The sequence below is a fragment of the Streptomyces sp. NPDC008139 genome (assembly GCF_042957025.1).
In the GTDB taxonomy this organism is placed as follows: Bacteria; Actinomycetota; Actinomycetes; order Streptomycetales; family Streptomycetaceae; genus Actinacidiphila.
The window spans coordinates 396,775-452,034 of record NZ_JBIBHM010000001.1 but is presented as its reverse complement, the minus strand read 5'-3'; the positions used below and the strand labels follow the sequence as shown (position 1 = coordinate 452,034).

45 protein-coding genes and 1 tRNA gene (1 of these 46 only partly in view) are annotated in these 55,260 nt (G+C 72.6%); 33 read left to right on the top strand and 13 right to left on the bottom strand.

The window, feature by feature from the left end; genetic code table 11:
* Positions 1 to 67: 67 nt before the first annotated feature.
* On the bottom strand, positions 68 to 1,069 hold the full coding sequence (locus tag ACFZBB_RS01975; RefSeq protein WP_391116827.1) for a helix-turn-helix domain-containing protein: 1,002 nt from the start codon (positions 1,067 to 1,069) through the stop codon (positions 68 to 70).
* 102 nt (positions 1,070 to 1,171) lie between these two features.
* Between ACFZBB_RS01975 and ACFZBB_RS01970 the strand changes: the two genes are divergently transcribed.
* Entirely contained in the window at positions 1,172 to 2,743 is a 1,572-nt protein-coding gene (locus tag ACFZBB_RS01970) for an MFS transporter (RefSeq protein ID WP_391116825.1), read from the top strand.
* Positions 2,744 to 2,779: 36 nt separating this feature from the next.
* On the opposite strand, the gene ACFZBB_RS01965 is transcribed toward ACFZBB_RS01970, so the two are convergent.
* Positions 2,780 to 3,868 carry an alkene reductase gene (locus ACFZBB_RS01965; protein WP_391116823.1) on the bottom strand — a complete coding sequence of 363 codons (1,089 nt, stop codon included), beginning with the start codon at positions 3,866 to 3,868 and terminating at the stop codon, positions 2,780 to 2,782.
* A gap of 87 nt (positions 3,869 to 3,955) precedes the next feature.
* Positions 3,956 to 5,314, bottom strand: coding sequence for a glycosyltransferase 87 family protein (locus tag ACFZBB_RS01960; protein WP_391116821.1), 1,359 nt, complete (start codon positions 5,312 to 5,314; stop codon positions 3,956 to 3,958).
* Between the two features lie 133 nt (positions 5,315 to 5,447).
* On the opposite strand from ACFZBB_RS01960, the gene ACFZBB_RS01955 reads away from it, so the two are divergent.
* The 10 genes from ACFZBB_RS01955 to ACFZBB_RS01910 all read left to right on the top strand — a co-directional run bounded on the left by ACFZBB_RS01955 (position 5,448) and on the right by ACFZBB_RS01910 (position 20,458).
* Positions 5,448 to 5,520, top strand: a tRNA-Ala gene (locus tag ACFZBB_RS01955).
* A 228-nt stretch (positions 5,521 to 5,748) separates the two neighbouring features.
* Positions 5,749 to 7,536: a hypothetical protein gene (locus ACFZBB_RS01950; RefSeq protein ID WP_391116819.1), complete on the top strand. Its 1,788-nt coding sequence runs from the start codon at positions 5,749 to 5,751 to the stop codon at positions 7,534 to 7,536.
* 217 nt (positions 7,537 to 7,753) lie between these two features.
* Positions 7,754 to 9,721 (top strand): protease pro-enzyme activation domain-containing protein, encoded by a 1,968-nt coding sequence (locus ACFZBB_RS01945; protein WP_391116817.1) that lies wholly within the window; start codon positions 7,754 to 7,756, stop codon positions 9,719 to 9,721.
* Positions 9,722 to 10,064: 343 nt separating this feature from the next.
* Positions 10,065 to 12,932, top strand: a complete 2,868-nt coding sequence (gene leuS / locus ACFZBB_RS01940; RefSeq protein ID WP_391116814.1) for a leucine--tRNA ligase — start codon at positions 10,065 to 10,067, stop codon at positions 12,930 to 12,932.
* Positions 12,933 to 13,094: 162 nt separating this feature from the next.
* Positions 13,095 to 13,661 (top strand): hypothetical protein, encoded by a 567-nt coding sequence (locus ACFZBB_RS01935; RefSeq protein ID WP_391116812.1) that lies wholly within the window; start codon positions 13,095 to 13,097, stop codon positions 13,659 to 13,661.
* A gap of 338 nt (positions 13,662 to 13,999) precedes the next feature.
* Positions 14,000 to 14,845 (top strand): DegV family protein, encoded by an 846-nt coding sequence (locus tag ACFZBB_RS01930; protein WP_391116810.1) that lies wholly within the window; start codon positions 14,000 to 14,002, stop codon positions 14,843 to 14,845.
* A 202-nt stretch (positions 14,846 to 15,047) separates the two neighbouring features.
* Positions 15,048 to 15,965 carry a helix-hairpin-helix domain-containing protein gene (locus ACFZBB_RS01925; RefSeq protein WP_391116808.1) on the top strand — a complete coding sequence of 306 codons (918 nt, stop codon included), beginning with the start codon at positions 15,048 to 15,050 and terminating at the stop codon, positions 15,963 to 15,965.
* Entirely contained in the window at positions 15,962 to 18,475 is a 2,514-nt protein-coding gene (locus ACFZBB_RS01920) for a ComEC/Rec2 family competence protein (protein WP_391116806.1), read from the top strand. The genes ACFZBB_RS01925 and ACFZBB_RS01920 overlap by 4 nt, the downstream gene beginning before the upstream one ends.
* A 58-nt stretch (positions 18,476 to 18,533) precedes the next feature.
* Entirely contained in the window at positions 18,534 to 19,157 is a 624-nt protein-coding gene (locus ACFZBB_RS01915; protein WP_391116804.1) for a helix-turn-helix domain-containing protein, read from the top strand.
* Positions 19,154 to 20,458: an MFS transporter gene (locus ACFZBB_RS01910; RefSeq protein WP_391116802.1), complete on the top strand. Its 1,305-nt coding sequence runs from the start codon at positions 19,154 to 19,156 to the stop codon at positions 20,456 to 20,458. Before ACFZBB_RS01915 ends, ACFZBB_RS01910 begins: the two co-directional genes overlap by 4 nt.
* Positions 20,459 to 20,505: 47 nt before the next feature.
* Here ACFZBB_RS01910 and ACFZBB_RS01905 read toward each other — a convergent pair whose 3' ends face one another.
* On the bottom strand, positions 20,506 to 20,745 hold the full coding sequence (locus ACFZBB_RS01905) for a hypothetical protein (RefSeq protein ID WP_391116800.1): 240 nt from the start codon (positions 20,743 to 20,745) through the stop codon (positions 20,506 to 20,508).
* Positions 20,746 to 20,805: 60 nt separating this feature from the next.
* Between ACFZBB_RS01905 and holA the strand changes: the two genes are divergently transcribed.
* Positions 20,806 to 21,792 carry a DNA polymerase III subunit delta gene (holA, locus tag ACFZBB_RS01900; RefSeq protein WP_188280822.1) on the top strand — a complete coding sequence of 329 codons (987 nt, stop codon included), beginning with the start codon at positions 20,806 to 20,808 and terminating at the stop codon, positions 21,790 to 21,792.
* A gap of 236 nt (positions 21,793 to 22,028) precedes the next feature.
* Here holA and rpsT read toward each other — a convergent pair whose 3' ends face one another.
* Positions 22,029 to 22,289, bottom strand: a complete 261-nt coding sequence (gene rpsT / locus ACFZBB_RS01895; RefSeq protein WP_188280821.1) for a 30S ribosomal protein S20 — start codon at positions 22,287 to 22,289, stop codon at positions 22,029 to 22,031.
* Between the two features lie 224 nt (positions 22,290 to 22,513).
* Here rpsT and lepA point away from each other — a divergent pair, with 224 nt between their 5' ends.
* From lepA to hemW, 4 genes are all read left to right on the top strand, one after another.
* Positions 22,514 to 24,385: a translation elongation factor 4 gene (lepA, locus tag ACFZBB_RS01890; protein ID WP_391116797.1), complete on the top strand. Its 1,872-nt coding sequence runs from the start codon at positions 22,514 to 22,516 to the stop codon at positions 24,383 to 24,385.
* Positions 24,386 to 24,558: 173 nt separating this feature from the next.
* Positions 24,559 to 26,442 carry an AMP-binding protein gene (locus ACFZBB_RS01885; protein WP_391116795.1) on the top strand — a complete coding sequence of 628 codons (1,884 nt, stop codon included), beginning with the start codon at positions 24,559 to 24,561 and terminating at the stop codon, positions 26,440 to 26,442.
* Between the two features lie 161 nt (positions 26,443 to 26,603).
* Positions 26,604 to 28,514: a SpoIIE family protein phosphatase gene (locus ACFZBB_RS01880; protein WP_391116792.1), complete on the top strand. Its 1,911-nt coding sequence runs from the start codon at positions 26,604 to 26,606 to the stop codon at positions 28,512 to 28,514.
* Positions 28,515 to 28,639: 125 nt separating this feature from the next.
* Entirely contained in the window at positions 28,640 to 29,872 is a 1,233-nt protein-coding gene (gene hemW, locus ACFZBB_RS01875) for a radical SAM family heme chaperone HemW (protein WP_355348866.1), read from the top strand.
* 22 nt (positions 29,873 to 29,894) lie between these two features.
* Here the strand turns inward: hemW and ACFZBB_RS01870 are convergent, their stop codons facing one another.
* Together ACFZBB_RS01870 and ACFZBB_RS01865 are read right to left on the bottom strand one after the other, a co-directional pair.
* Positions 29,895 to 30,719 carry a DUF3097 family protein gene (locus ACFZBB_RS01870; protein ID WP_391116790.1) on the bottom strand — a complete coding sequence of 275 codons (825 nt, stop codon included), beginning with the start codon at positions 30,717 to 30,719 and terminating at the stop codon, positions 29,895 to 29,897.
* A 23-nt stretch (positions 30,720 to 30,742) separates the two neighbouring features.
* Positions 30,743 to 31,495 carry an MBL fold metallo-hydrolase gene (locus tag ACFZBB_RS01865; protein ID WP_391116788.1) on the bottom strand — a complete coding sequence of 251 codons (753 nt, stop codon included), beginning with the start codon at positions 31,493 to 31,495 and terminating at the stop codon, positions 30,743 to 30,745.
* 252 nt (positions 31,496 to 31,747) lie between these two features.
* On the opposite strand from ACFZBB_RS01865, the gene hrcA reads away from it, so the two are divergent.
* From hrcA to ACFZBB_RS01815, 10 genes are all read left to right on the top strand, one after another.
* Positions 31,748 to 32,764: a heat-inducible transcriptional repressor HrcA gene (hrcA, locus tag ACFZBB_RS01860; protein WP_355348857.1), complete on the top strand. Its 1,017-nt coding sequence runs from the start codon at positions 31,748 to 31,750 to the stop codon at positions 32,762 to 32,764.
* Positions 32,765 to 33,898, top strand: coding sequence for a molecular chaperone DnaJ (dnaJ, locus tag ACFZBB_RS01855; RefSeq protein ID WP_355348854.1), 1,134 nt, complete (start codon positions 32,765 to 32,767; stop codon positions 33,896 to 33,898).
* Between the two features lie 281 nt (positions 33,899 to 34,179).
* Positions 34,180 to 35,244: a nitronate monooxygenase gene (locus tag ACFZBB_RS01850; RefSeq protein ID WP_391116785.1), complete on the top strand. Its 1,065-nt coding sequence runs from the start codon at positions 34,180 to 34,182 to the stop codon at positions 35,242 to 35,244.
* On the top strand, positions 35,241 to 35,975 hold the full coding sequence (locus ACFZBB_RS01845) for a 16S rRNA (uracil(1498)-N(3))-methyltransferase (protein WP_391116782.1): 735 nt from the start codon (positions 35,241 to 35,243) through the stop codon (positions 35,973 to 35,975). The genes ACFZBB_RS01850 and ACFZBB_RS01845 overlap by 4 nt, the downstream gene beginning before the upstream one ends.
* 268 nt (positions 35,976 to 36,243) lie before the next feature.
* Positions 36,244 to 36,588: a hypothetical protein gene (locus ACFZBB_RS01840; protein ID WP_391116779.1), complete on the top strand. Its 345-nt coding sequence runs from the start codon at positions 36,244 to 36,246 to the stop codon at positions 36,586 to 36,588.
* A gap of 22 nt (positions 36,589 to 36,610) precedes the next feature.
* Positions 36,611 to 39,946, top strand: a complete 3,336-nt coding sequence (locus tag ACFZBB_RS01835; protein ID WP_391116777.1) for a S41 family peptidase — start codon at positions 36,611 to 36,613, stop codon at positions 39,944 to 39,946.
* A gap of 496 nt (positions 39,947 to 40,442) precedes the next feature.
* Positions 40,443 to 40,970 carry an NUDIX domain-containing protein gene (locus ACFZBB_RS01830; RefSeq protein ID WP_391116776.1) on the top strand — a complete coding sequence of 176 codons (528 nt, stop codon included), beginning with the start codon at positions 40,443 to 40,445 and terminating at the stop codon, positions 40,968 to 40,970.
* Positions 40,971 to 41,606: 636 nt separating this feature from the next.
* A complete protein-coding gene (locus ACFZBB_RS01825) occupies positions 41,607 to 41,963 on the top strand; it encodes an HIT domain-containing protein (protein WP_391116774.1) in 357 nt (118 codons plus the stop codon).
* Between the two features lie 10 nt (positions 41,964 to 41,973).
* Complete coding sequence (locus ACFZBB_RS01820) at positions 41,974 to 42,879, top strand: ribonuclease Z (protein WP_391116772.1); 906 nt, start codon at positions 41,974 to 41,976, stop codon at positions 42,877 to 42,879.
* A gap of 29 nt (positions 42,880 to 42,908) precedes the next feature.
* Positions 42,909 to 43,922, top strand: a complete 1,014-nt coding sequence (locus ACFZBB_RS01815) for an adenosine deaminase (protein WP_391116770.1) — start codon at positions 42,909 to 42,911, stop codon at positions 43,920 to 43,922.
* 14 nt (positions 43,923 to 43,936) lie between these two features.
* On the opposite strand, the gene ACFZBB_RS01810 is transcribed toward ACFZBB_RS01815, so the two are convergent.
* Together ACFZBB_RS01810 and ACFZBB_RS01805 are read right to left on the bottom strand one after the other, a co-directional pair.
* Positions 43,937 to 44,737, bottom strand: coding sequence for an HAD family acid phosphatase (locus ACFZBB_RS01810; protein ID WP_391116768.1), 801 nt, complete (start codon positions 44,735 to 44,737; stop codon positions 43,937 to 43,939).
* 176 nt (positions 44,738 to 44,913) lie between these two features.
* The gene (locus ACFZBB_RS01805) at positions 44,914 to 46,227 is read right to left on the bottom strand and encodes a 6-phospho-beta-glucosidase (RefSeq protein WP_391116766.1); all 1,314 of its coding nucleotides are present in this window, start codon (positions 46,225 to 46,227) and stop codon (positions 44,914 to 44,916) included.
* Between the two features lie 166 nt (positions 46,228 to 46,393).
* Between ACFZBB_RS01805 and ACFZBB_RS01800 the strand changes: the two genes are divergently transcribed.
* The 4 genes from ACFZBB_RS01800 (at position 46,394) to ACFZBB_RS01785 (ending at position 51,663) form a co-directional block, all read left to right on the top strand.
* Positions 46,394 to 47,524 (top strand): PfkB family carbohydrate kinase, encoded by a 1,131-nt coding sequence (locus ACFZBB_RS01800; RefSeq protein ID WP_391116764.1) that lies wholly within the window; start codon positions 46,394 to 46,396, stop codon positions 47,522 to 47,524.
* Between the two features lie 195 nt (positions 47,525 to 47,719).
* The gene (locus ACFZBB_RS01795) at positions 47,720 to 49,843 is read left to right on the top strand and encodes a PhoH family protein (protein WP_391116762.1); all 2,124 of its coding nucleotides are present in this window, start codon (positions 47,720 to 47,722) and stop codon (positions 49,841 to 49,843) included.
* 13 nt (positions 49,844 to 49,856) lie between these two features.
* Positions 49,857 to 50,351, top strand: a complete 495-nt coding sequence (ybeY, locus tag ACFZBB_RS01790) for an rRNA maturation RNase YbeY (RefSeq protein WP_355344834.1) — start codon at positions 49,857 to 49,859, stop codon at positions 50,349 to 50,351.
* Positions 50,352 to 50,370: 19 nt separating this feature from the next.
* Positions 50,371 to 51,663, top strand: a complete 1,293-nt coding sequence (locus ACFZBB_RS01785) for a CNNM domain-containing protein (protein WP_391116760.1) — start codon at positions 50,371 to 50,373, stop codon at positions 51,661 to 51,663.
* Between the two features lie 66 nt (positions 51,664 to 51,729).
* Here ACFZBB_RS01785 and ACFZBB_RS01780 read toward each other — a convergent pair whose 3' ends face one another.
* Positions 51,730 to 52,626 (bottom strand): LysR substrate-binding domain-containing protein, encoded by an 897-nt coding sequence (locus tag ACFZBB_RS01780; RefSeq protein WP_391116757.1) that lies wholly within the window; start codon positions 52,624 to 52,626, stop codon positions 51,730 to 51,732.
* A 107-nt stretch (positions 52,627 to 52,733) separates the two neighbouring features.
* Here ACFZBB_RS01780 and ACFZBB_RS01775 point away from each other — a divergent pair, with 107 nt between their 5' ends.
* Positions 52,734 to 53,087: a nuclear transport factor 2 family protein gene (locus ACFZBB_RS01775; RefSeq protein ID WP_391116755.1), complete on the top strand. Its 354-nt coding sequence runs from the start codon at positions 52,734 to 52,736 to the stop codon at positions 53,085 to 53,087.
* 99 nt (positions 53,088 to 53,186) lie between these two features.
* Positions 53,187 to 53,555, top strand: a complete 369-nt coding sequence (locus tag ACFZBB_RS01770) for a hypothetical protein (RefSeq protein ID WP_391117484.1) — start codon at positions 53,187 to 53,189, stop codon at positions 53,553 to 53,555.
* A gap of 193 nt (positions 53,556 to 53,748) precedes the next feature.
* Here ACFZBB_RS01770 and ACFZBB_RS01765 read toward each other — a convergent pair whose 3' ends face one another.
* Positions 53,749 to 53,943, bottom strand: a complete 195-nt coding sequence (locus ACFZBB_RS01765) for a hypothetical protein (protein WP_355344517.1) — start codon at positions 53,941 to 53,943, stop codon at positions 53,749 to 53,751.
* 139 nt (positions 53,944 to 54,082) lie between these two features.
* On the opposite strand from ACFZBB_RS01765, the gene ACFZBB_RS01760 reads away from it, so the two are divergent.
* Entirely contained in the window at positions 54,083 to 54,433 is a 351-nt protein-coding gene (locus ACFZBB_RS01760; RefSeq protein WP_391116753.1) for a cytidine deaminase, read from the top strand.
* A 21-nt stretch (positions 54,434 to 54,454) separates the two neighbouring features.
* Here ACFZBB_RS01760 and ACFZBB_RS01755 read toward each other — a convergent pair whose 3' ends face one another.
* Both ACFZBB_RS01755 and ACFZBB_RS01750 read right to left on the bottom strand, forming a co-directional pair.
* Complete coding sequence (locus tag ACFZBB_RS01755; protein WP_355344523.1) at positions 54,455 to 54,793, bottom strand: P-II family nitrogen regulator; 339 nt, start codon at positions 54,791 to 54,793, stop codon at positions 54,455 to 54,457.
* Positions 54,790 to 55,260, bottom strand: the end of a protein-coding gene (locus ACFZBB_RS01750) for an ammonium transporter (RefSeq protein WP_391116751.1). The gene runs 855 nt beyond the window's last position; only the last 471 of its 1,326 coding nucleotides appear in the window; its start codon lies beyond the right edge, outside the window; it ends in the stop codon at positions 54,790 to 54,792. Before ACFZBB_RS01750 ends, ACFZBB_RS01755 begins: the two co-directional genes overlap by 4 nt.

Below are 55,260 nucleotides of genomic sequence, written 5' to 3'. Positions count from 1 at the left end.
GGCTGGATGCCGAGGCGGGAGTGTCCGGGGACAGGGTCCACACGCGACGTACGAAGGTCCCGTTCCCTCACTGGGGGAGCGGGATCTTTCCGTTCCGGCCCTCCCGCGCGGACTGCTCGGCCTTCTCGCGCAGGATCTCGGAGAGCGGGCGGCCGTGCTGGGGGCAGCCGACGACCGGGTCGGGGATGGTGCGCAGGCGCTCGATCCGGCGGGTGTCCTCCGCGCCGAGCGGGGTGTAGACGACGATGCGGTGCTCGGCCATGCCGTCGATGCTCAGCGAGCTGGACGACAGATTGACGGTGCCGACCGCGTGGTGCCGGAAGACCTTGACCCGCCTGCCCGGCGCGGCCACGTCGCCGCTGGCCCACAGCTGCGCGAAGAGCGGGCTCTCCTTGATCAGCCGGGCGATGAAGGACTCCCAGGCGGGCTCGCCCATGTGGTTGCCGTACGAGCGGCGGAGCTGGGCCACCATGCCGGGCAGCTCGTCGTCGCTGTTGACGATGGTCGAACAGCACTCGGGGACGGTGAACAGCTTGTAGAGCACATTGCGGTCGTGCCGGGCCACGCGTGAGGTCATCGGCCACAGCACCTGGTAGGTGGCGTTGGACGCCTGGACGTCGTAGCGCGCGTTGTGCACGACCGCGGGGAGCGGATTGAGGGCTTCGAGGATGCCCAGCACCTCCTCGCCGACGACCTCCGCGTCCGAGACGGGCTCACGGACGAAGGGGATGCCCGCGAGCCGGTACAGGTGCTCGCGCTCGGTCACGTCGAGTTGCAGGACCCGTGCGACCGCGTCCAGCACCTGCACGCTGGCGTTGATCGGGCGGCCCTGCTCCAGCCACGTGTACCAGGTGACACCGACCCCGGCGAGCTGCGCGACCTCCTCGCGCCGCAGGCCAGGGGTGCGGCGGCGCAGCCCCGGCGGCATTCCGACGTCCTCCGGCGTGATCCGCGCGCGGCGGCTGCGGAGGAATCCGGCGAGTTCCGTACGGCGCTGGGTCCGGTGCTGCGGCGGCTGCTGCCGCGGTGACGGGTGCGGGGGCGACGGCTGGGACGACGGCTGGGCCATGTCCCCCATCCTCCCCGCGGCCCGGTACCGCTGCCAGGTGCCAGCGGTACCAGGATCACCGGGCTCTCGTTACCCGTATCGCACCGCCCGCAGGCTCGACGCATGACGCACTCCGTACTCCCCGGCGGGATCACCGCCGGTACCGGCACGTCCCCGGCCGTCACATCCCCAGCGGACAGGCCCTCCGCTGTCGGCTCGTCCGCCTCCGCCGCCGGCTCTTCGGCCGTCACCTCCGGTGCCGGGCCGCGGGCGCCGCGGGCCGGGCTGCTGCTGGCGATCATCCTCACGGGCCAGTTCATGGCCCTGCTCGACGTCTTCATCGTCAATGTCGCCGCCCCGACGATCCGTACCGATCTGCACGCCTCGGGCGCCGGGCTCCAGCTCGTGATCGCGGGCTACAGCATCGCGTACGCCGTTCTCCTGATCACCGGCGCGCGGCTGGGCGGCCTGCTTGGGCACCGGCGGCTGTTCCTGGCCGGTCTCGCGCTGTTCACAGTGTCCTCGCTGGCCTGCGGTCTCGCTCGGAACACCGGTGAGCTGATCGGTTTCCGCTTCGTGCAGGGCACCGGTTCCGCGCTGATGATCCCGCAGGTGCTGAGCCTGCTCCAGCTCACCTTCACCGGCGAGGCGCGGACGCGGGCGATGAGCGTGTACTCCGCCGTCATCGCCTCCGGCGCCGCGCTCGGCCAGTCGCTGGGCGGTCTGCTGGTCAGCGCCGACCTGTTCGGTATGGGCTGGCGGCCGGTGTTCCTGGTCAACGTGCCGATCGGCCTGGTGATGCTGGTGGTCGCGCCGCGCGTCCTGCCCGAGGACACGGGGGCCGCGGCTGCCGGGACCCCAGGGGCGGCGGGCGCGGTGCGGCGCGGTCTCGACCTGCCGGGCCTGGTCGTGCTCGGCGCCGCGGTGACGCTGCTCACCGTGCCGCTCGTCCTCGGGCAGGAGGAGGGATGGCCGCTGTGGGGCTGGTTCTCGCTGGGCCTGAGCGTGCTGCTCTTCGCGCTCTTCACGGTGCTCGAAGCGCGGCTCGCCCGGCGCGGCGGCGCCCCGCTGGTGTCCGCGCGTGTGCTGCGGGCGCCGGGCATGCCGCGCGCGGTGACGGTGATCTCGCTGACGATGGCGGCCAACGCGGGTTTCCTCTTCGCCATCGCCCTGCACCTCCAGTCGGGCCTCGGCGACAGCGCGCTGCGCACCGGTCTGACCTTCGCGACCTGCGCGGTCACCTTCGGCGCCGTCGGCCTCAACTGGCGTCGGCTGCCGGTGTCCTGGCGGCCGTGGCTCGCCCCGGCGGGCCTGCTGGTCGCGGCCGGGTCCTTCGCGGGCCTCGGGCTCGCGCTGCGCGCCGGCGGCCACGGCGGCGCGCTGCTCTACGGCGCGCTGCTGCCCCTGGGCGCCGGACTCGGCCTCGCCTTCAGCCCGACGCTCACCCTGGCGCTCGGCAAGGTCGCGCCGCACGACGCGGCGGAGGCCAGCGGCCTGCTCGCCACCGTCACTCAGCTCGGCCAGCTCCTCGGCGTCGCCACCCTCGGCACGCTCTACCTCAACCGGCTCGATGTGCCCGGCGCCCACCCCTCGGCCCACGCCTACGCCGTGACGTCGGCGGCCATGGCGGCGGTGTCGTTGGTCGGCGCCGTGGTCGCGGTCGAGTGGCGGCGGAGCGGGCGGCGCCGGGCCTGAGGCGCGGGCGGCCTGTGCCGGTGCGTCCTGCGCGTCCTACGCGTCCTGCGCGGCCTCCGCGTCCAGGAACGGGTAGTCGGTGTAGCCGCGCTCGTCGCCGCCGTAATACGTGGCCCGGTCCGGGGTGTTGAACGGTCCGCCCGCGCGGAGCCTGCGCGGCAGGTCGGGGTTGGCGAGGAAGAGGGCGCCGTACGAGAGCATGTCGGCGGTGCCGTCCTCGATCAGCGCCAGTTCCTCCGGGCCCGAAGGGCGGCCGACCGTACGGGCGTTGAGGATGAGAGCGCCGGAGAAGCGTTTGCGCAGCTCCAGGGTGAGCGCCCGGTCGTCGTTCTCGATGAGGTGCAGATACGCGGGGCCGACCGCTTCGATCGCCTGGACCAGCGCGACATACGTCGGTCCCGGCTCCGGCTCCTGGAGGTCTCCGAGCGGATTGCCGGGCGAGACGCGCAGGCCCGTACGGTCGGCGCCGATCGCCCCGGCCACCGCCGTGACCAGCTCGACCGCGAACCGTATCCGGCGCTCGGGGGAGCCGCCCCAGTCGTCGGTGCGCACATTGGAGTTGGGCGCGAGGAACTGGTGCGCCAGATAGCCGTTGGCCGCGTGCACCTCGACACCGTCGAAGCCCGCGGTGATCGCGTTGCGGGCCGCGGCGGCGTGGTCGGCGACGGTCTGCCGGATGCCGTCCTCGGTCAGCTCCTCGGGGACGACGAACTCCTTCGGCCCGTCCTGCGTGTAGACCGTGCCCTGGGCGGCGACGGCCGAGGCGCCGACCGGTACGAGGCCGTCGGGCAGCAGGGAGGGGTGGCCGATCCGGCCGGTGTGCATGAGCTGCGCGAAGATCCGGCCGCCAGCCGCGTGCACGGCGTCGGTGACCCGGCGCCAGGCGGCGATCTGCTCGTCGCTGTGCAGACCGGGAGTGTCGGGATAGCCCTGTCCGACGGGGGAGGGCTGGGTGCCCTCGGTGACGATCAGCCCGGCGGAGGCGCGCTGCGCGTAGTAGCGCACGGCGGCGTCGGTCGGGGCGAGTCCGGGACCGTACGCCCTGCTGCGGGTCATCGGTGCCATGGCGATACGGTTCGGCAGCCGCACACCGCCGAGGTCGAGGGGGTCGAACGCGGTGGTCAAAGCGGTCTCCAGGCTCGTCCGGCGGCGGGGCTCGTAGTCGGCCGGAAGCCACCGTAACCGCGGATCCGCCCCGGAAATGTTGAGGATTCATGAACTTCCGGCCGGAGCGGCCGGGGCCGGGGCGGGTGCCGTGACCAGGGGCGGCGCGGGGTCGGGAGCCGAATCCGGAATCGGCGCCGGAAGACGGCTTTCGGCGGTTGACACGCGCCTGGAGGGCATGGTGTACAGCGCGCGGACGGCCAGCGTGCCCGCCAGCGCCAGGAACGCCACGGCCGCCAGCGGATAACCGGCCGACAGCAGTATCTGCGGCCCGCTCTGCCGCAGTTCCAGCCGTCCCGGGCCGTGCGGCACCGCCCACAGCGCGAAGGAACAGAAGAGACCGCAGGCCGCGGCCGTCCCGGCCGCCCACCGCCAGTCCCCCCGGCGCAGCGTCTCGGAGCCGAGCAGCACCAGTATCGGCACCGCCCACACCCAGTGGTGCGACCACGACACCGGACTGACCAGCAGCGCCGTCATCGCACAGGCCGCCGCCGCCCACGCGGGCCCGTACGGCAGCCGGTCCCCGGCCAGCAGCGCCGCGACGGCCACCGCGAGCCCGGCCAGACCCGCCACGGCGGCGCCCGCCAGCCAGGCCGTCCCCGGATCCCCGGTGTGCTGGAACCGGGCGACCACCCCGCGCAGCGACTGATTGGCGGTGTCCTCACCGAAGCCGACCCGGTCCGGCGCGAGCACCACCCCGGTCCAGAACCGCCGCGAGTCGTACGGCAGCGCGAGCGCCGCGACCGCGACCGTACCGGCGAAGGTTCCGCCCGCCACCAGGGCGCGCCGCACATAGGGTGCGCCGCTTCCCTCCCGGAGCAGCGCCGCCGCCCCCGCCACGGCCAGGAAGACGGCGAAGAGCGCGGGCGTCAGCTTGATCCCGGCGGCGATCCCGATCCCGGCCCCCGCCCAGCGGTGCGCGGCAGGGCGGGTCAGGTCCCACAGCACCAGCACCGCGAGCAGTAGATTGACCTGCCCGTAGCGCAGGGTCGTCCACACCGGCTCGCACCACACCGCCGCCGCGGCCACGGCGAGCACCACCGCGGCCCGCGGCGCGCGTACCGGACGGCCGGCCAGCCGCAGCGACAGCGCGACCAGTGCCACCAGCAGCAACAGATTCCCGGCCGTCGCCGCCGTCCGCATCGCCCCGGTCCGCAGCCAGGTCAGCGGCACGAACAGCAGCGCGGCGAACGGCGGATACGTCGTCGGCAGCCGCGCGTACGTCGCCCGCATCGCGTACAGGTCACCGCCGCCGCGTACCGTCCGGCCCTCGGCCCGGTACACCATGAGGTCGATCATCGACACGTGCGCGCCGCGCTGCGCCGCCCAGAACCCGGCGAAGGACCCGAGGCAGCCGACCCCGGCCGCGGTCACCGCCGCCGCCCGCCGCCGCCGTACCGCGCCCACGCCACCACGCTCCTCCCGCCGTCACAGAACCCCGAGGTCGGAGGCCCGCCACCGGCCGGAAACGAGTTGGCGGTCCCGGCCCGCGGCCGTGTAATGTATCCCGAGTCGCCGGGCCCACCGCCCGACACCACGCGGGGCTGTAGCTCAGTTGGTAGAGCGCTTGCATGGCATGCAAGAGGTCCGGGGTTCAATTCCCCGTAGCTCCACGAGTGAGAGAGCGAGACCTGTCCGCAGAAGGCGGACGGATCTCGCTCTTTTCCGTTGCGCGGCGGCCGGCTCCTGCGGCGCCCGCGGGGCGCGGCTCCGGGGCCCGGCTTCGGACCGGCCGCGGGACCGGTCTGTTCTGACCGGCCGCGGGATCCGTCACCTGACCGGCCTGACGGCTGGTCAACTACCCTGGGCGCACAGGGCGGAAGCGACGGGGGAGAGACCTCTTGGACCAGCTGGACTGGCAGTTGATCGACCGTGAGTTCCTCGCCGGTCGGCGCGAGGCCTCACGGGAGAGTCTGGTCCGCTACTTCGACGGTGCCCTGCCGACCTGGGAGACGGTGCTCGCGGACGTGCCGCGCCGCGAGGCGGTCTCGCGTATCACCGGGAATCTGCTGTACGAGCGCGGCTCGGCGAGCACCGTGCACCTGGTGGTGGGCCCCAGCGGCGAGGGCAAGTCGACGCTGATCCGGCAGGTCGCCGTCGATCTCGCGAGCAGCCACGAGGACTGGCGGGTGTACTGGCGGGACTCCGGTGACACCCTGGACCTGAAGTGGATCGCGGAGCTGGTCCCGGACCGCAACACGCTCTTCGTCTCGGACGACGCGGAGAAGATCGCGACCGGCTGCTTCGACGTCCTGCGGCGACTTGACGGCCGCTCGGACCTGCACTTCCTGCTGGCGGCGCGGGACACCGACTGGCGGGCGGTCAGGGCCGACTCGCTGCCGTGGAACACGCTGAACGTCACGCCGAAGCGGATCGCCCTGCGCGGCCTCGGCAAGGACGGCGTGGACGCGCGGGAGATCGTCGAGGCGTGGACGCGGTCGCAGGCGCTCGGCCAGCTCGCCTCGTACAACCAGGTCGAGGACCGCGTGGCGGCGCTACTGGCGGCGGTCCGCGGCGAGGAGGCCAGCCTGGAGGACGGCGCGCTGCTCGGCGGCATGCTCCGGGTCCGCGTCGGCGACCGGCTCGACGGCCATGTGCAGCAGATGCTCGGACGCCTGGTCCACTACCCGCTGAGCAACGGCCGCACACTCGCGTACGCCTTCTTCATGATCGCCGCCCTGCACGGCATCAATGTGCGGGAGATGTCGCCGCGGCTGCTCGCCGAGGCGCTCAACATCGACGTGAGCCGGGTGGAGGAGGAGATCGTCATCCCGCTCGGCGAGGAGGCGGCGGCGGCCCGCGCGGGCGACCGGCTGCTCGTCAGGCACCGCGCGGTCGCCGAGTCGGCGCTGCGCGTCGCCCGCAGCCTCGGCGTCGACATGAAGGACATCTACGCGCGCCTGACCCGCGTCGGCATCCGCGTGGCGACCCGGCCCGGAAGCGGCCTGGACGCCAAGGAGTTCCGGTACATGTCGCAGAAACTGAGCAGCTCGCCGGAGTACGCGATCGGCTCCGCCCGCGCGGCCGTGGAGGAGGAGCCCGACGACCTGCGCCGGGTGGTCAACCTCGTCGTGGTGCTGCGGCACAACGCCATGAACGACGAGCTGACGGCGGTCGCGCAGGAGCATGTCGGCCGGATCCGTACGATGGTCAACTCGCGTGAGGCGGCCCGGCGGTTCTTCTACGAGTGGTCGATCGCGGAGGGCAAGTCCGGCCGCCACGAGATCGCCTGCTGGCTCACCGCGGTGTCGCTGGCCGATCTGGCGTGGGCCGATCCGCTGCGCGACGAGCGGGACGTCGAGTGGCGGATGGCCGGTTTCGTACCGGGGTTCAAGGCGCTCGCCGTGCGGACCGGGGACGAGCGGTTCGCGCGCGGGGTGCGCGCGGTCGAGACGCTGCTGCGCGGCTGGCCGGTCAGCCCGCGTACCGAGCGGGACATGGTCATGTACCGCTCCTACGCCAAGAGTCAGGGCGTGCCGGAGATGGACCGCGACACCTGCCGTACGGAGTTGACGGCCGCGGTCGTGGCCGCCTGGCGATTGCGGTCGCGTGAACTTCCCGACGTTCCCGCGGGATCGACCTTGCGCTTCCACCGGCTGTTCCAGAAGCTGGACGAGCACCCCGCCTGACCGGGCGGGCGGCCCCGACGGGCCCCGTGCCCGATCGGGCACGCGACCTGAACGGCCATACGCACGACGGGCGGTGGCTACCGTTCCTTGACCCGCTCTTGGGAAAACCATGCCCCTGACGTGAACCGATCAGCGAAAGAGTGTCGCTCTGCGGTACGAGCCGTACGCATAGCGGCGACACCGCACTTCGCGACAACTCGCTTCGCATGGGGGTTTCATGAGATTTGAGCGCAAGAGAACGCGTGTGGGACTGGTGGCGGCCGCCGCGCTGCCCCTGGTCGCCGGCGCGCTCGCGCTTGGCACCCAGTCCGCCACGGCCGACCAGCCCAGCGGACGCCAACTCCTCTCCGGCACCAAGCCGCAGTGGGCCACCACCCAGGCAGACAAGGGCGCGACCGCGAACACCGGCAAGGTGTCCGTCCGCGTCTATCTGGCCGGACGGGACGCGAAGGGCCTCGCGGCCTACGCCAAGTCCGTCTCGGATCCGAACTCGGCTGACTACGGTCACTATCTGACCACCGCGCAGACCCAGGCGCGCTACGGTGCGACGAAGGCCCAGATAGCCGAGGTCACCGACTGGCTGAAGTCCTCCGGCCTGAAGGTGACCGCGACCTCCCAGCACTACATCGCCGTGACCGGTGACGTGGCCGCCGCGGAGAAGGCTTTCGGCACCCAGCTCCACAACTACTCCAAGGCGGGCCACACTTACCACGCCCCGGCGACCACGGCGTCCGCGCCCGCCTCGCTCAAGGGCGCGGTGCTGACCGTCACCGGCCTGGACAACGCACCCAAGAAGTCCAGCCACGACGACACGCTGCCGCCCCCGGACGCGGTCTTCAAGAACGCCGGACCCTTCTCCACGTACTACGGCTCGAACACCAACAACAAGCTCCCCAACGCGTACGGCACCAAGGCGCCTTACGCGATCAAGGGCTACACCGGTGAGCAGCTCCGTGCCGCGTACGGCGCCGGAAAGTACACCGGCAAGGGCGTGACGGTGGCCATCACCGACGCGTACGCCTCGCCGACCATCGCCGCCGACGCCTCGCAGTACGCCAAGCGAAACGGCGACCAGAAGTACAAGAAGGGCCAGCTCTCGCAGGTCCTGCCGAGCGAGTTCACCAACACCGACGAGTGCGGCGCGTCCGGCTGGTACGGCGAGGAGACGCTCGACGTCGAGGCCGTGCACGCGGTCGCCCCCGACGCGAACATCGTCTACCTCGGCGCGGCCTCCTGCTACGACGACGACTTGCTCGACACGCTCAACAAGGTCGTGGACGGCCACCTGGCCGACATCGTCTCCAACTCGTGGGGCGACGTCGAGGCCAACGAGACCCCGGACGTGGCCGCGGCCTACGACCAGGTCTTCCAGCAGGGCGCTGTCGAGGGCATCGGCTTCTACTTCTCCTCCGGTGACAACGGCGACAACGTCGCCTCCACCGGTGTGAAGCAGGCCGACACCCCCGGAAACTCCGACTGGGCCACCTCCGTCGGCGGCACCTCGCTGGCGGTCGGCAAGAACGACAAGTACAAGTGGGAGACTGGCTGGGGCACCGAGCGCGCCCCGCTGTCGGCCGACGGCAAGTCCTGGGTGGGCTTCCCCGGCCCGTACACCTCGGGCGCGGGCGGCGGCACCAGCAAGCTGTACGCGCAGCCGTACTACCAGCGCGGCGTCGTACCCGACTCGCTGGCGCTCGCCAACGGCGGCACCGTCAAGCAGCGTGTCGAGCCCGACATCGCCGCGGTCGCCGACCCGAACACCGGCTTCCTCGTCGGCCAGACCCAGACCTTCCCCGACGGGTCGCTCCAGTACAGCGAGTACCGGATCGGCGGCACCTCGCTCGCCGCGCCGGTGATCGCGGGCGTCCAGGCGCTGTCGCAGCAGGCCCGTAACGGCATCGCGATCGGCTTCGCCAACCCGCTCATCTACAACAAGTACGGCACGTCCGCGTACCACGACGTGACCGACCACCCGCTGGGCCAGGGCCAGGGTCTCGCCGTCGTGCGTGTCGACTTCGCGAACGCCTTCGACGCCTCGGACGGCACGATCACCTCGCTCCGTACCCTCGGTGCGGACGCGTCGCTGCACGCCACGGTCGGCTACGACGACGTCACCGGCGTCGGCACCCCTGGTGCCGACTACGTGAAGTCGTACCTGCCGCCGAAGAAGAACGGCAAGCACTGAACGGTGTGACGCGGTTCTGATCCGACGTGGCTCTGCGTTTCGGACATGGTTCTGACGCCGATCCGGCGCGGATCCGAGGCGTGCGGACGCGCTTCGGAAGCGTTTCGGACGCGGTGAAGCGGGGCCCGTACCGGGGAGCGATCCTCGGTGCGGGCCCCGCCCCCGCTGCGGTAACCTGATGCCATGCGAGCTGTGAGCCTCCTGCTTAGCGAGCCGCGCTGACCGAGAACCCCGTCAGTGCGGCACCCCTCCTGCGCGAGGGGCTTTTTTGTTTCCGCAGGCAGCGACGGGCAGCAGGCTTCCGGGCCGCAGCCGTCAAGACATCGATGGAGTACCGAGGACGATGAGCGAGATCACCCCGGCCGCCGAGACGGCTGCGCCCCACCGCTACACGGCCGAACTGGCCGCGGACATCGAGGGCCGCTGGCAGGACTTCTGGCAGGCCCACGGCACCTACGAGGCGCCCAACCCCAGCGGCGACCTGGACGGCGACCCCGAGACGGCCGCGCGCCCCAAGAAATTCATCATGGACATGTTCCCGTACCCCTCGGGCGCGGGACTGCACGTCGGCCACCCGCTGGGCTACATCGCGACCGACGTCTACGCCCGCCACCAGCGGATGACCGGCCACAATGTGCTGCACACCCTGGGCTTCGACGCCTTCGGCCTGCCCGCCGAGCAGTACGCCGTACAGACCGGCACCCACCCGCGGGTCACCACCGAGGCCAACATCGTCACGATGACGGCGCAACTGCGGCGGCTGGGCCTGGGTCACGACAAGCGCCGCTCCTTCGCCACGATCGACCCCGAGTACTACCGCTGGACCCAGTGGATCTTCCTGCGGATCTTCAACTCCTGGTACGACGAGGAGGCCGCCCGCGCCCGCCCGATCACCGAGCTGGTCGAGCAGTACGAGGGCGGCGTCCGTGCGACCCCCGACGGCCGCGCGTGGGCGGAGCTGACCGTCGCCGAGCGCGCCGGTGTCCTGGACGGCCACCGGCTGGCGTACGTCGCCCAGTCGCCGGTCAACTGGTGCCCCGGGCTGGGCACCGTGCTGGCCAACGAGGAGGTCACCGCCGACGGCCGTTCGGAGCGCGGCAACTTCCCCGTCTTCAAGGCCAATCTGCGCCAGTGGATGATGCGCATCACCGCGTACGCCGACCGGCTGCTGGACGACCTGGACCTGCTGGACTGGCCCGAGGCCATCAAGCAGCAGCAGCGCAACTGGATCGGGCGCAGCGAAGGCGCGCGCGTCGACTTCCCCGTGGCCGGCGCCGACCGCCCGATCACGGTCTTCACCACCCGTCAGGACACGCTGTTCGGCGCCACCTATATGGTGCTGGCCCCCGAGCACGACCTGGTGGACGCGATCGTCCCCGACGCCTGGCCAGAGGGCACCCACCAGGTGTGGACCGGCGGCCACGCCACGCCCGCCGAGGCCGTCGCCGCCTACCGCAAATTCGCCTCCTCGAAGTCCGACGTGGAGCGGCAGGCCGACGCCAAGGAGAAGACCGGCGTCTTTACCGGCGCCTTCGCCGTAAACCCCGTCAGCGGTGAGGATGTCCCCGTCTTCATCGCGGACTACGTGCTGATGGGCTACGGCACCGGCGCCATCATGGCCGTGCCCGCCCACGACGCCCGCGACTTCGCCTTCGCCCGTGCCTTCGAACTGCCGATGCGCTGTGTCGTGGCGCCCACCGACGGCCGCGGCACCGACCCGGCGCAGTGGGACGACGCCTTCGGGTCGTACGACGCGACGATCGTCAACTCGGCCGGGTCCGGGGTGTCCCTGGACGGCCTGGGCGTGGTCGAGGCGAAGGCCGTGATCACCGCCTGGCTGGCCGAGCGCGGCATCGGCGAGGGCACCGTCAACTACCGGCTGCGCGACTGGCTGTTCAGCCGTCAGCGCTACTGGGGCGAGCCCTTCCCCGTCGTCTACGACGAGGACGGCGTCGTGCACGCGCTGCCCGACTCGATGCTGCCCGTCGCCCTGCCCGAGGTCGACGACTACAGTCCGCGCACCTTCGACCCCGACGACGCGGACACCTCCCCGGAGCCGCCGCTGTCGCGCAACGAGGACTGGGTGACGGTCGAGCTGGACCTGGGCGACGGCGTCCGCACGTACCGCCGCGAGACCAACACCATGCCCAACTGGGCCGGTTCCTGCTGGTACGAGCTGCGCTATCTGGACCCGCACAACAGCGAGCGGCTGGTCGACCCGGCCATCGAGCAGTACTGGATGGGCCCGCGCGAGGGGCAGCCCGCGGGCGGCGTCGACCTGTACGTCGGCGGCGCCGAGCACGCCGTGCTGCACCTGCTGTACGCCCGTTTCTGGCACAAGGTGCTGCACGACCTGGGCCACGTCTCGTCCGTGGAGCCGTTCCACCGGCTGTTCAACCAGGGCATGATCCAGGCGTTCGTCTACCGTGACGCGCGCGGCATCGCGGTGCCCGCCGTCGAGGTCGAGGAGCGGGACGGCGGCTGGTTCTACCAGGGCGAGCCCGTCAGCCGTGTGCTGGGCAAGATGGGCAAGTCCCTGAAGAACGCCGTGACGCCCGACGAGATCTGCGCCGAATACGGCGCCGACACCCTGCGCCTGTACGAGATGGCGATGGGCCCGCTGGACGTCTCCCGCCCCTGGGACACCCGCGCGGTCGTCGGCCAGTACCGGCTGTTGCAGCGCCTGTGGCGCAATGTCGTGGACGAGGCCACCGGCACGGTGACCGTCTCCGAGGCCGAGCCCGACGAGGCCACGCTGCGCGCGCTGCACAAGGCGATCGACGGTGTCACCGGCGACATGGCGGGCCTGCGCTTCAACACCGCCATCGCCAAGATCACCGAGCTGAACAACCACCTGACGAAGACGGGCGGCCCCGTGCCGCGCGCCATCGCCGAACCTCTGGTGCTGCTGATCGCGCCCCTGGCGCCGCACATCGCCGAGGAGCTGTGGAGCAGGCTGGGCCACACCGCCTCCCTGGTGCACGAGCCCTTCCCGGTCGCCGACCCCGCCCTGGCGCAGGACGAGGCCGTGGTGTGCGTCGTCCAGATCAAGGGCAAGGTCAGGGCACGGTTGGAGGTTCCTCCGACCATTTCCGACACTGAGCTGGAGGCCCAGGCGCTGTCCGACCCGGCCGTCGTCGCGGCGCTGGGCGGTGCGGCGGTGCGCAAGGTGATCGTGCGGGCGCCGAAGCTGGTCAACATCGTGGTGTGAGGCCGCGGCTTCTTCGCAGGGGGCGCCGCCTCGCGGAGTGCGACCCCTAAGGGGCAGGTTGGGGGATCGGCCGGATCCCGCGGCCTGCCCCTCCCGTTTACGGTGGAGACGTCTACGGTGGATGGTGGAGTGTCCGCCGTTCGAGGTTGGAGGAGAGCGCCCGTGGAAATCGCAGGCTTCGTCGTCCTGGTGCTCTTTCTCGCCTTCGTCACGCTCGGAGTCGTGGCCACCGTCAAGACCGTGCGCGCCGCGCGCCGCGGTGTCGCCCGCGCCTCGGCCCAGGCGCGCCGCACCATCGAGGACACCCAGCTCAAGGCTCGCCGCTACACCACCACCGGCCCCGCGGGCCAGGTCGCGCAGCTCCGTATCGACCTGCGCACTGCCATCGACAGCACCTTCCGTGCCCTCGAACACGACCCGTCGCTGACCGAGGCCGCCGGTCTCATGGCCCGCCTCAACGACCACGCCCGCACCCTCGACCGCGAGCTGGCCCTCCTGGAGCGCGAGCCCGACCGCGCCCGCCTCGCCGCGCTCCTCCCCGACCTCTCCACCCGAGCCCACCGCATCACCCACTCCGCGGACTCCCTGCGCTGGGCCGCCCAGGACCGCGCCCACCAGTTCGCCTCCGACGACCTCACCGCCCTCCGCCACCAGATCGACATCGAATCGGCCGCCCTCCGCCACTGGGAGCCGGCGGCTCCGCCGAAGCTGAGCCCGACTGCGGAGTAGGCCCTTTGGCGGGGAGCCAGGAGTAAGCCTTTGCAGGGTGCCAGGAGTAAGCCCTTGGCGGGGTGCCAGGAGTGAGCCTTTGGCGGGCGCCAGAAGCCGAATTCAGCCCGTCCGGCGTCTGAGGACGAAGCCTGAGCCTTGCCGGGAGTGCCAGAAGCGACGCGTCAGCCCGTCCGGCGTTTGGGGACGGACCCCGGGGCTGGCGGGGTGCCAGAAGCGAACCATCAGCCCGTCAGGCGTCTGTGGGGGCACCGCCCGCGGCAGCCGGGGGAGACCGGCCCGCCCGGCAATGAGGGCCCGAGTACCGCCCCGACCTGCGCACCGGTAACCTCCCCGTCATGTCCCCGCATGTCGCCATCGTCACGGATTCCACGGCCTACCTCCACCCCGAGGCCGTGCGCCGGCACAACATCTCCGTCGTGCCGCTCACCGTGGTAATCGGCGACGAAGCCCTCGAAGAGGGCACCGAAATCTCCGCCCCCGCCGTGGCACGAGCCCTCCAACGCCGCCATCCGGTCACCACCTCCCGCCCGTCCCCGGCCGAATTCGCCGCCGTCTACGAGGCCGTCGCCGACGCGGGCGCGGAGGCGATCGTCTCGCTCCACCTGTCCGGCGAGTTCTCCGGCACCTACGACGCGGCGCTGCTCGCGGCGAAGGAGGCGGCGGTACCGGTGCGGGTGGTCGACACCGGAATGGTCGCGATGGCGCTCGGCTTCACCGTCCTCGCGGCGGCCGAGACGGCGGAAGCGGGCGGCACACCGGACGACGTCGTCGCCGCCGCGGAGAAGCGGGCCGACGCCACCTCCGCGTACTTCTACGTCGACACGCTCGACTATCTGCGCCGGGGCGGCCGGATCGGCGCCGCCCAGGCGCTGTTCGGTTCCGCTCTTGCCGTGAAGCCGCTGCTGCGCCTTGTCGACGGCCGGATCGAGCTGATGGAGAAGGTCAGGACGGCCTCCAAGGCGATCACCCGGCTGGAGGAGATCGTCGTCGAGCAGACGGGCACCCGCCGGGTGACCCTCGCCGTCCACCACCTCGCCTCGGCCGACCGCGCGGCGGCCCTCGCGGACCGGCTGCGGGAGCGGGTGCCGGGCCTCGACGATCTGGTGGTCAGCGAGGTGGGCGCGGTGATCGGCGCGCACACCGGGCCGGGGCTGCTCGGGGTCGTCATCTCGCCGCACTGAGCGGGGCGGGTGCTCGCGGGGGCATGGGGGCATGGGGGCTTCGGCGGCGTGAGCGGTGTGAGCGGTGTGAGCGGTCGGAGGGGCCGCCGGCAGGGGGCCTGAGTCACCCTCACGGGTGACGGAGTTATCCACAATCGCCGAGTCGTCCACAGATTCAGACCAAGATCATCTTTCGGCGGTGATCGGGTCCAGCATCGGACCCATGAACTCTCTGGAACCGATCCGCACCGCCATCCGTCCGCAACGAAAGTCCGGCCCCGACCCGGCCGAGGTGCGCGAGCGCGCCGCCGCGCTGTTCGGTACGGCGGTGGAGCGCGGCGCGCGGGAAGGGCCGCCGGGGGCGCGGTCGGAACCACCGGAACGGTCGGGGCCCTCGCCTGAGCCCTCGCCTGAGCCGCTGCCGCTGCCGCTGCCGCTGCCGCTGCCTCTGTCCGAGCGGCCCGCGGCGGCCGAGGAACCGACCGGTCCGGTACGACGCTTGCGCACCTGGCTCTTCGTCCGCTGCGGGCTGGAGTTCAAGACGGTGCTGGCGTTGGTGGCCGTACTGGTCATCGCGGGTGGCCTCGCGGTGCAGCACTTCGTGGCGGGCCGCCCCCGGACGATCGCGGTGCCGCCACCGCTGTCGTCGTCGGGGAGGCCGCTGACGGCCGTGGGCGCCTCGGCCATGGCGTCGGCGGCCACGACCACCCCCGCGCCGAAGCTCACCGTGGACATCGCGGGCAAGGTCGCCAGACCGGGGCTGCGGCGCCTGCCTCCCGGTTCCCGCGTCGCCGACGCCCTCTCCGCCGCCGGCGGCGCCCTCCCCGGCACGGACACCAGCACCCTCAACCTCGCCCGCCCCCTCACAGACGGCGAACAGATCCTGGTCGGCATCGCCCCGGCCCCCGGTGCCCCGGCCGAACCCGGCGACCCCGCCGCCGCCCCCGGCTCCCCCGTCAGCCTCAACTCCGCCACCGCCGCCCAACTCGACGCCCTGCCCGGCGTCGGCCCCGTTCTCGCCCAGCACATCCTCGAGTTCCGCACCCGGCACGGCTCCTTCACCTCCGTCGACCAACTGCGCCAAGTCCCCGGCATCGGTGACCGCAAATTCACCACCCTCAAGCCCCTGGTCCACCCATGACCCGCCCCGTGGCCGGCAGCGACGACCCCGAGGGCGCAGGACCCGCGGCAAGCGAGCGGGCCGCTGTGCACGCGGCGGCGGCATCGCGGCTCGGGGCCGCGAACCCACGGCAGGAAGGACCGCCGGACTGGCGGTTGGTGGGCCCCGCGGTGGCGGCCTGGGGCGGGGCGGCGGTCGGGCCGGGGCTGGGGACGCGCGTCGGGATCGGGGTGGTGCTGGCGGCGCTCCTCGCGGGCGCGGCGCTGTTGGTGGCGGCAGGCGTGAGGGGCGGCGGGCGGCGGGAGTTGGGGGCGGCGCTGGCGGCGGTGGTGTTGTGCGGGGCGGTGGGGGCGGGCGCGGCCGTGCTCGGGGAGGCGGACCGGTATCGGGGGCCGGTGGCGGGGATGGCCGAGCGCGGAGCGGTGGCGGAGGTCGAGCTGCGGGTGACAGGCGACCCGACGGAGGCCCGCCCACGGGTGCGGGGAGCCGCACAGGCGCCACGGACGGCCGTCGTCGGGGGAGAGGCGTTACGGGTCGGCGGCACGCGCGTCCGGACGCCGGTGGTGGTGCTGGCCGAGGGGGAGGTCGGGCGGTGGCTGAAGCTGCTGCCGTCCACGAGGATCGCGGTCACGGCCCGGCTGGCCCCGGCGGACCGGCCGGGGGACAGGGCCGCCGCCCTGCTCAAGGTGCAGGGACCGCCCCGCGTTCTGGCACCGCCGAGCCTGCCGCAGCGCGTCGCGGGCCGACTCCGCGCGGGCCTGCGGGAGGCGAGCCGCCCACTGCCCGCAGACGCCCGCGCGCTGCTGCCGGGGCTGGTCGTGGGCGACACCACGGGCCTCACACCCGACCTGAAGGCCGCCTTCCGGGCCACCGATCTCACTCACCTCACGGCCGTCTCCGGAGGCAACCTCACGATCGTCCTGATCCTGCTGATCGGACCGCCGGGTGTGGCGATCAGGGCCGAACGGCGGGGCCTGGCCGCCTCCTTGGGGCTGCCGCTCCGGCTGACGGCGCTGCTCGGCACGGGCCTGACGCTCGGATTCGTGCTGGTCTGCCGACCGGACCCGAGCGTGTTGCGGGCCGCCGCCTGCGGGCTGATCACGCTGCTGGCCATCGGCACCGGCCGCCGCCGGTCCCTGCTCCCGGCGCTGGCCGCGGCGGTGCTGCTGCTGGTGCTGTACGAGCCGGAGCTGGCCCGCTCCTACGGCTTCGCGCTGTCGGTGCTCGCCACGGGTGCGCTGTTGACGCTGGCGCCCCGCTGGAGCGAGGCGTTACGGGCCAGGGGGGTGCCGCCGAGGCTGGCGGAGGCGCTGGCGGCGGCGGGGGCCGCGCAGGCGGTGTGCGGTCCGGTGATCGTGCTGCTGTCGGCCCGCCTCAGCCTGGTCGCGGTGCCGTGCAATCTGCTGGCGGAACCGGCGGTGGGTCCGGCCACGGTCCTCGGGTTCGGGGCACTGGCGGTCGCCCCGGTCGCGTTGCCCGCCGCCCGCGCGCTGGCGTGGCTCGCGGGCTGGCCGACCGGCTGGATCGCGGCGGTGGCCCGGCACGGCGCTGCGCTGCCGGGCGCCGAGGTCGCCTGGCCGGGCGGCTGGGCGGGCGCGGCGCTGCTGGCGGCGCTGACGGCGGCCGTCGTGGTCGGCGGCGGGGTGCTGCGGCGCAGGCCGTGGCTGTGCGTCGTGTGCGCGTTCCTGCTGCTGCTCGCGCTGGTGCGGCCGGTGGAGCTGCCGAGGTTCGTGGCGGCCTGGCCGCCGGGCGGCTGGCGGTTCGCGATGTGCGACGTCGGGCAGGGCGACGCCCTGGCGCTGTCGGCGGGGCCGGGCGCGGCGGTCGTGGTGGACGCGGGGCCGGAGCCGGACAAGGTCGACCGCTGCCTGCGCGACCTGCGCGTCACCTCCGTGCCGCTGCTGATCCTGACGCACTTCCACGCCGACCACGTGGACGGTCTGCCGGGGGTCCTGCGGGGCCGCAGCGTAGGCGCGATCGAGACGACGGTGCTGGGCGAGCCGCCGCGGCAGGCCGCGGTCGTACGGCGGGAAGCGGCGGCGGCCGGGGTGCCGATGGTGCTCGCGGCGGCGGGGGAGCGGCGCGGTCTCGGCCCGCTGGAGTGGCGGGTGCTGTGGCCGCCGCCCAGTGCGGCGGCGCTGCCCGACAACGGGCCGAACGACGCCAGTGTGGCGCTGCTGGTCCGCACCGGAGGTCTGACGCTGCTGCTGATGGGCGACTTGGAACCGGCCGCACAGGAGCGGCTGTTGGCGCAGGCGCCGGATCTGCCGCGGGTCGATGTCCTGAAGGTGGCGCACCACGGGTCGGCGTATCAGGACAAGGAGCTGTTCGACCGGGTGCGGCCGCGGCTCGCGGTGATCTCGGTCGGCGCGGACAACCCCTACGGTCACCCGGCGGCCCGGACGATCGCGGCGCTGCGGGCACTGGGAGCGGTGGTGCTGCGGACGGACACCGACGGGTCGATCGCGGTTGGCGAGGACGGGCGGGGGGAGCTGCGGACGAGCGTGGCCGGGAAGGGGACAGGGATGTAAAGAACCCTTTGTAAAGGAGTGCTTGTAATGAAAGCTTTCTAAAGATAGCTTTAGATACATGGAGGACAAGCCGATGGAGTCCAAGGTCCAGCTCACCGACCCGCGCGCCCTGCGCGCCTACGCGCACCCCACACGGATGTCGCTCGTCGGGCTGCTCCGCCGCGAGGGGCCGTTCACCGCGACGCGGGCGGCGGAGCTGACCGGCGAATCCGTCGCCAGTTGCTCGTACCACCTGCGGATACTCGCCAAGTACGGCCTGGTGGAAGAGGCACCGCCAGGACCCGGGCGGGAGAAGCCGTGGCGGGCCACGGCCGAGTTCACGAGTTGGCCCGGCTACTCGGAGGACACGGCGGTCGCGTCGGCGGCCGAGGCACTGACCGTGGCCGTCGCCGAGAACTACTTCCACCGGATGACGCGGGCCATCGAGACGCGCGGCGCACTGCCCCGGAAGTGGCAGGAGGCCGAGCGCTTCACGGACACGTCCCTGTATGTGACACCCGACGAACTGACCGCCCTCGGCGAGGAGATCGACGCGCTCCTGGCCCGGTACGCCGACCGGCTCAACGACCCGGCCCGCCGACCCGAGGGCGCCCGGCGGGTGCCCTACCTCCAGATCGGCTACGTCGACCCCGAGCACCCCGAGGACGGCCGCCCTCCGGAGCCCGACCCCGAGGAGAGGTGATCGCCGTGGTGCCGGAACTGCTCAGGCAGCGGCCCTTCCGGCGGTACTGGACGGGCCAGACCGTCTCGCTGCTCGGTGACCAGATCACCTTCCTGGCCATTCCGCTCGCCGCCGTCCTCGTGCTGCATGCCGACGCGGCCCAGATGGGCTGGCTGTCGATGGCGGGCCTGCTGCCCGCGCTGCTGTTCTCGCTCCCGGCCGGGGCCTGGGCCGACCGGCGGGGTCGCCGCAGGCAGACCATGATCGCCGTCGACCTGCTGAGGGCGGCCCTGATGGTCTCGCTCCCGGTGGGTTACGCCCTCGGGGTGCTCACCCTGGCGCAGCTCTACGCGGTCGCCTTCGCCGTCGGCACGCTCGCCGTCGTCTTCGACGTCTGCAACGCCACGCTGTTCGTGTCGCTGGTGCGCCCCGAGGAGTATGTGCGGGGCAATTCGCTGACCAGCGGCAGCCGGGCCTTCTCGTTCGTGGCGGGCCCCAGCGTCGGCGGCCTGCTCGTGCAGGTGCTCGCCGCACCGCTCGCGCTGCTCGCCGACGCCTGCTCGTATCTGGTCTCGGCCGTGCTGCTCGCGCGGATAGCCCCGGTGGAACCACCGGCCGCGCCGCCGCGCAAAGGGCACTTCACGGCGGGGCTGCGCTTCATCGTCCGTTCCCGCGTGCTGCGCTCGCTCGCGGCGGCGGCGGCGACGGTGAACTTCTTCAACTTCGTCTTCCACACCCTGGTGATCCTCTACGCCGTCGAACAACTCGGCCTGAACGCCGGGCTGTTGGGCCTGGCCATCGGGGCCGGCGCGGTCGGCAGCGTGATCGGCGCGGTGCTCACCGGACGGATCGCCCGGTCGATCGGGGTCGGGCCGACCCTGGTCCTGGGATTCATAGGGTTCCCCGCGCCGCTGATCCTGATCCCGTTGGCGACCGGGCCGCCCCCGCTGCTGCTCGCCGCCTTCTTCGCCGCCGAATTCGCCTCCGGCTTCGGCCTGATGCTGCTCGACATCGCCAGCGGCTCCTTGCAGAGCGCCGTCATACCCGACGCCCTGCGCTCACGGGTCAGCGGCGCCTTCCGTACCGTCAACTACGGTGTCCGCCCGCTCGGCGCGCTCGTCGGCGGCACCCTCGGCAGCGCGATCGGACTGCGCCCGACGCTGTGGATCGCCACCGTCGGCGGCCTGCTCAGCGTGCTGTGGCTGCTGCCCTCGCCGATACCGCGCATACGCGAACTCCCCGACGAGGAGCCCGACCCGGCGGCAGAAGCGGCAGCGGAGACGGAAGCGGCAGCGGATCGGAAGACGGCGGCAGCGACGTAGGCCCGCGCACCTCGCCCCGCACATTCCGCCCCGCGCACCCCGCCTCGCTACTCCAGCCAGCCCTCGAACTGCGCGGCCAGCGCGTCCAGCGCCGACGGGTCGAGACCCCCGTCACTGTCCTCGACGACCACCAGCCACTGGGCGTCCTCGGCGTCGTCCTCGCCCGCGAGGGCGTCCCGGACCAGGTGCGGCTCCTCGCGCAGGGCGAAGCGCGCGGTCAGCAGCTCGGCGACCTCCTCCGCGGCGTCGCGGTCGGGCAGCACCAGCACATGTCGTACGTCGCTCACCGCACCAGTGTCCCCGACGCGGTGCGGCGATGTCCGACCCCCGTGGGATGCTGGGCGGCGATGGCCAGGAAGACTGCTTCAGACGACCCGCTCGCTCCGCTCACGCTCGCCGTGGGCCAGGAGGACCTGCTGCTCGACCGCGCCGTGCGCGAGGTCGTCACGGCGGCCCGCGCGGCCGACGCGGACACCGATGTGCGGGACCTGGCCCCCGAGGCGCTCCAGCCGGGCACGCTGGCGGAGCTGACCAGCCCGTCGCTGTTCGCCGAGCGCAAGGTCGTGGTGGTGCGCAACGCGCAGGACCTGTCGGCGGACACGGTCAAGGACGTCAAGGCGTATCTGGCCGCGCCCGTCGAGGAGATCACGCTGGTCCTGCTGCACGCGGGCGGCGCCAAGGGCAAGGCGCTGCTGGACGCGGCGCGCAAGGCCGGGGCGCGCGAGGTGGCCTGCCCGAAGATGACGAAGCCCGCGGACCGGCTGGCGTTCGTGCGCGGCGAGTTCCGTACGCTGGGCCGCTCCGCGACGCCCGAGGCCACCCAGGCCCTGGTCGACTCGATCGGCAGCGACCTGCGGGAGCTGGCGAGCGCCTGCGCGCAGCTCGTCGCCGACATCGAAGGCACCATCGACGCGGCCGTGGTCGCCCGCTACTACACCGGCCGCGCCGAGGCCACCGGCTTCGAGGTCGCCGACCTCGCCGTCACCGGCCGTACCGCGGAGGCGCTGGAGCGGCTGCGCTGGGCGCTGTCCGTCGGCCAGCCGCTGCCCGGCATCACCTTCGCGCTGGCCTCCGGCGTCCGCGCCATCGGCAAGCTCGCCTCCGCGCCGCGCGGCGCCAACCCCGGCCAGCTCGCCAGGGACCTCGGCATGCCGCCGTGGAAGATCGACCGGGTCAGGCAGCAGATCCGCGGCTGGTCCGCGGACGGCGTCTCGACCGCCCTGCGGGCCGTCGCCGAGGCCGACGCCGCCGTCAAGGGCGGCAGCGCCGACCCCGCCTACGCCCTGGAGAAGGCCGTCGTCACCATCGCCCAGGCATCCCGCGCCCGCTCCTGACCGGAGACCGGACCGCGCGGCCCTCGGACAGCGGCCCTCCGACAGCAGCCCTCGGACAACAGAACCGCCCGTCCGGGAGTCCCGGACGGGCGGTTCACGTCAGTGCTCTCACTGGGTGCGGTCGCGCCCGCGTGGCGAACGCAGATCGTGCGCGACCGCGGTGGTGCGAAGTGCGGGCCCGGGCGGTAGAGGGGCCGCTGGGTCCGGTTGCCCGCGATGAATCGAAAGAGCGGAGATCAGAGAGCGGAGACCGACTGAGCCAGCGCCGACTTCTTGTTGGCGGCCTGGTTCTTGTGGATGACGCCCTTGCTGACGGCCTTGTCGAGCTTCTTGGCGGCGAGACGAGCGGCCTCGGTGGCCTTCTCGGCGTCACCGGCGGCCACGGCCTCGCGGGTGCGACGGATCGCGGTCTTCAGCTCGGACTTGACGGCCTTGTTGCGCAGGCGCGCCTTCTCGTTGGTCTTGTTCCGCTTGATCTGGGACTTGATGTTCGCCACGAAAGAGCCTTCTCAGGTTCGATTGATGCTTGGGTTTGCTACTTGGTACTGAAACGAGCAGATGCCTCGGGTTAGAGGGCACGAGGCACAGTGCTCCAGGCTACCAGCCGTTCACAGGACGGCCCAAACCGGTGCCGGTGCCGCAACCATGGGACGATAGCCCTTACGCCAGCCCCGCTCGCCCCGAGCAACCAGCCCGCCCGACCCGAGAAAATGGACCCTGCGTGCCCGCGACCCCTTCCCATGTGCCGGAGCCGAGCCGTACCGACCCGGCGTTGATCCGCAACTTCTGCATCATCGCGCACATCGACCACGGCAAGTCCACCCTCGCCGACCGGATGCTCCAGCTCACCGGCGTCGTCGACGCACGCCAGATGCGCGCCCAGTACCTCGACCGGATGGACATCGAGCGCGAGCGGGGCATCACGATCAAGTCGCAGGCCGTCCGGCTGCCCTGGGCGCCGACCACGGGCGACGGCACCGGCAGCACGCACATCCTGAACATGATCGACACACCGGGCCACGTCGACTTCACTTATGAGGTCTCGCGGTCGCTGGCCGCCTGCGAGGGCACGGTCCTGCTGGTCGACGCGGCGCAGGGCATCGAGGCGCAGACCCTCGCCAACCTCTACCTGGCGATGGAGAACGACCTGACGATCGTTCCCGTGCTGAACAAGATCGACCTGCCGGCCGCCCAGCCGGAGAAGTTCTCCGAGGAACTGGCCAACCTCATCGGCTGCGACCCCTCCGATGTGCTCAAGGTCTCGGCGAAGACCGGCGTCGGCGTGGACGCGCTGCTCGACCGGGTGGTCCAGGACGTGCCGCCGCCGGTCGGCGTCGCCGACGCGCCCGCCCGCGCGATGATCTTCGACTCGGTCTACGACTCCTACCGGGGCGTGGTCACCTACGTCCGTGTCATCGACGGCCAGCTCACCAAGCGTGAGCGGATCAAGATGATGTCCACCGGCGCCACCCACGAGCTGCTGGAGATCGGCGTCTCGTCGCCCGAGATGAAGCCGCACGACGGCCTCGGCGTCGGCGAGGTCGGCTATCTGATCACGGGTGTGAAGGACGTACGGCAGTCCAAGGTCGGTGACACCATCACCACCTTGAACCGCGGCGCGACCGAGGCGCTGGGCGGCTACAAGGACCCCAAGCCCATGGTGTTCTCCGGCCTCTACCCGCTGGACGGCTCGGACTACCCCGAGCTGCGCGAGGCGCTGGACAAGCTCCAGCTCAACGACGCGGCGCTGGTCTACGAGCCGGAGACGTCCGCCGCCCTCGGCTTCGGCTTCCGCGTCGGCTTCCTCGGCCTGCTGCACCTCGACGTGATCCGCGAGCGCCTGGAGCGTGAATTCGGCCTCGACCTGATCGCGACCGCGCCCAACGTGGTCTACCGCGTCGTCATGGAGGACCGCACCGAGTACACGGTCACCAACCCCAGCGAGTTCCCCGAGGGCAAGATCGCCGAGGTCTACGAGCCGGTGGTCAGGGCGACGGTGCTTGCGCCCACCGAGTTCATCGGCGCGATCATGGAGCTGTGCCAGAACCGTCGCGGCTCGCTGCTCGGCATGGACTACCTCTCCGAGGACCGGGTCGAGATCCGCTACACCCTGCCGCTGGCCGAGATCGTCTTCGACTTCTTCGACAACCTGAAGTCCAAGACCCGCGGCTACGCCTCGCTCGACTACGAGCCCACCGGTGAGCAGAGCGCCGACCTGGTCAAGGTCGACATCCTGCTGCACGGCGACAAGGTGGACGCCTTCTCCGCGATCACCCACAAGGACAAGGCGTACGCGTACGGCGTCCGGCTGGTGGCCAAGCTGCGCGAGCTGATCCCGCGGCAGAACTTCGAGGTGCCGATCCAGGCCGCCATCGGCGCCCGCGTGATCGCCCGCGAGACCGTCCGCGCCATCCGCAAGGACGTGCTGGCCAAGTGCTACGGCGGTGACATCTCGCGTAAGCGCAAGCTGCTGGAGAAGCAGAAGGAAGGCAAGAAGCGGATGAAGATGGTCGGCAACGTGGAGGTGCCGCAGGAGGCGTTCATCGCCGTCCTGTCGACCGACTCCGAGGGCGAGTCGAAGGCGAAGAAGTAGAAGAAGCAGGTGAGGGGCGGGGCCGGGGCCGAAGCGGCAGGGGATGAGGCGAACGGGGCATCCGGGGCAACCGGCGGGCCTTCCCCTCTTACGCGCCGGGCGTCGGCCCTCTACCCTGATCCGACGTAGGTTACTGGTGAGTTAAGAACACAGGCGCGGGCCCGGAGGTTGTCGTGACCGACACACAGACGTTGATCGAGAATCGGCCGCCCTCCGTGGCGACGCTCTTTCTGGAGCGCGTGACGGCGACCCCCGACGCGGAGGCGTACCGCTTCCCGGTCCCGTCCGAGAGCGGCCAGGGCCCCGACACCTGGCAGGCGCTCACCTGGGGCGCCGCCGCCGAGCGGGTCTACGCCATCGCCGCCGGCCTGATGGACCTCGGCATCCGGCCCGAGGAGCGGGTGGCGATCTCGTCCAACACCTCGGTCGACTGGATCCTCGCCGACCTGGGCATCCTGTGCGCGGGCGCGGCCACCACCACCGTCTACCCGAGCACCAACGCCGACGAGACCGCGTTCATCCTCGCCGACTCCGGCAGCCGCGTCCTGATCGCGGAGAACGCGGCGCAGCTCGCCAAGGCCCGCGAGCGCCGCGCCGAGCTGCCCGAGCTGACGCATGTCGTGGTCATGGACGCTGCCGGGGCGGCCGACACGGACGGCGACGGCTGGGTGCTGTCGCTCGACGAGCTGATCAAGCGCGGCGCCGCCTACCTGGAGCAGCACCCGGCCGCCGTCACCGACGCCGTCGCCGCCATCACCAAGGACCAGCTCGCCACCCTCATCTACACCTCCGGCACCACGGGCCGCCCCAAGGGCGTCCGGCTGCCGCAGGACTGCTGGGCGTACATGGCGCGCGCCATCGAGGCGATCGGGCTGCTCGACGAGAACGACGTGCAGTACCTGTGGCTGCCCCTCGCGCACGTCTTCGGCAAGGTGCTGACCGCCGGGCACATCACCGTCGGCCACGTCACCGCCGTCGACGGCCGCGTCGACAAGATCATCGAGAATCTGCCGGTCGTCCAGCCGACCTACATGGCCGCCGTGCCGAGGATCTTCGAGAAGGTCTACAACGGGGTCGCCGCCAAGGCCAGGGCGGGCGGCGGCGCCAAGTACAAGATCTTCCTGTGGGCGGCGGAGGTCGCCCGCGAGTACGCCAAGGCCGCGCAGAACAGCCTGCGGCTGACCGGCGTCCCGACCGTGCCGGTCGGCCTGCGCACCAAGCACGCGATCGCCGACAAGCTCGTCTACGCCAAGATCCGCGAGGCGTTCGGCGGGAAGCTGCGCGCCTGCGTGTCCGGCTCGGCCGCGCTCGCCCCCGAGATCGGCTACTTCTTCTCCGGCGCCGGAATCCACATCCTGGAGGGCTACGGCCTCACCGAGTCCAGCGCCGCCAGCTTCGTCAACCCCGGCGAGTCCTACCGCACCGGCACCGTCGGCAAGGCGCTGCCCGGCCTTGAGGTCCGGATCGCCGAGGACGGCGAGATCCTGCTGCGCGGCCCCGGCATCATGCAGGGCTACCACGGGCTGCCCGAGAAGACCGCCGAGGTGCTGGAGTCCGACGGCTGGTTCCACACCGGCGACATCGGCGAACTGTCGCCCGACGGCTTCCTGAAGATCACCGACCGCAAGAAGGACCTGATCAAGACCTCGGGCGGCAAGTACATCGCGCCCGCCGAGGTCGAGGGACAGTTCAAGGCGGTGTGCCCCTTCGTCAGCAACGTCCTGGTCGTCGGCGGCGGCCGGAATTTCTGTACGGCGCTGCTCGCCCTCGACGAGCCCACCATCCTCGTCTGGGCCGCGGAGCACGGCCTCGAAGGCCGCTCCTACGCCGATGTCGTCGGCACCGACGAGGTCCGCGAACTCATCGCCGGCTACGTCCAGCGCGTCAACGACAACCTCCAGCGCTGGCAGCAGATCCGCGAATTCCGCGTCCTGCCCCGCGACCTCGACATCGAACACGGCGACCTCACCCCGAGCCTGAAGCTCAAGCGCCCGGTCGTCGAGCGCGAATTCGCCCCGCTGATCGAGGAGATGTACGCCGGAGCGCGCGAGGCGTAAGCCCCCGCGAGCGGCGCGCAGGGTACCCCCTCGCGGGCGCGCCGCGCCCGGAGTTGGCCGGGCGGGGACCGATTCGGGGGACCCCGGGGTCACGCGGCGCGTTCGGACGGGTTCCGTGTGTCACGGTGTGTGCGTTGTCGCCGCATCCTCGGGAGCCGCCTGTGAGGCTCGACCCGCCACGCCCCCGCGAGGGCACCGGCACCCGTACCGCCAGCACCCGTACCGGCGCCGGTATCAGCACCGGCACCGGCACCGCTTCCGGTACCACGCTGCCCGGCAATCAGCTCGCGGCGGGCGCCGCCCGGCGCTTCCTGCGGGCCGCGCTCGCCGACTGGACGAGCCAGGGCCTGCCGGAGGCCGCCGCGTTCACCGAACAGGTCGTGGACGACGCGATCCTGCTGGTCAGCGAGCTGGCGACCAACGCGGTGATCCACGCGGGCACCACCGTGGACGTCCTGTGCCGACTGGAGACGAGAGCGCAGGCAGCGGCGGAGGCGTTCGGGGACAGGGGATCGCGGGAGCCCGGCCTGGTGATCGAGGTGTCCGACCAGTACCCGGCACGGGTGCTGCGCGGCGACGACCGGCCGGACCCCGGTGACCACAGGGAAGGCGGTCGCGGCCTGCAACTCGTCGCCGCCCTGTCCGACGCCTGGGGCATCAGCTACCGCCGCGACCGTAAAACCGTCTGGTGCCGCCTCGACCTCACCGGCCCGCCCCCGCCCGAGGGGAGCGAAGGGAGCGAGGAGTCGCTCCCGCGCGGCCTGCGGGCCGCCGAGATCCTGGCGCCCGCGCCCTCCGGCTCCGCCCGAAAAGCGGACTCCGACTGGATCAACCGCGGCTCCCTGTCCTTCCTCGCCGAGGCGTCCGACCTGCTCGCGGGCCAGCTCGACGAGGACAACGTGGCCGTGCTGGCGACCCAGCTCCTCGTGCCGCGGCTCGCGGACTGGTGCGCGGTCTGGCTCTACGGGACCGGCGGCCGGCCACGGCTGTCCAGCGTCTGGCACGGCGCGGAGCACCGTATCGACGGCCTGCGCGCCGTACTGGAGAAAACCCCGCCCCCGCCGGGCCTGCGCTCCGGCACCCGCCTCGGCGGCGCCATGCCGTGGCCCTGGCCGGCCACCGACGACATGTGGGAGCACGGCGGCGCGCTGGCCGTACCGCTGGTCGCCGCCGGGCACCGGCACGGCACGCTGCTGCTCGGCCGCACCGGCCTGCTCGGTCTGCCGGGCGAGGTGGTCGGCCTGGTCGAGGACTTCGGGCGCCGGGTCGCGCTCGCCGTGGACACCGCGCGGCAGTACGCCCGCCAGGCGATGATCAGCACCGTCCTGCAACGCGGCCTGCTGCCGCCCGCCGCGGGCCGCATCCCCGGCGTCGACCACGCCGTGGTGTACGAGCCGACCGCGGGCGACTGGGTCGGCGGCGACTTCTACGACCTGTTCCCCGCGGGCGACGGCCGCTGGTGCTTCGCCCTCGGCGACGTCTGCGGCAACGGCCCCGAGGCCGCCTCGCTGACCGGCATCGCCCGCCCGGTCCTGCGGCTGCTGGCCCGCGAGGGCTACGGCGTCCCCGACGTCCTCGACCGCCTCAACAAGGCGCTCGCCGACGAGGCCGCCACCGCCCTGATCGGCGAGACCGGCGACTGGGAGGGCGGCCAGGCCCGCTTCCTGTCGCTGCTCTACGGCGAGATCGTGCCGTACGCCACAGGCCGCGGCGCCCGCTGCACGCTCGCCTCGGCCGGACACCCGCTGCCGCTGGTCCTCACCCCGGACGGGCGGGTACGCGAGGCCGCGAGCCCGCAGATGCTGCTCGGCATCGGCGACGACACGCGGTACGACTGCGAGTCCTTCGACCTCACCCCCGGCGAGACACTGCTGTGCGTCACCGACGGCGTCACCGAACGCCGCCGCGGGCACCGGCAGTTCGACGACGACGACGGCCTGGCGGCGGCGCTCGGCGGCTGCGTGGGGCTCACCGCCGTCGCCGTCGCGGAACGCATCCGGCGCGCGGTCCACGAGTACGACGACGCGCCGCCCGCCGACGACCTGGCGCTGCTGGTCCTCCAGGCGATGTGAGCGCGCCGGGACCGGGACCCGAGCGGGACCGGGACCGGGACCCGAGCGGGGCCGGCGACCGCGACCCGCGCGAGGCGGGCGACCGCACGGATTCGGGCACCTCGCGCGTACCGGATACTGGACAGATGCCTTCCGTACTGCCTGATGGTGAGCCCGTGCCCGCGGACGGGACGCTGCCCGCGCACGCGCTCGACGGGGCGGCGGACCGGCCGCTCGGCTTCTACCTGCACGTGCCGTACTGCGCGACCCGCTGCGGCTACTGCGACTTCAACACCTACACCGCCACCGAATTGCGCGGCTCGGGCGGCGCCCTCGCCTCCCGCGAGAACTACGCGGACGTGCTCACCGACGAGATCAGACTGGCCAGGAAGGTCCTGGGCGACGACCCGCGCCCGGTCGAGACGGTCTTCGTCGGCGGCGGCACCCCGACGCTGCTGCCCGCCGCCGACCTCGTCCGCGCCCTGGCCGCGATCCGCGACGAATTCGGCCTCGCCGACGGCGCCGAGATCACCACGGAGGCCAACCCGGAGTCCGTCGACCCCGGCTACCTCGCGGAACTGCGCGCGGGCGGCTTCAACCGGGTGTCGTTCGGGATGCAGAGCGCGCGGCAGCACGTACTGAAGGTGCTGGACCGCACCCATACCCCAGGGCGCCCCGAGGCATGCGTCGCCGAGGCGCGCGCCGCCGGATTCGAGCACGTCAACCTCGACCTGATCTACGGCACGCCGGGGGAGTCCGACGACGACTGGCGCGCCTCCCTGGACGCGGCCGTCGCCGCGGGTCCCGACCACGTGTCCGCGTACGCGCTGATCGTCGAGGAGGGCACGCAGCTCGCCCGGCGGATCCGGCGCGGCGAGGTGCCCATGACCGACGACGACGTGCACGCCGACCGCTACCTCATCGCGGACGAGCGGCTCGCCGCCGCGGGCTTCACCTGGTACGAGGTCTCCAACTGGGCCACCACCCCCGCCGGGCGCTGCACCCACAACGAGCTGTACTGGACCGGCGCCGACTGGTGGGGCGCGGGGCCCGGCGCCCACAGCCACGTCGGCGGGGTGCGCTGGTGGAACGTCAAACACCCCGGCGCCTACGCGCAGGCCCTCGGCGAGGGACGCTCACCCGGCGCCGGGCGGGAGATCCTCACCGCGGAGGACCGCCGAGTCGAGCGCGTCCTGCTGGAGCTGCGCCTCGCCGACGGCTGCCCCCTCGACCTCCTCGCCGAGGAGGGCGCCCGCGCCGCCGCCCGCGCGGTAACGGACGGCCTCCTGGAGGCCGGTCCTTACGCGGACGGCCGCGCCGTCCTCACCCTGCGCGGCCGACTGCTGGCCGACGCCGTCGTCAGGGACCTGGTCGACTAGGACCGCCCCGGGGACGGCCGCCCTACGGCGCCGTCACGAAATCGATCAGCTCCTCGACCCTGCCCAGCAGCTCCGGCTGGAGGTCCTTGTAGGTGTGGACCGAGGCCAGGATCCGCTGCCACGCCTCACCCGTCGTCATGTTCCAGCCGAGGCTGCGGCAGATCCCGGTCTTCCAGTCCTCGCCGCGCGGGACGCGCGGCCACTCCCGGATGCCGACGGAGGACGGCTTCACGGCCTCCCACACGTCGATATAGGGGTGGCCGACGATCAGGACGTCCGCCCCGGTGACCGCCGCCGCGATACGGGACTCCTTGGAGCCCGGCACCAGGTGGTCGACCAGGACGCCCAGGCGGGCGTCGGGACCCGGCGAGAAGGAGTCGACGATGGCCGGGAGGTCGTCCACCCCCTCCAGGTACTCGACCACGACGCCCTCGACGCGCAGATCGTGCCCCCAGACGCGTTCGACCAGCTCGGCGTCGTGCCGGCCCTCGACGTAGATCCGTCCGGCGCGCGCCACCCGCGCCTTCGCGCCGGTGACCGCGATCGAGCCGGAGGCGGACAGCAGGGGCCCGCGCGGGCCCGGCGCCTGCGGGCGGACGAGGGTGACCTGCTTGCCGTCGATGAGGAAGCCGCGCGGCTCCATCGGGAAGACGCGGTGCTTGCCGAAGCGGTCCTCCAGCGTGACCGTCAGCCCCTCGGCGGTCTTCTCCACCCGCACCACGGCCCCGCAGAAACCGGTGCCGACCTCCTCGACCACCAGATCCCGCTCCGCGGCCACCTCGGGCGCGGGCGTACTCCGCTTCCACGGGGGAGTGAGGTCGGGGTCGTCGTAACTCCTGCTGCGCATGAGGGAGATCGTAGCCAGAGCGGCTACGCGACGGACCCGAAGCGGGCCGCCAGCGCGTCGCGCTGGGCCCGTACGAAGCGGGCGTCGACCACCGCGCCGTGGCCGGGCACGTAACGGGCCGTCTCGCCGCCGAGGGCGAGCAGCGCGTCCAGGGTGCCGGGCCAGCGGTCGGGCGCCGCGTCGTCGTCGGCCTGCGGCTCGCCCGACTCCTCGACCAGGTCGCCGCAGAAGACCACGGCGGGATCGCTCGGGGTGGCGCCCGGCACGACCACCACCAGGTCGTTGCGGGTGTGGCCGGGGCCGGGGTGGACCAGCAGCACCGGACGGTCGCGGCCCAGGTCAAGGGCGTACTCACCGCTGACCGGGTGGCCGGGCAGCACCAGGGCCTCGGCGGCCCGCGCCGCCTCCGCCGGGTCGGTGCCGAAGGCGACCGCCGACTCGCGCAGCGCCTCCCGCTCGCGCCGCAGCAGCGCGGCCAGCGACGTCTGCCCGTACACCTCGGCGCCGGGGAAGGCCGCCGTGCCGAAGACGTGGTCGAAATGGCCGTGGGTGAGCGCGACATGGGTGACGGTGCGGCCGGTCAGCGCCTCGACCTGGGCCCGCACCTCGGCGCCCTCCCGCAGCGTGGAGCCGGTGTCGACCAGCAGCACACCGTCGTCGCCGACCACCAGTCCGATGGTCACATCCAGATGCGGCAGCCGCCGCCGCGCGACACCGGGAGCCAACTGCTCCCACCCCGTGCCCTCCACCGGCTCCGCCGGTTCCGCAGATCTCACGTCACCGACGCTATCGCCGCCGCGCCCGCGCCGCCCGTCGTCCCCGCCGCCCGTCGCCGACCGTCGCTCCGGCGCCTCGTACCGCCGCCCATCCCGCCACACTTCGCCCACCCGTACGGTGCCCTTGCCTCGCCCTCGCTACCTCGCCGTACACTTGCTGCGGGGCGGCTGGCACTCGAAACGCAGGAGTGCCAGGCCAGGGCGGTTTTAAGGACCGGTAGACGGACGAGGCCATACGGCTGGAGGTGCGCGATGCTGAGCGAACGCAGGCTCGAAGTGCTGCGTGCCATCGTCCAGGACTATGTCGGGACCGAGGAGCCGGTCGGCTCCAAGGCGCTCACCGAACGGCACCGGCTGGGCGTCTCGCCCGCCACCGTGCGCAACGACATGGCGGTCCTGGAGGACGAGGGATACATCGCCCAGCCGCACACCAGCGCCGGCCGCATCCCCACCGACAAGGGCTACCGGCTCTTCGTCGACAAGCTCGCGGGCGTCAAACCGCTGTCGTCGGCCGAGCGCCGCGCGATCCAGAACTTCCTGGACGGCGCGGTCGACCTCGACGACGTGGTCGGCCGTACGGTACGGCTGCTCGCACAGCTCACCCGGCAGGTCGCCGTCGTGCAGTACCCGTCGCTGACCCGCTCGTCGGTCCGGCACGTGGAACTGCTGCCGCTGGCGCCCGCCCGCGTGATGCTCGTGCTGATCACCGACACCGGCCGCGTCGAACAGCGGCTCATCGACTGCTCCGCGCCGATCGGCGAGACCGTGCTCGGCGACCTGCGCGCCCGGCTCAACAGCCGGGTCGTCGGCCGCCGCTTCGCGGACGTGCCCCCGCTGGTCCAGGACCTGCCGGACGGCTTCGACCCGGACGACCGCCCCGCGGTCACCGCGGTGCTCGCCACGCTCCTCGAAACGCTCGTCGAGGAGACCGAGGAGCGGATCATGCTCGGCGGCGCGGCGAATCTCACCCGGTTCAACCACGACTTCCCGCTGACGATCCGGCCGGTGCTCGAAGCCCTCGAAGAGCAGATGGTGCTCCTCAAACTCCTCGGCGAGGCCAAGGATTCGGGCATGACCGTACGGATCGGTCATGAGAATTTTCACGAGGGGCTCAATTCCACTTCGGTGGTGGCGGTCGGCTACGGTTCGGGCGACGAGGCAGTCGCCAAACTCGGCGTGGTCGGACCGACCCGCATGGACTACCCCGGAACGATGGGAGCGGTACGCGCAGTGGCACGTTACGTCGGACAGATCCTGGCGGAGTCGTAAGTGGCCACGGACTACTACGCCGTTCTCGGCGTGCGCCGCGACGCAGGCCCGGACGAGATCAAGAAGGCGTTCCGCCGGCTCGCCCGTGAGCTGCACCCGGACGTCAATCCGGACCCCAAGACACAGGAGCGGTTCAAGGAGATCAACGCCGCCTACGAGGTGCTCTCCGACCCGCAGAAGAAGCAGGTCTACGACCTCGGCGGCGATCCGCTGGCCGCCGGTGGCGGAGGCGGCGCGGGCGGCTTCGGTGCGGGCTTCGGCAACTTCAGCGACATCATGGACGCCTTCTTCGGGCAGTCGCAGCAGCGCGGGCCGCGCTCGCGCACCCGGCGCGGCCAGGACGCGATGATCCGGCTGGAGATCGAGCTGGACGAGGCCGCGTTCGGCACCACCAAGGACATCCAGGTCGACACCGCCGTGACCTGCGGCACCTGCAACGGCGAGGGGGCCGCGCCCGGCACTGCCGCGCAGACCTGCGACATGTGCCGCGGTCGCGGCGAGGTCTCCCAGGTCACCCGGTCCTTCCTCGGCCAGGTCATGACGTCCAGGCCCTGCCCGCAGTGCCAGGGCTTCGGCACCGTCGTGCCCACCCCGTGCCCCGAGTGCGCGGGCGACGGCCGCGTCCGCTCCCGCCGTACGCTCACCGTCAAGATCCCCGCGGGTGTCGACAACGGCACACGTATCCAGCTCGCGGGCGAGGGCGAGGTCGGCCCCGGCGGCGGCCCGGCCGGTGACCTCTACGTCGAGATCCGCGAGGTCCCGCACCCGGTCTTCCAGCGGCGCGGCGACGACCTGCACTGCACGGTCACCATCCCGATGACGGCCGCGTCCCTCGGCACCAAGTGCCCGCTGGAGACGCTGGACGGCCTGGAGGAGATCGACATCAGGCCCGGCACGCAGTCCGGCCAGTCCATCCCGCTCCACCAGCGCGGTGTCACGCACCTGCGCGGCGGCGGGCGCGGCGACCTCGTCGTGCACGTCGAAGTCCTCACCCCCAGCAAGCTCGACGCCGAGCAGGAGAATCTGCTGCGGCAGCTCGCCGTGCTGCGCGGCGAGGAGCGGCCCCTGGGGCAGTTCGCGCCGGGCCAGCAGGGCCTCTTCTCCCGTCTGAAGGACGCCTTCAACGGGCGTTAGCGCGCCCGCGCTCCTCGCGAGGTTTCCCCCTTCGGGGGGTGAGCCGGTCTTTTCAGGGGCGCGGGGAACTGCGGACCGGCCGAATCGCTCCCGCAGGTCACCACCGGCCCCAGAGGGGCAGATCGGTATGTCCTCGGAGCACCGGCCCGGCGGGGACGTGTCGCGCGGTTCCTCGCGCCCCTGTAAAACGAGGCACTGCCTCACGTGAGGCAGACGCGGGGGGCCGCGCCCCGCACGGGGTACCGCACCTCGCCGGGAGGCGGCATGGCACGATGAACGGCATGTCCGCGTTGACCGATCTCTCGTCGTTCTCGGCGTATCCGATCATTCAGGCGCCGATGGCCGGAGGCGCGTCGAATCCGCAGCTCGCCGCGGCCGTGGGGGCGGCGGGCGGCCTGGGCTTTCTGGCCGCCGGGTACAAGACGTCCGAGGCGATGTACGAGGAGATCCGGCAGGTCCGGCATCTCAGCTCGCACCCGTTCGGGGTGAATCTGTTCATGCCGCAGCCCGCGACGGCGGATCCGTCCGCGGTCGCGGTGTACGCCGAGCAGCTGGCGGGGGAGTCCGCCTGGTACGGGACGCCGCTGGGCGACCCGGACAGCGGGACCGACGACGCGTACGACGCGAAGGTCGCGATCCTGCTGGAGGACCCGGTGCCGATGGTGAGCTTCACCTTCGGGTGCCCGGAGCGCTCGGTGCTCGACGCCTTCGCGAAGGCCGGTACGTACACGGTCGTGACGGTGACCTCGCCGTCCGAGGCGCTGGCCGCGCAGTGGTCGGGGGCGGACGCGGTGTGCGTCCAGGGCGTGGAGGCGGGCGGCCACCAGGGCACCCACCGCGACGACCCGCAGCTCGACGGCGCGGGTTTCGGGCTGCTGTCGCTGGTGCCGCAGGTACGCGAGGCCGTGCAGCTGCCGCTGATCGCGGCGGGCGGGCTGATGCGCGGCGGGCAGGTCGCGGCGGTGCTCGCGGCGGGCGCGGACGCGGCGCAGCTCGGCACGGCGTTCCTGGTCTGCCCGGAGTCAGGGGCGAGTCCGCTGCACAAGCGGGCCGTCACCGATCCGGTCTTCGCCCGCACCGAACTGACCCGCGCCTTCTCCGGGCGGCCCGCGCGCGGGCTGCTCAACCGCTTCATCCGCGAGCACGGGCCGTACGCGCCGCCCGGATACCCGCAGATCCACCACCTCACGTCCGGGCTGCGCAAGGCCGCCGCCGCGGCGGGCGATCCGCAGGGCATGGCCCTGTGGGCCGGTCAGGGCCACCGGCTGGCCCGTGACGTCTCCGCCGGGCGCCTGGTCGAACTCCTCGTCGAAGAACTCCACGCCGCCCGGGAGGCGCTCGCATGACGGCCCCCGTCTTCCTGGTCGAACCCGCCGCGCTGGACGGCTCCCCGTCCACCGTCACCCTCACCGGGCCCGAGGGGCGGCACGCGGTCTCCGTGCGCCGCCTCACGCCCGGCGAGGCGATCGTCCTCACGGACGGGGGCGGGCGCGGTGCGTACGGGGTGGTCGCCGCCGTCTCCGGCAAGGACGTGCTCGACGTCGAGGTACGCGAGACGCGGGTCGAACCCGAGCCCGCCGTGCGGATCACCGTCGTCCAGGCGCTGCCCAAGGGGGACCGCGGGGAGCTGGCCGTCGAGACCATGACGGAGGCCGGGGTCGACGCCGTCGTTCCCTGGGCGGCGGCCCGCTGTGTCACCCAGTGGCGCGGGGACCGGGGCGCCAAGGCCCTGGCGAAGTGGCGGTCCACCGCGCGGGAGGCCGCCAAGCAGGCGCGGCGCCTGCGGTTTCCTTCCGTGGCGGACCTGATGACGACCCGTCAGGTCGCCGGGCTGTTGGCCGGCGCCGAATTCGCCGGGGTCCTCCATGAGGAGGGCTCGGCCGCGCTGGCCTCCGCCGCGCTGCCCGAGTCCGGGTCCGTCGTGCTCGTCGTCGGGCCGGAAGGCGGGGTCTCCGCCGAGGAGATCGCCACGCTCGCCGCCACTGCCTACCGCCTCGGCCCCACCGTCCTGCGCACCTCCACCGCCGGTGTGGCCGCCGCCTCCGTCCTCCTCGCCCGCACCGGCCGCTGGTCCTGACCTTCCGACCCACCTGCTCCGTGTCCTCAATCGCCGGACGGGCCGGGTGAGTTGTGACGGTGCGGCGAGTTCGGGCACCGGACCGGCTGCGTGTGCGCGGGTCCTCCGGCTGACGCCGCCTCAAACGCCGGCGGGGCTGATTTTCCCCCGGGCGGGTGGGGAAGGCACCCCGTAAGGGGAAGGTCCTGCCTTCGGGGGATTTACGGGAGGGCGGTCGCGGGCGGAGGTTGGGGGGATGGGACGGATGGGGACATGGGGAGCCGGGGGGATGGCCGTGACGGCCGCCCTCGTGGCGATGACGATCAGCGGATGCGACCCGGCGGACGGGCTGGGGGCGAGCGCGGTGTCGGCGACGACCGACCAGTTGGCGACGCGGGCGCTCAAGAAGGACAACATCGACGTGAGTTGGCTGTCGTGCAGCGCGACGACGGGCAAGACCGAGGACGAGGTCGACTGCCTCGGCCGGACCGACCACGACGAGAAGATCACCGTAAAGGGCACGGTGACCAAGCAGTTGGACGACAAGTGCGTCCAGGGCCACCTGACCGCGGTGGTCGGAAAGAAGACCGTCTTCGACGTACGAGGTCTCGGAAACTGCTCGGCGAAGACATGATCGCCGTCGCTAGGCTGGCGTGGTGACCGACCACGACCAGCACGTGACGCGGCAGCCGCGCCCGAGCGCGCCGCAGCCCTCGTACCTCCGACACCCGCACCCGCACGGCGACTTCCTCGCGTTCGCCGCCGAGGACGACGTGTGGGTCGCGCCGCTGGACGGCGGCCGGGCGTGGCGGGTGAGCGCGGACAACATGCCGGTCGGACGGCCCAGGGTCTCGCCCGACGGCGAGTGGGTGGCGTGGACGTCGACCAGGGACGGGGCGCCCGAGGTGCACGCCGCGCCCCTGGAGGGCGGCCAGGCAAGCCGGTTGACGTACTGGGGCAACGTACGGACGGCCGTGCGGACGTGGACGCCGGACGGCGAGCTGGTCGCGGTCACGCCGTACGGCGAGGCGTCCTCGCGGCGGACATGGGCGCGGGCGGTGCCGCTGGACGGCGGCCCCGCGCGGACCCTGCCGTACGGTCCGGTCGGCGATCTCGCGTACGGCCCGGACGGCGCGGTGCTGATCCAGTCGCCGACGATGAGCAGGGAAGCCGCGCACTGGAAGCGCTACCGCGGCGGCACGGCGGGCAAGTTGTGGATCGACCGCGCGGGCGACGGCGCCTTCGAGCGGGTCCACCAGGACCTCGACGGCAACATCGAGTGCCCGATGTGGGTCGGCGACCGCATCGCGTTCCTGTCCGACCACGAGGGCGCCGGAGCCCTCTATTCGAGCCTGCCCGACGGCACCGACCTGCGCCGGCACACCCCCGCGGACGGCATCGACGGCTTCTACGCCCGGCAGGCCGCCACCGACGGCGCCCGCGTGGCGTACATGGCCGGGGGCCGCGTCCACCTGCTGGACGACCTGGCCGACGACGCGGCACCGCGCGAGATCGAGGTACGCCTCGGCGGCCAGCGCGCCGACCTGCGGCCGTACCCCGTACGCGCCGCCCGGTACCTCGGGGACGCGCGCCCCGACCACACCGGCCGGGGCAGCGCCCTGGAGATCCGCGGCACCACGCACTGGCTGACCCACCGCGGCGGCCCTGCACGGGCGTTGGCGGCCGACCCCGGTGTCCGTACCCGGCTGCCGCGGGTGTTCGGACAGGGCGGCGCAGACGGCGAGCAGCAGGTGGTGTGGGTCACCGACGCGGACGGCGAGGACGCGCTGGAGGTCGCCCCCGCCGTCGGCCTGCCGACCGGCACCGCGCCGCGCCGGCTCGCCGCGGGCCGCCTGGGCCGGGTGCTGCGCATGGAGGTCTCGCCGGACGGCCACCGCATCGCCGTCGCCTCGCACGACGGCCGGGTGCTGCTGGTCGAGACGCAGACCGGCGAGGTACGCGAGGTGATCGCGGGCGACTCGGGCGACGCGTCCGGGCTCGCCTTCTCGCCCGACTCGGCGTGGCTCGCCTGGTCGCAGCCGGGCCCCGGCGAACTGCGGCAGTTGAAGATCGCCGCCACCGCCGACCTGTCGGTGGCCGACGCGACCCCGCTGCGGTTCAACGACTTCGCGCCCGCCTTCACCGCCGACGGCCGCCACCTGGCGTTCCTGTCCGAGCGCGCCTTCGACCCGGTCTACGACGCGCACGTCTTCGACCTGTCCTTCCCCAACGCCTGCCGCCCGCACCTGATCACGCTGTGCGCGACGACGCCCTCGCCGTTCGGCCCGCAGCGCCACGGCCGCCCGTACGACGCCGACGAGGACGACCAGGACGGCCCGGCCAAGGAGGAACAGGACGGCGGGGGGAAGGAGAGCGGCGGCGAGGGCAAGAAGGACGACCGGCCGCGTACGCCCGTCACCCGCGTCGACCTGGAGGGCCTGGCCGACCGGATCGTGCCCTTCCCCGTCGAGGCCGGGCACTACTCGGGGCTGCGCGCCGCCAAAGGCGGTGTGCTGTGGCTGCGCCACCCGCTGGTCGGCGCGCTCGGCGCGGCCCTGGCCACCCCGGACGCCCAGCCGCCCAACACCGTGCTGGAGCGGTACGACCTGGCGCAGCTCCGTATCGAGGAGATCGCCGACGACGCCGACGCCTTCGCGGTCACCGGCGACGGCGCCAAGGTGCTGCTCACCAACGGCTCGCGGCTGCGGATCACGCCCGCCGACAGCAAGTCCGACGCGGACGACGAGTCCGGCGGCTCCGTCTCCGTCGACCTGACCCGGGTCCGGGTCACCGTCCGCCCGCAGGACGAGTGGCGGCAGATGTACGACGAGACGCACCGGCTCATGCGCGACAACTTCTGGCGCGCCGACATGGGCGGCGTCGACTGGGCGGCGGCGGGCGAGCGCTACCGGCCGCTGCTCGACCGGATCGCCACCCACGACGACCTGATCGACCTGCTGTGGGAACTGCACGGCGAGCTGGGCACCTCGCACGCCTACGTCATCCCGTCCGGCGGCCACTGCGACCCGCTGCACCGGCAGGGCCTGCTCGGCGCGGACATCTCCCGCACGGAGGACGGCGGTTGGCGGATCGACCGGGTGCTGCCCGGCGAGTCCTCCGACCCGTACGCCCGCTCCCCGCTGGCCGCGCCGGGCGTCGCCGTCCGCGCGGGCGACCTCCTGCTGGCGGTGGACGGCCACCGCGTCGACCCGGTGACGGGACCGGGGCCGCTGCTGGTCGGCACCGCGGGCAAGCCGGTGGAACTGACCGTCGCCCCCGCCGCGGGCGGCCCCGTACGCCACGTCGTGGCCGTACCGCTCGCCGACGAGGATCCGCTGCGCTACCACGACTGGGTCGCCGACCGCCGCGCCCACGTCCACCGCGCGTCCGGCGGGCGGCTGGGCTATCTGCACGTGCCCGACATGGTCGGCAGCGGCTGGGCGCAGCTCCACCGCGACCTGCGCGTCGAGGTCGCCCGCGAGGGCCTGGTCGTGGACGTCCGCGAGAACCGCGGCGGCCATACGTCGCAGCTCGTCGTGGAGAAGCTGGCCCGCCGGGTCGTCGGCTGGGACCTGCCGCGCGACGCGCACCCGGTCAGCTATCCGCAGGATGCCCCGCGGGGGCCGATCGTGGCCGTCGCCAATGAGTTCTCCGGGTCCGACGGGGATATCGTCAACGCCGCGATTCGGGCTCTCGGCATCGGTCCTGTGGTCGGTACCCGCACCTGGGGCGGTGTCATCGGCATCGACAACCGTTACCACCTGGTTGACGGGACGGCTGTCACGCAGCCGAAGTACGCCTTCTGGTTGGAGGGGTACGGCTGGGGCGTCGAGAACCACGGGGTTGATCCGGACGTCGAGGTTGTTCACGCTCCGCAGGATTCGGTTGCCGGGCGTGATCCGCAGCTTGACACTGCCGTGGGCATGGCGCTTGCCGCGCTGGAGGAGTCTCCTGCCAAGAGGCCGCCGCCGCTGCCGGGCATTGGCGGTTGATCGGGTCGGCGGCGGTTGGCCCTTCGGGCCTGGTTTTGCCCGCCCGCCCACCCGTGCGGGTGTTTTCTTCGTCTGCGGGTGCCGCTTGTGCCTGGGTCGGTGCCGGTCCGGGGTACCTCCTCGAAATGCGGCTACCTGGTCCCGTGCATCCGGCACCCTTCTTGTCACCGCATTTCTGCGGGGGCACCCCGGCCCGTCCCCTCCCGGTACGTCGGCGTCCGACGGTCCGGTGGGGGTTGCCGGGGAAGGGGGTGGGTGGGCGTAGGTACGTCGGCGTCCGCCTGTCCGGTGGGGGTTTCCGGGAGGGGTGGGTGGGGACCGGGCCCTGCGCCCCCCGACCTCCCCGGGGGGTGGGCTCGGGTACGTCGGCGGGTGCCTGCAGGTCGGGGTGGCCGGGGAAGGGGGTGGCCGTGGGGGCGGCGCGGCCCAGGAGTGGAGGACCCGAGGTCCCCGCATGCCTCATTTGTCCGTGCCGGTCCGTATGAAGGGAACCTCGATGTCTCAGCCTGGCGACCGACCCCCGGCGCTGCCGCCCGCTGTCGACTCCATGACGCTGCTCGCCGCGGCCGTCATCGTCCACGACACCGTCACCGACCGGGTCCTGTTGCTCCAGCGCGGTGAGCGCTCCAAATTCGGCCAGGGCATGTGGGACCTCCCGGTCGGCAAGAGCGACCCGGGGGAGCCGGTCACCGCCACGGCCGTCCGCGAGCTGTACGAGGAGACCGGCCTCACCGTCGACCCCGGCGATCTGACCCTCGCCCACGTCGTGCACGGCGCGTGGGGCGTGGAGTCCCCGGCCGGATTCCTCACCGTGGTCTTCGCCACCCGCACCTGGCACGGCCAGCCGGAGAACCGCGAGCCCGGCAAGCACAGCCAGGTCCGCTGGACGCCCGTCACCGCCCTCCCCACTCCCATGGTCCCGTCCACCGAGCTCGCCCTCCGCTCCTACCTCGACGGCGGCCTGACAATCTCCCTCCACGGCTGGACCCCGGCGCCCCCACCCGAGCCCCAGCCTCCCTCATGACCCTCCACCCCACCCCCACCAGCAGACGGCCACTCCCCGACAGGCCCGCACCCCCACCCACCCCCCTCCGCCCGCCCCGCCGGAGGTTCGGTGGCGCAGGGCCCGGCCCCCCACCCGCCCCCCTCCGTCACCACAGCGGACCGTCGGACGCCGACGTACCCGAGCCCACCCACCCCCCTCCGCCCGCCCCGCCGGAGGTTCGGTGGCGCAGGGGCCGGTCCCCACCCGCCCCCCTCCGTCACCACAGCGGACCGCCGGACGCCGACGTACCCGACCCACCCGCCCCCCGCCGCCCGCCCCGCCGGAGGTTCGGTGGCGCAGGGCCCGGCCCCCCACCCGCCCCCCTCCGCCACCACAGCGGACCGTCGGACGCCGACGTACCCGAGGGGACGGCGCGGGGTGCCCCCGCAGGGGGACGAACAGACAGGACCAGAAGCAAGTCGAAGTGGGCGCACGTTCGTCGCCCGAGGAGGTGCCCCGGGCCGGGACCGACCAGGCACAAGCGGCACCCGCAGACGAAGAAAGCACCCGCACGGGTGGGCGGGCGGGCGGGAAAGACAAGCCGCACAGCGGCGACCCGCAAGCGGCGGATAGCATGCACACGACCCGTATCCGTACGAAAAGGGGGCCGCCACCATGGCGGGAGAGCCGCAGGCGGACTGCCTGTTCTGCAAGATCGTGGCCGGCGAAATCCCCGCGACGATCGTGCGTGAGACCGAGACCACCGTCGCCTTCCGCGACATCAGCCCCCAGGCCCCGACCCACGTCCTGGTGATCCCCCGCGTGCACTACCCGGACGGCGCCACCCTGGCGGCGGCCGAGCCCCTGGTGGCCGCCGACGTGCTGCGCGAGGCGGGCGAGGTCGCGGCGCAGGAGAAGGTCGACACGACGGGCTACCGGATCGTCTTCAACACCGGCCCCGGCGCCGGACAGACCGTCTTCCACGCGCACGCCCACGTGCTCGGCGGGCGCGACCTCCAGCGGCTGGTCTGAGGTCCGGCCTTTGTCGGTACGCGAACTGGTCGTCCTCGGCACCGCCAGCCAGGTGCCGACCCGGCACCGCAATCACAACGGGTACGTCCTGCGCTGGGACGGCGAGGCGATCCTCTTCGATCCCGGCGAGGGCACCCAGCGGCAGATGCTGCACGCGGGCGTCGCGGCGCACGACCTCACCCGGATCTGCGTCACGCACTTCCACGGCGACCACTCGCTGGGCCTGGCGGGTGTGCTCCAGCGGATCAGCCTCGACCGCGTCCCGCACCCGGTCACCGCGCACTACCCGGCCAGTGGGCAGCGCTTCTTCGAGCGGCTGCGGTACGCCACCGCCTACCACGAGGCCGCCGACCTGCGCGAGGCGCCGGTCGCGGCCGACGGGGTGCTCGCCACGACCCCCGCCTTCACGCTGGAGGCGCGCAGGCTCTCCCACCCGGTCGAGTCGTACGGCTACCGGCTCGTCGAACCAGACGGCCGCCGGATGCTCCCCGAACGGCTGGCCGAGCACGGTGTCGTGGGTCCCGACATCGCCCGGCTGCAACGCGACGGCGGTCTCAACGGCGTCACGCTCGACCAGGTCAGCGAGGTGCGGCGCGGCCAGCGCTTCGCCTTCGTCATGGACACCCGGCTGTGCGACGGGGTCCACGCCCTCGCCGAGGGCTGCGACCTGCTGGTCATCGAGTCGACCTTTCTGGACGAGGACGCGGGACTGGCCGCCGACCACGGTCATCTGACGGCCGGTCAGGCCGCCGCCGTCGCACGGGAGGCGGGCGTACGGCACCTCGTCCTCACCCACTTCTCGCAGCGCTACGGCGACCCCGCCGTCTTCGAGCGGCAGGCGAGGACGGCCGGTTACCAGGGCGAGCTGACCGTCGCCCACGACCTGATCCGCGTCCCGGTCCCGCGCCGCCGCTGAGCCCGAACCCCCTGAAAGCGAATCCCGCCATGCCCCCCATCCCCAAGGCAGAACTGCACCTGCACATCGAGGGCACCCTGGAGCCCGAGTTGGCCTTCGAGCTCGCCGCGCGCAACCGGGTCGCGCTGCCGTACCCGACGGCCCAGGCGCTGCGGCAGGCGTACTCCTTCACCGACCTCCAGTCCTTCCTCGACCTGTACTACGCGCTGATGGCCGTCCTGCGCACCGAGGAGGACTTCGCCGAGCTGATGGGCGCGTATCTGGCGCGGGCGGCGGAGCAGGGCGTACGGCACGCGGAGGTGTTCTTCGACCCGCAGGCGCACATCGCGCGCGGGGTGCCGATCGGGACGGTCGTGGAGGGCCTGGCCGGGGCGCTGGAGCGCGAGGGGCGGCGGCACGGGATCAGCGGCGGCCTGATCATGTGCTTCCTGCGGGACGAGTCCGAGCGGTCGGCGCTGGACACCTTCGAGGCGGCGCGCCCGTACTTCGGCTCGGGCGCCGGCCCCGGCCTCATCACCGGCGTGGGCCTGGACTCGGCGGAGGTCGGGCACCCGCCCGCGAAGTTCCGCGAGGTGTACGGGCGGGCGGCGGCGGCCGGGCTGCGGCGGGTCGCGCACGCGGGGGAGGAGGGGCCGCCCGCGTACATCGGCGAGGCCCTCGACGTGCTGGGCGTGGAGCGGATCGACCACGGCATCCGCTGCCTCGAGGACCCGGCGCTGGTGGCCAGGCTGGTCCGCGAGCAGGTGCCGCTGACGGTCTGCCCGCTGTCCAACGTCCGCCTGCGCTGCGTCGGTTCACTGGCCGCCCACCCGCTGCCGCGCATGCTCGCGGAGGGTCTGCGCGTCACCGTCAACTCCGACGACCCCGCCTACTTCGGCGGCTACGCGGACGACAACTTCGCGGCGGTGCGCGCCGCCCTCGCTCTCACCGAGGAGGACGAGCGCACCCTGGCCCGCAATTCGTTCCTCGCCGCCTTCCTCGACCACGACGAGCCGCGCAGGGCGGCGTGCCTGGCCGAGGTGGAGGCGTACGCGTTCGGCTGACGCCTTTTCGCGTCCTACGGCAGGAAGTACATCGGGTTCGGCAGCTTGAAGGACTTGTCCGCGTAGCCGCCGGTCAGGTCGCTGTACTGGTCGCCGAAGTTGCCGACGATGTTGTAGCCGAGCGACTCGATGTGCTTGCGGGTACCGGACTTGTACTCGATGGTCGTGCACGTCGAGCCGCACGGCAGGTACGACGGCGGGCTGGCCGCGTTCTTCAGGTAGAGGTGCGCGGCGTCGGCGGCCGGCTTGTAGCCGACGGCGGCCAGATTCCGTACGGTGTCGGCGCGCTGGGCCTCCGGGCGGCCGGTGACCCAGAAGACCGTGATGCCCTGGTCCGCCGCCCAGTTGGTCAGCTTCTCCATGCCGAAGACGGCGTCCATGTTCTTGTTCGCGATGTACGCCGAGTTGCTGGCGGGCGTGTAGGCGAAGCCCACCTCCAGCTCGTAGTTGTACGTGTTCAGGCTGGTGTCGTCGACGTCCAGCACGATGGCGGGCTTGGCCGCGTGGCCGCCGTGGCCTGCGTGGCCGACCTCGTGGGCCAGGTACTGCTTGGCCTTGGCCTCGATGCCCGCGACCTGCCTGGCGTAGTTGCTGCTCGGCGACGCGAAGTGCTCGCCCGAGGCGTCCACGGTGTCGCCGTAGTACGCCTTGATCTCACTGACCACGTCGGTGAGATTGGGGATCTGCTTGTCGCTGCGCGGCACGGAATCGTGGGCGCCGGCGACGCCGACTCCGTAGACCGTGGCGCCCAGCGACGCCGCGACCACGGCGACGGCCAAGGTGCGGGTGCGGGCGGAGAGTCGGGCTCGGGGCATGACGGTGCTCCTTCAACGCTCGGTTGGTGCCGGTGAACCTAGACCTGTCGATCCTGGCTGGTCAAGGGTGGTCTACGCGCGTGGCGCCGAGCGCGGGTTCCGTCAACTCGTTTCCCTTGAGTTAACCCGCAGTTCAGAGGCCGTTGCGCCGGGCGGGCCGGGCGGGCGCCCGCCCGTCAGCGTCGGCCGTCGTCGGGGAGCGCCGCCGCCAGGATCCGCGCCGCGACCGCCGGGGAGTCCACCAGCGGGTGCAGCGCGAGCGCCCGCAGCGCGGCCCGGCGCGAACCGGTGGCCGCCGCCTCGATCGCCGCCCGCTCCACGGCCTTCAGTTCCAGCATCAGCCCCGCCTGGTGCTCGTCCGGCGCCGCCACCGGCAGCGGCCTCGCCCCGAACGCACCGACCTCGCACGGCACTTCGACCACGGCCTCCGGGTCGAGGAACGGCACCGCCCCGCCGCCCGGAACATTGAGGATCAGCGTCGTCCGCTCGTCCCGCGCGATGGCCCGCATCAGCGCGAGCGCCACCCGGTCGTAACCGCCGCCGTCCAGATCGTGCGGGTCACGCTCCCAACCGCCGGACGCGGTCCGGCTGTCCGCCATGTACGTCTCCTCACGCTCCAGCCGGGTCCGCTCCCACAACTCGTGTGCCCGGCCCGGCTGTTCATCGGCCGTGACGAAGAACGCGCCCTGCTGCCGGTCCAGGAACTCGCCGCGCGTGGCGTCCGCGGCGCGCACCGCGGCCAGCGACTCGCGCCGGAAGTAGTAGTAGTGCAGGTACTCGTTGGGCAGCGAGCCCAGCGCGCCCAGCCACTCGGGGCCGAAGAGCCGGCCCTCCTCGAAGGTGCCGAGCGCCGCCGGGTCGGCCAGCAGGCCCGGCAGCAGATCCGTACCGTCGACCGTCAACTTCCGCAGCCAGCCGAGGTGGTTGAGGCCCACATAGTCGTAGCCGAAGCCCGGTCCGTCCGGGTCCGCGCCCGCCGCCCGCGCCGCCCGCCGCACCAGCCCCACCGGCGAGTCGCAGATCCCGATCACCCGCGGGCCCAGGACCCGGCTCATCGCCTCGGTCACCATCCCGGCCGGATTCGTGAAGTTGATGACCCACGCGTCCGGCGCCACCGCCTTGACCCGTTCCGCCATCGCCGTCGCGACCGGCAGCGTCCGCAGCCCGTACAGCACCCCGCCCGCGCCGACCGTCTCCTGACCCAGCACGCCCTCGGTCAGCGGCACCCGCTCGTCCGAGACGCGGCCCGCGGTGCCGCCGACGCGGATCGCCGAGAAGACGAAGCGCGCTCCGCGCAGAGCGTCGTCCAGGTCCGTCGTCGCCCGCACCGGCGGGCCGCCCGGCATCGTCGCCAGTACCGCCGTGATCACCCGCAGCCGCCGCGGGTCCGTGTCGTACAGCACGACGTCACTGACCGTGGGGTCGTCGAGCAGGGCTCGGTACACGAGGGGGACGCGGAAGCCGCCGCCTCCCAGAATCGTCAGGCGCATGCGCGGTGACCTCCCGTCCTGCCTGGCTGATGTCGTCCCCCGGATCTTCCCCCGGCGGGGGCTCGCCGCGCTCACCGGCCGCGCTCACCGGCCGCGCGGTGCGTCAACCGACATCAGGTGGCGGTACGTGCAGCCCCGGGCGCGGACGCCGTGGCACAGTGACGGGATGGACGACATGCCCGTTCTCGACCCCCTCGGCACCCTCCGCGCGGCGGGCGACCCGGGGACCGACGTCTACCTGACCGGCACCGTGTTCCTGGACATCATCTTCACGGGACTGGACAGCGCGCCCGTACGCGGCACCGAGTCGTGGGCGCGGGGGATGGGTTCGAGCCCCGGCGGGATCGCGAACATGGCGACGGCGCTGGCGAGGCTGGGGCTGCGGACGACGCTGGCGGCGGCGTTCGGGGACGACGTGTACGGCGACTACTGCTGGGACAGCCTGTCGTCGGGCGAGGGCATCGACCTGGAGCCGTCGCGGCGCATCCCCGGCTGGCACTCGCCGGTGACGGTGTCGATGGCCTACGAGGGCGAGCGGACGATGGTCAGCCACGGGCACGAGGCGCCGCCCGCGCAGGAGTCGGTGCCCGCCTGCCCGCCGCCCGCGCGGGCGGCGGTGGCGTCGCTCGGGCACCACGGCAGGGCGGGCGACCAGGAGCGGGACCAGGAGTGGATCGGGGCCGCCGCCGCCTCGGGGACGAAGGTCTTCGCGGACGTCGGCTGGGACGAGACCGGCCGCTGGGACCCGGCAGACCTGGATGGGCTACGGCACTGCGCCGCGTTTCTGCCGAACGCCGAGGAGGCCATGCGGTACACCCGGACGGCCTGCCCGCGCGAGGCCGCCAGGGCCCTGGCCGAGCGGGTGCCGCTCGCGGTGGTGACCCTCGGCTCCGAGGGCGCCTTCGCCGTGGACTCCGGCAGCGGCGAGACGGCCGAGGTGCCCGCCCTGATCGTGGAGGCCCTGGACCCCACGGGCGCGGGCGACGTCTTCGTCGCCGGATTCGTGACCGGCACGCTCGCCGCCTGGCCGCTGGCCGACCGGCTGGCCTTCGCGTCGCTGTGCGCGGCGCTGTCCGTGCAGGAGTTCGGCGGCTCGCTGTCCGCGCCCGGCTGGGCCGAGATCGCCGCCTGGTGGCAGCAGACGAAGGCGCGGGCGCGGGCCGCCGCGGACCCGGGCCCCTGCGACCCCGCCTCCCCGCTCGGCCGCTACGCCTTCCTCGACGCCCTGTTGCCCACCGACCCCCGGCCCTGGCCGCTGCGCCGCGCGGTCCCCACCGTCGGCTTCCGCCCCGCCTGAGCCCCGGCCCGCGGGCCGCTCCCCGCACCCCTGCCCGCGCCCCCGCCCGCGCGGCTCCCCGCACCCCTTCCGCCGCGGGCACACCGCCAAATCCCCTCGGCGGGCGCGGCGCGGCGTCGTACGCTTGGAACCCCCAGGCCCCTCCGGGCCTGCCGATCAGCAGAAAGCGGGATGAGCAGGCCCTAGCGCCGGCCCATGACTCAGACACCGACCAAGCAGCAGCCGCAGCCGCCGCAGCAGGCGCGCGCCCACTTCGTCGTACCGGCCAAGCACCCCATGGTGACCGTCCTGGGATCGGGAGACGCTCTCCTCCGCGTGATCGAGCAGGCGTTCCCGGCCGTCGACATCCACGTCCGAGGCAACGAGATCAGCGCCGTCGGCGAAGCCCCCGAGGTGGCCCTGGTCCAGCGGCTCTTCGACGAGATGATGCTGGTGCTGCGCACCGGCCAGCCGATGACCGAGGACGGGGTGGAACGCTCCATCGCCATGCTCAGGGCCAACGGCACGGCGGTCGACCCGGACGCGGAGACGCCCGCCCAGGTCCTCACGCAGAACATCCTGTCCAGCCGCGGCCGCACGATCCGCCCCAAGACGCTCAACCAGAAGCGGTACGTGGACGCGATCGACACCCACACCATCGTCTTCGGCATCGGCCCCGCGGGCACCGGCAAGACCTACCTGGCCATGGCCAAGGCCGTCCAGGCCCTCCAGTCCAAGCAGGTCAGCCGGATCATCCTCACCCGCCCCGCGGTCGAGGCGGGCGAACGCCTCGGCTTCCTGCCCGGCACCCTCTACGAGAAGATCGACCCGTACCTGCGCCCGCTCTACGACGCCCTGCACGACATGCTCGACGCCGACTCGATCCCCCGCCTGATGGCGGCGGGCACGATCGAGGTCGCCCCGCTGGCGTACATGCGCGGAAGGGCGCAGCCGGTCTTCACGAAGGTGCTGACACCGGACGGTTGGCGTCCGATCGGCGACCTCCAGGTCGGTGACCTCGTCGTCGGATCCGACGGCGAACCGACCCCGGTTCTCGGTGTCTACCCGCAGGGCGAGAAGGACATCTACCGTGTCACGGCCCAGGACGGGGCTTCGACACTGGCCTGCGGGGACCACTTGTGGACGGTCAGGACGGCTTCGGACAAGCGCCGCGACAAGCCGTGGCGAGTCCTGGAGACCAAGGAGATGATCGGCAGCCTCCGCGCGGCCCACGCCCGCCGGTATGAGCTTCCGTTGCTCACGGCGCCGGTGTGCTTCCCGGAGCGCGACGTCCCGATGGACCCGTACGCCCTCGGTCTCCTGCTCGGAGACGGGTGCCTCACCGGCTCCACCACACCGTCGTTCGCCGCCGCCGACCCGGAACTCGTCACCGCTCTGGAAGCCGCGCTGCCCGGCGTGGCCGTCCGGCACAAGGGCGGGCCCGACTACACGCTCAACCGTGTCAGGACACCCGGCGATGTCATCACCACCGTGAACCCGGTGACCGCGGCGCTGCGCACCCTTGACCTCCTCGGCGACACGTCGGGCTCGAAGTTCGTGCCGGACAGTTATCTCAACAACTCCGCCGAGATCCGGCTGGCCCTGCTCCAGGGGCTGCTGGACTCCGACGGAGGGCCGGTCACTCAGTCGGATCGCACCTGCCGTATCCAGTACGCGACGACATCGATCCCGCTCAGGGACGATGTCATCGCGCTGGTCCGGTCGCTCGGCGGAGTCGCGTACACCCGTCGACGTGCGGCCGAGGGCCGGGAGCCCGGAAGGGCCGGGGGACGGGACGTCCAGCACCGCCGGGACGCCCACATCATCGACATCCGGCTCCCCGAGGGCGTCGAGCCCTTTCGGCTGGCCCGCAAGCGCGACACGTATGACGCGGCTGGCGGGGGCGGCCGCCCCCTGCGGTTCATCGACAGCATCGAGCCCGCGGGCCGTGAGGAAGCGGTGTGCATCCAGGTGGCGGCGGCCGACTCGCTCTACGTCACCGAGGACTACCTGCTGACGCACAACACGCTCAACGACGCGTTCATCATCCTCGACGAGGCGCAGAACACCAGCGCCGAGCAGATGAAGATGTTCCTCACCCGGCTCGGCTTCGACTCGAAGATCGTCATCACCGGTGACGTGACGCAGGTCGACCTGCCGAACGGGACGAAGAGCGGGCTGCGGCAGATCCAGGACATCCTCACCGATATCGAGGACATCCACTTCTCCCGGCTGACGAGCACGGACGTGGTGCGCCATAAGCTGGTCGGACGCATCGTGGACGCTTACGAGCGCTACGACGACAGCATCGCCGGCGCGACCGGTGCCAACGGAAAGTAACCACTTCACCATCATGGCGATCGACGTCAACAACGAGTCCGGCTGGGAGATCGACGAGCGGGCGGTCCTGGACGCCGCCCGCTACGCCCTTCAGCGCATGCGAATCCACCCGCTCTCCGAACTGTCGGTGATCGTGGTGGACGCCGACGCCATGGAGCAACTCCACATGCAGTGGATGGACCTGCCGGGGCCGACGGATGTCATGTCCTTCCCGATGGACGAGCTGCGTCCGGGGAAAGAGGACGAGGAGCCGTCGCAGGGGCTGCTCGGCGACATCGTGCTCTGCCCCGAGGTCGCCAAGAAGCAGGCGGAGGAGGCGCCGACGAAGCACTCCATGGACGAGGAGCTGCAACTGCTCACCGTCCACGGCGTCCTCCACCTGCTGGGCTACGACCACGAGGAAGCCGACGAGAAGGCCGAGATGTTCGGTCTGCAGAAGGCCATTCTGGACGGCTGGCGCGACGAGCAAGGGGCCGAGGGTCCGTCGCCCGCGCCCACCACCCACTGACGCCGACGGTGACTTCCGCATGATCGTCTCCGCTGTTGTCCTGGTCGTCGTCGCCTGGCTCGCCGCCTGCGCCGAGACCGCCATCGCCCGCGTGTCCCGGTTCCGCGCCGAGGACGCGCTGCGTTCCGGCCGCAAGGGCGCCGCCAATCTGCTGGCCGTGGCCTCCGACCCGACCCGCTACCTCAATGTCGCCCTGCTGCTGCGGGTCGGCTGCGAGACGGCCGCGGCCGTCCTGATCACCGTCGTGTGCGACCGGCACTTCGACAGCACCTGGGAAGTCCTCGCCGTCGCGATCGGCGTCATGGTGCTCGTGTCGTACGTGGCCGTCGGCGTCTCGCCGCGCACCATCGGCCGCCAGCACCCGATGAACACCGCGACCGCCGCCTCGTACGTCCTGCTGCCGCTGGCCCGCGTCATGGGCCCGGTGCCGGGGCTGCTGATCCTGCTGGGCAACGCGCTGACGCCCGGCAAGGGCTTCAAGCGCGGCCCGTTCGCGAGCGAGGCCGAGCTGCGCGCGATGGTGGACCTCGCGGAGTCCGAGTCGCTGATCGAGGACGAGGAGCGCCGGATGGTGCACTCGGTCTTCGAACTGGGCGACACCATCGTCCGCGAGGTGATGGTGCCGCGGCCCGAACTGGTCATGATCGAACGGTTCAAGACGATCCGTCAGGCCATGACGCTGGCGCTGCGCAGCGGCTTCTCCCGTATCCCGGTGACCGGGGAGAGCGAGGACGACGTCGTCGGCTTCGTCTACCTCAAGGACCTGGCGCGCCGGGTGCACATCAACCGGGAGTCGGAGTCCGAGCCGGTCTCGACGCTGATCAGGCCCGCGTCCTTCGTGCCCGACACCAAGAACGCCGGGGACCTGCTGCGCGAGATGCAGCAGGAGCGCAACCACGTGGCCGTGGTGATCGACGAGTACGGCGGGACCGCCGGGATCGTCACCATCGAGGACATCCTGGAGGAGATCGTCGGCGAGATCACCGACGAGTACGACCGCGAGACGCCCCCGGTCGAGGAGTTGGGCGAGGGCTCGTACCGCGTCACGGCTCGCCTGGACATCGGCGACCTCGGTGACCTGTACGGGGTGGAACTCGACGACGACGACGTCGAGACCGTGGGCGGGCTGCTCGCCAAGTCCCTCGGCCGGGTCCCGATCCCCGGTGCCACCACGGTGGTGCCGCTGCCGGAGGACGGGTCGGGCGACCGCGGAACGGCCGCGCTGCGGCTGACGGCCGAGACGCCCGCGGGCCGCCGCAACCGTATCCACACCGTCCGGGTCGACCCGGTCGCGGAGGTCCCGGCCTCCTGAGAACCCCGGCCTCCTGAGAACCCCGGCCTCCTGAGAACCCCGGCCTCCTGAGAACGGGTCGGCCCGTCAGGGGTGGGTGCGCTCGGCGAGGAAGCGGCGGGCGTGGGCGAGGAACGCCTTGGCGGCCGGGGACGCGCCCGCGTGCTCCCGCCAGGCCAGCGCCAGCTTGGAGCGGACCTCGGGCCGGGTCAGCGGCAGGACGCGCAGGCCGGGGCGTGAGGCGGCGAGACCGGCCGGGAGGAGCGCGACGCCGAGGCCGCGCTCCGCGAGGGCGGCGAGGACTTCCGGGTCGCCCGCCTCGAAGGCGATCCGGGGCGTGAAGCCCGCCGCCGCGCACGCGGTGTCGACGGCGGTCCGCAGCCCGGTGCCGGTGGGCAGGACGATCAGAGGCCGCCCGTCGAGCGCCTTGACGGGCATGGTCCGGCGCCCGGCCAGCGGGTCGCCGGGCGCGACGGCCGCCACCAGCGCGTCGTCGATGACCGTCTGCGTCCCGATACCCTCGGGCGGTTCACCGGCGAGCCCGGCGAAGGCCAGGTCGTAGCGCCCGTCGCGCAGCCCGGCCAGCAGCCGGTCCGAGGTGTCCTCGCCGAGCGTGATCTCCACCCCCGGATACGCGTCGTGGAAACCGGCGAGCATCCCCGGCACGTCCATGTCGGCGCCCAGCGAGGTGACGGTGCCGATCGCGACCCGGCCGCGTACCAACCCGGTCAGCTCCTGCGCCGCCAGCCGCGCCCCGGCGACGGCGGCGAGCGCGGCCCGCGCGTACGGCAGCACCGCGCGCCCGGCCTCGGTGAGCCGCACGGTACGGCCCGAGCGGTCGAACAGCGTTTGCCCCAGCTCCCGTTCGAGCTGTCTGACCTGCGCGCTGATCCCCGGCTGCGCCACGTGCAAGGCGGTCGCCGCCCGGGTGAATCCCGCCTCGTCGGCCACCGTCACGAAGTATTCGAGCTGCCGCAGTTCCATAACCGGACATGCTAGCTCGCAGAAGATCCAGATCTTGGACTTATGGACGGGGGCCGTCGAGAATGGACAGCGGGGGAACCGAGGTACACACGAGGGAGCGCCACACCATGACCGAGAACCGCGCTTACGCCACCCACCCGGAGGACATCGCCCGGCTGTTCGTGGAGCGGGTCAACTCCGGTGACCTGGAAGGGATTCTGGAGCTCTTCGAACCGGACGCGGTGGTCGCCTTCCCGATCGACCGCCCGTCGCGGGGCACGGCGGCGCTGCGCGAGCTGTACACGGGGCTGCTGGCCGCCAAGCCGGTCTTCGAGGTCGAGGAGCCGCTGCCCACCCTGATCAGCGGTGACCTCGCGCTGACCTCCACCCGCCCGAAGGACGGCACCGGCGGCCGGGTCCAGGTCGCCCGCCGCCAGCCGGACGGCCGCTGGCTGCGCGTCCTGGACCGCCCGGAGAGCTGAGCCCGGGGCCCGGGCAAGCGGTTCCGGGGCTCCCGCCCCCCCCGGAACCCGGCCCCCGGACCGTACGACCGGCCGCGCGTCGCCCCTCATGGACGCCTACTGGAACATCCTGGCGTTCAACGAGCGGCTCGGCAGACCTTCGCCTTCACCGCGCGGGACACCAACTGCCTGGTCAGCTTCTTCACCGACCCCGTCCACCGGGACCGCGCCGACCGGCACGCGACGCTGGCGGCGACCATCGTCGCCCAGTACCGCGCCGCCGCCTCGGAGTACCCGGACGACGAGGGCTTCCACCGGATCGTCTCCGAACTGGCGGCGGTCAGCCCGGAATTCGCCGAGCTGTGGGCGGTCGGCGACGTCCAGCCCAGCGGTCAGCTCATCAAGGAGCTGAGCCACCCGCTCGTGGGCGCCCTCCATTTCGAGAGCACCCAACTGCGCATCCCGGCCCGCCCCGCCTCACCCTCGTGATGCACAATCCGCTGCCGGGCACCGACACCGCCGCCAAGCTCCAGTGGCTGGCGTCACCGGAGCAGCGGCGCGGGTCGTCCGCTCGGTGGACGAACGGGCGAGCTGACCGCGGGGGCCTGCGGATTCTCGGGCCCGCGGCTCCCTCGGACGGGTCCGGGGCATCGGGGCATCGGGGCATCAGGGCCTCGGGCCCTCAGGTGCCGAAGGTGCCGATCATCGAGACCAGGTTGGCGCTGGCCGCCTGGATCGACGTGGCCAGGCTCGTGTCCGCCAGATAGAACCCGAAGGCACCGCAGACAAGAGCGTGGGTCGCCTTCATCGAGCCCTTCCGCTTCAGGAAGAAGGCCGCGACGGCGAGGACGATGACGAAGGGCAGGTGCAGAAGCATCGAATCACCTCAGACGAGGAGGACTGCACGACCCACGCTAAGCGTGGTTCGCTGTCCGCGCATCTTCGGCCACCCAGGGTGACGACACCGGGGTCCACCTCCGCGAAGGCGCGTCCGGGGCGGCGGATAAGGTCGGCGCATGAGCGATGCGACCGTGGACCCGGAAGACCAGAAACTCATCACGTTGGCCCGGTCGGTCCGTGCCCGTAACGGCGCGTCGGAAGGCGCGGCGGTACGGGACGAGATGGGCCGGACCTATGTGGCGGGCCCCGTGGCGCTGGCGTCGCTGAATCTCAGCGCGCTCCAGACGGCGGTGGCGATGGCGGTGGCGAGCGGGGCGACCTCGCTGGAGGCGGCCGTCGTGGTCACGGCGGAGACCGCCGCCGCGGACCGGGACCGCGCCGTCGTCGGGGACCTGGGCGGCCCGGCCACGCCGGTGATCCTCGCGGCCCCGGACGGTACGGTCCGGAGCACGGTCACCGCGGGCTAGGCCCGTCCGGCGGGACGCACCCTAGAGCGCGTCGGGTCCGCGCTCCCCGGTCCTGACGCGTACGGCCGTCTCGACCGGCACCGCCCACACCTTGCCGTCACCGATCTTGCCGGTGCGGGCGGCGGCCACGAGCGTCTCGATGACGGCCTCGACGTCGGCGTCCTCGACCAGCACCTCCACGCGGGCCTTGGGGACGAGGTCGACCCGGTACTCGGCGCCGCGGTAGACCTCGGTGTGGCCGCGCTGGCGCCCGTAGCCGCTGGCCTCGGTGACGGTGAGGCCGTGCACGCCCATCTCCTGGAGTGCGGTCTTCACGTCGTCCAGTTTGAACGGCTTGATGACCGCGGTGACCAGCTTCATCCGAGGGTGCTCCTGTCCGGGACGTGAGCAGCGGCCTTGTGCGCGGGGAGCGACGTGCCGTGCGTCAGTACGCCGTGATCGTAGGCGGTCTCGGCGTGCACGGTCAGGTCGAGGCCGGTCCGTTCTTCCTCCTCGCTCGCCCGGAAGCCCATCAGCCGGTCGATCGCCCGCCCGATGCCGTACGTCACGGCGAAGGCGTACGCCCCGACCGCCGCGACCGCGACGGCCTGTTTGCCGAGCTGGCCGAGGCCGCCGCCGTACAGCAGGCCCTCGGGGCCGCCGGTCATGGTGGCGGTGGCGAGCAGGCCGATGAGCAGGGTGCCGACCACGCCGCCGACGAGGTGGACGCCGACCACGTCGAGCGAATCGTCCACGCCCCAGCGGAACTTCCAGCTCACGGCGTACGAGCAGAGCACCCCGGCGCAGAGTCCGACGACCAGCGCGCCCACCATGTCGACACTGCCGCA

Excerpts from the sequence above, each read along its gene's own strand:
- hrcA (WP_355348857.1), top strand. The coding sequence starts at position 31,748 with ATGCTGAGCGAACGCAGGCTCGAAGTGCTGCGTGCCATCGTCCAGGAC.
- ACFZBB_RS01930 (WP_391116810.1), top strand. The coding sequence starts at position 14,000 with ATGTCCCCGCATGTCGCCATCGTCACGGATTCCACGGCCTACCTCCAC.
- ACFZBB_RS01785 (WP_391116760.1), top strand. The coding sequence starts at position 50,371 with ATGATCGTCTCCGCTGTTGTCCTGGTCGTCGTCGCCTGGCTCGCCGCC.
- ACFZBB_RS01760 (WP_391116753.1), top strand. The coding sequence starts at position 54,083 with ATGAGCGATGCGACCGTGGACCCGGAAGACCAGAAACTCATCACGTTG.
- ACFZBB_RS01805 (WP_391116766.1), bottom strand. The coding sequence starts at position 46,227 with ATGCGCCTGACGATTCTGGGAGGCGGCGGCTTCCGCGTCCCCCTCGTG.
- ACFZBB_RS01945 (WP_391116817.1), top strand. The coding sequence starts at position 7,754 with ATGAGATTTGAGCGCAAGAGAACGCGTGTGGGACTGGTGGCGGCCGCC.
- ACFZBB_RS01810 (WP_391116768.1), bottom strand. The coding sequence starts at position 44,737 with ATGCCCCGAGCCCGACTCTCCGCCCGCACCCGCACCTTGGCCGTCGCC.
- ACFZBB_RS01915 (WP_391116804.1), top strand. The coding sequence starts at position 18,534 with ATGGAGGACAAGCCGATGGAGTCCAAGGTCCAGCTCACCGACCCGCGC.
- ACFZBB_RS01925 (WP_391116808.1), top strand. The coding sequence starts at position 15,048 with ATGAACTCTCTGGAACCGATCCGCACCGCCATCCGTCCGCAACGAAAG.
- ACFZBB_RS01840 (WP_391116779.1), top strand. The coding sequence starts at position 36,244 with ATGGCCGTGACGGCCGCCCTCGTGGCGATGACGATCAGCGGATGCGAC.
- ACFZBB_RS01975 (WP_391116827.1), bottom strand. The coding sequence starts at position 1,069 with ATGGCCCAGCCGTCGTCCCAGCCGTCGCCCCCGCACCCGTCACCGCGG.
- hemW (WP_355348866.1), top strand. The coding sequence starts at position 28,640 with ATGCCTTCCGTACTGCCTGATGGTGAGCCCGTGCCCGCGGACGGGACG.
- ACFZBB_RS01755 (WP_355344523.1), bottom strand. The coding sequence starts at position 54,793 with ATGAAGCTGGTCACCGCGGTCATCAAGCCGTTCAAACTGGACGACGTG.
- ACFZBB_RS01765 (WP_355344517.1), bottom strand. The coding sequence starts at position 53,943 with ATGCTTCTGCACCTGCCCTTCGTCATCGTCCTCGCCGTCGCGGCCTTC.
- ACFZBB_RS01850 (WP_391116785.1), top strand. The coding sequence starts at position 34,180 with ATGTCCGCGTTGACCGATCTCTCGTCGTTCTCGGCGTATCCGATCATT.
- ACFZBB_RS01795 (WP_391116762.1), top strand. The coding sequence starts at position 47,720 with ATGACTCAGACACCGACCAAGCAGCAGCCGCAGCCGCCGCAGCAGGCG.
- ACFZBB_RS01775 (WP_391116755.1), top strand. The coding sequence starts at position 52,734 with ATGACCGAGAACCGCGCTTACGCCACCCACCCGGAGGACATCGCCCGG.
- ACFZBB_RS01780 (WP_391116757.1), bottom strand. The coding sequence starts at position 52,626 with ATGGAACTGCGGCAGCTCGAATACTTCGTGACGGTGGCCGACGAGGCG.
- ACFZBB_RS01815 (WP_391116770.1), top strand. The coding sequence starts at position 42,909 with ATGCCCCCCATCCCCAAGGCAGAACTGCACCTGCACATCGAGGGCACC.
- ACFZBB_RS01825 (WP_391116774.1), top strand. The coding sequence starts at position 41,607 with ATGGCGGGAGAGCCGCAGGCGGACTGCCTGTTCTGCAAGATCGTGGCC.
- holA (WP_188280822.1), top strand. The coding sequence starts at position 20,806 with ATGGCCAGGAAGACTGCTTCAGACGACCCGCTCGCTCCGCTCACGCTC.
- ybeY (WP_355344834.1), top strand. The coding sequence starts at position 49,857 with ATGGCGATCGACGTCAACAACGAGTCCGGCTGGGAGATCGACGAGCGG.
- ACFZBB_RS01800 (WP_391116764.1), top strand. The coding sequence starts at position 46,394 with ATGGACGACATGCCCGTTCTCGACCCCCTCGGCACCCTCCGCGCGGCG.
- leuS (WP_391116814.1), top strand. The coding sequence starts at position 10,065 with ATGAGCGAGATCACCCCGGCCGCCGAGACGGCTGCGCCCCACCGCTAC.
- ACFZBB_RS01970 (WP_391116825.1), top strand. The coding sequence starts at position 1,172 with ATGACGCACTCCGTACTCCCCGGCGGGATCACCGCCGGTACCGGCACG.
- ACFZBB_RS01870 (WP_391116790.1), bottom strand. The coding sequence starts at position 30,719 with ATGCGCAGCAGGAGTTACGACGACCCCGACCTCACTCCCCCGTGGAAG.
- ACFZBB_RS01845 (WP_391116782.1), top strand. The coding sequence starts at position 35,241 with ATGACGGCCCCCGTCTTCCTGGTCGAACCCGCCGCGCTGGACGGCTCC.
- ACFZBB_RS01830 (WP_391116776.1), top strand. The coding sequence starts at position 40,443 with ATGTCTCAGCCTGGCGACCGACCCCCGGCGCTGCCGCCCGCTGTCGAC.
- ACFZBB_RS01920 (WP_391116806.1), top strand. The coding sequence starts at position 15,962 with ATGACCCGCCCCGTGGCCGGCAGCGACGACCCCGAGGGCGCAGGACCC.